Source organism: Amycolatopsis dongchuanensis (genome assembly GCF_039542405.1).
GTDB classification, from domain to species: domain Bacteria; phylum Actinomycetota; class Actinomycetes; order Mycobacteriales; family Pseudonocardiaceae; genus Amycolatopsis_E; species Amycolatopsis_E sacchari.
Window position 1 is genome coordinate 114880 of the sequence record NZ_BAABIB010000062.1, and the last position, 43815, is coordinate 158694.

General features: G+C 71.3%; 40 protein-coding genes (1 of these 40 only partly in view). 19 read left to right on the top strand and 21 right to left on the bottom strand.

Going from position 1 to position 43815, the window contains the following annotated elements; genetic code table 11:
• The 3 genes in view from ABFX51_RS14585 to ABFX51_RS14595 are tightly spaced (at most 28 nt apart) and all read left to right on the top strand, a layout consistent with a single transcriptional unit that may run on beyond the window.
• Positions 1-371, top strand: the end of a protein-coding gene (locus ABFX51_RS14585) for an LLM class flavin-dependent oxidoreductase (RefSeq protein WP_346053976.1). The gene continues 970 nt to the left of window position 1, outside the view; only the last 371 of its 1341 coding nucleotides appear in the window; the start codon falls outside the window, past its left edge; its stop codon occupies positions 369-371.
• Positions 371-2788, top strand: a complete 2418-nt coding sequence (locus ABFX51_RS14590; RefSeq protein ID WP_346053977.1) for an FAD-dependent oxidoreductase — start codon at positions 371-373, stop codon at positions 2786-2788. Before ABFX51_RS14585 ends, ABFX51_RS14590 begins: the two co-directional genes overlap by 1 nt.
• A 28-nt stretch (positions 2789-2816) precedes the next feature.
• Positions 2817-3245 carry a cupin domain-containing protein gene (locus ABFX51_RS14595; RefSeq protein ID WP_091514906.1) on the top strand — a complete coding sequence of 143 codons (429 nt, stop codon included), beginning with the start codon at positions 2817-2819 and terminating at the stop codon, positions 3243-3245.
• 4 nt (positions 3246-3249) lie between these two features.
• Here ABFX51_RS14595 and ABFX51_RS14600 read toward each other — a convergent pair whose 3' ends face one another.
• Positions 3250-4131, bottom strand: a complete 882-nt coding sequence (locus ABFX51_RS14600) for a helix-turn-helix transcriptional regulator (protein WP_346053978.1) — start codon at positions 4129-4131, stop codon at positions 3250-3252.
• A 102-nt stretch (positions 4132-4233) separates the two neighbouring features.
• Between ABFX51_RS14600 and ABFX51_RS14605 the strand changes: the two genes are divergently transcribed.
• The 3 genes from ABFX51_RS14605 (at position 4234) to ABFX51_RS14615 (ending at position 6793) form a co-directional block, all read left to right on the top strand.
• Complete coding sequence (locus ABFX51_RS14605) at positions 4234-5643, top strand: MFS transporter (protein ID WP_346053979.1); 1410 nt, start codon at positions 4234-4236, stop codon at positions 5641-5643.
• Positions 5644-5648: 5 nt separating this feature from the next.
• Positions 5649-5984 carry an EthD domain-containing protein gene (locus ABFX51_RS14610; RefSeq protein WP_245783359.1) on the top strand — a complete coding sequence of 112 codons (336 nt, stop codon included), beginning with the start codon at positions 5649-5651 and terminating at the stop codon, positions 5982-5984.
• A gap of 77 nt (positions 5985-6061) precedes the next feature.
• On the top strand, positions 6062-6793 hold the full coding sequence (locus tag ABFX51_RS14615) for an alpha/beta fold hydrolase (protein ID WP_346053980.1): 732 nt from the start codon (positions 6062-6064) through the stop codon (positions 6791-6793).
• Here ABFX51_RS14615 and ABFX51_RS14620 read toward each other — a convergent pair.
• From ABFX51_RS14620 to ABFX51_RS14630, 3 genes are read right to left on the bottom strand one after another with little or no spacing between them, the layout of a single operon-like run.
• Positions 6762-8717: an AAA family ATPase gene (locus ABFX51_RS14620; protein ID WP_346053981.1), complete on the bottom strand. Its 1956-nt coding sequence runs from the start codon at positions 8715-8717 to the stop codon at positions 6762-6764. The genes ABFX51_RS14615 and ABFX51_RS14620 overlap by 32 nt on opposite strands.
• Before the next feature lie 35 nt (positions 8718-8752).
• Positions 8753-9181 (bottom strand): tautomerase family protein, encoded by a 429-nt coding sequence (locus ABFX51_RS14625; RefSeq protein ID WP_346053982.1) that lies wholly within the window; start codon positions 9179-9181, stop codon positions 8753-8755.
• A gap of 12 nt (positions 9182-9193) precedes the next feature.
• Positions 9194-9772, bottom strand: a complete 579-nt coding sequence (locus ABFX51_RS14630) for a carboxymuconolactone decarboxylase family protein (protein WP_346053983.1) — start codon at positions 9770-9772, stop codon at positions 9194-9196.
• Between the two features lie 71 nt (positions 9773-9843).
• Between ABFX51_RS14630 and ABFX51_RS14635 the strand changes: the two genes are divergently transcribed.
• The gene (locus ABFX51_RS14635) at positions 9844-10752 is read left to right on the top strand and encodes a LysR family transcriptional regulator (RefSeq protein ID WP_346053984.1); all 909 of its coding nucleotides are present in this window, start codon (positions 9844-9846) and stop codon (positions 10750-10752) included.
• 15 nt (positions 10753-10767) lie between these two features.
• Here ABFX51_RS14635 and ABFX51_RS14640 read toward each other — a convergent pair whose 3' ends face one another.
• Positions 10768-11229 (bottom strand): DUF3237 domain-containing protein, encoded by a 462-nt coding sequence (locus ABFX51_RS14640; protein WP_346053985.1) that lies wholly within the window; start codon positions 11227-11229, stop codon positions 10768-10770.
• A 206-nt stretch (positions 11230-11435) separates the two neighbouring features.
• Here ABFX51_RS14640 and ABFX51_RS14645 point away from each other — a divergent pair, with 206 nt between their 5' ends.
• Positions 11436-14144: a glycosyl hydrolase family 65 domain-containing protein gene (locus tag ABFX51_RS14645; RefSeq protein WP_346053986.1), complete on the top strand. Its 2709-nt coding sequence runs from the start codon at positions 11436-11438 to the stop codon at positions 14142-14144.
• 12 nt (positions 14145-14156) lie between these two features.
• Here ABFX51_RS14645 and ABFX51_RS14650 read toward each other — a convergent pair whose 3' ends face one another.
• On the bottom strand, positions 14157-15350 hold the full coding sequence (locus ABFX51_RS14650; protein WP_346053987.1) for a fumarylacetoacetate hydrolase family protein: 1194 nt from the start codon (positions 15348-15350) through the stop codon (positions 14157-14159).
• 76 nt (positions 15351-15426) lie between these two features.
• Here ABFX51_RS14650 and ABFX51_RS14655 point away from each other — a divergent pair, with 76 nt between their 5' ends.
• Positions 15427-16131, top strand: coding sequence for a FadR/GntR family transcriptional regulator (locus ABFX51_RS14655; RefSeq protein WP_346053988.1), 705 nt, complete (start codon positions 15427-15429; stop codon positions 16129-16131).
• A 60-nt stretch (positions 16132-16191) separates the two neighbouring features.
• Here ABFX51_RS14655 and ABFX51_RS14660 read toward each other — a convergent pair whose 3' ends face one another.
• From ABFX51_RS14660 to ABFX51_RS14670, 3 genes are read right to left on the bottom strand one after another with little or no spacing between them, the layout of a single operon-like run.
• Entirely contained in the window at positions 16192-17130 is a 939-nt protein-coding gene (locus tag ABFX51_RS14660) for a MarR family winged helix-turn-helix transcriptional regulator (RefSeq protein ID WP_346053989.1), read from the bottom strand.
• A 58-nt stretch (positions 17131-17188) separates the two neighbouring features.
• Entirely contained in the window at positions 17189-17944 is a 756-nt protein-coding gene (locus tag ABFX51_RS14665; RefSeq protein WP_245783356.1) for a class II aldolase/adducin family protein, read from the bottom strand.
• Positions 17941-19446 carry an aldehyde dehydrogenase family protein gene (locus ABFX51_RS14670; protein ID WP_346053990.1) on the bottom strand — a complete coding sequence of 502 codons (1506 nt, stop codon included), beginning with the start codon at positions 19444-19446 and terminating at the stop codon, positions 17941-17943. The genes ABFX51_RS14665 and ABFX51_RS14670 overlap by 4 nt, the downstream gene beginning before the upstream one ends.
• 238 nt (positions 19447-19684) lie before the next feature.
• Here ABFX51_RS14670 and ABFX51_RS14675 point away from each other — a divergent pair, with 238 nt between their 5' ends.
• From ABFX51_RS14675 to ABFX51_RS14685, 3 genes are all read left to right on the top strand, one after another.
• Entirely contained in the window at positions 19685-20821 is a 1137-nt protein-coding gene (locus ABFX51_RS14675; protein ID WP_346053991.1) for an LLM class flavin-dependent oxidoreductase, read from the top strand.
• 31 nt (positions 20822-20852) lie between these two features.
• Positions 20853-21350, top strand: a complete 498-nt coding sequence (locus ABFX51_RS14680; RefSeq protein WP_346053992.1) for a flavin reductase family protein — start codon at positions 20853-20855, stop codon at positions 21348-21350.
• Positions 21351-21552: 202 nt separating this feature from the next.
• A complete protein-coding gene (locus ABFX51_RS14685; protein ID WP_346053993.1) occupies positions 21553-22305 on the top strand; it encodes a 3,4-dihydroxy-2-butanone-4-phosphate synthase in 753 nt (250 codons plus the stop codon).
• Here ABFX51_RS14685 and ABFX51_RS14690 read toward each other — a convergent pair.
• The 10 genes from ABFX51_RS14690 to ABFX51_RS14735 form a co-directional block, all read right to left on the bottom strand.
• A complete protein-coding gene (locus ABFX51_RS14690) occupies positions 22284-22952 on the bottom strand; it encodes a GntR family transcriptional regulator (RefSeq protein ID WP_346053994.1) in 669 nt (222 codons plus the stop codon). The genes ABFX51_RS14685 and ABFX51_RS14690 overlap by 22 nt on opposite strands.
• 48 nt (positions 22953-23000) lie before the next feature.
• Entirely contained in the window at positions 23001-24038 is a 1038-nt protein-coding gene (hpaD, locus tag ABFX51_RS14695) for a 3,4-dihydroxyphenylacetate 2,3-dioxygenase (RefSeq protein WP_346053995.1), read from the bottom strand.
• A complete protein-coding gene (gene hpaE, locus ABFX51_RS14700; RefSeq protein WP_346054011.1) occupies positions 24035-25519 on the bottom strand; it encodes a 5-carboxymethyl-2-hydroxymuconate semialdehyde dehydrogenase in 1485 nt (494 codons plus the stop codon). The genes hpaD and hpaE overlap by 4 nt, the downstream gene beginning before the upstream one ends.
• Positions 25519-26457, bottom strand: coding sequence for a 4-hydroxy-tetrahydrodipicolinate synthase (dapA, locus tag ABFX51_RS14705; protein ID WP_346053996.1), 939 nt, complete (start codon positions 26455-26457; stop codon positions 25519-25521). Before dapA ends, hpaE begins: the two co-directional genes overlap by 1 nt.
• A complete protein-coding gene (locus tag ABFX51_RS14710; protein ID WP_346053997.1) occupies positions 26454-27911 on the bottom strand; it encodes a fumarylacetoacetate hydrolase family protein in 1458 nt (485 codons plus the stop codon). Before ABFX51_RS14710 ends, dapA begins: the two co-directional genes overlap by 4 nt.
• A gap of 261 nt (positions 27912-28172) precedes the next feature.
• The gene (locus ABFX51_RS14715; protein WP_346053998.1) at positions 28173-28994 is read right to left on the bottom strand and encodes a carbohydrate ABC transporter permease; all 822 of its coding nucleotides are present in this window, start codon (positions 28992-28994) and stop codon (positions 28173-28175) included.
• Positions 28995-29000: 6 nt separating this feature from the next.
• Positions 29001-29924 (bottom strand): carbohydrate ABC transporter permease, encoded by a 924-nt coding sequence (locus ABFX51_RS14720; RefSeq protein ID WP_346053999.1) that lies wholly within the window; start codon positions 29922-29924, stop codon positions 29001-29003.
• 3 nt (positions 29925-29927) lie between these two features.
• Positions 29928-31238, bottom strand: coding sequence for an ABC transporter substrate-binding protein (locus ABFX51_RS14725; protein WP_346054000.1), 1311 nt, complete (start codon positions 31236-31238; stop codon positions 29928-29930).
• A gap of 32 nt (positions 31239-31270) precedes the next feature.
• Positions 31271-33835, bottom strand: a complete 2565-nt coding sequence (locus ABFX51_RS14730; RefSeq protein ID WP_346054001.1) for a hypothetical protein — start codon at positions 33833-33835, stop codon at positions 31271-31273.
• 244 nt (positions 33836-34079) lie between these two features.
• Positions 34080-35138 carry a LacI family DNA-binding transcriptional regulator gene (locus ABFX51_RS14735; protein ID WP_346054002.1) on the bottom strand — a complete coding sequence of 353 codons (1059 nt, stop codon included), beginning with the start codon at positions 35136-35138 and terminating at the stop codon, positions 34080-34082.
• Between the two features lie 156 nt (positions 35139-35294).
• On the opposite strand from ABFX51_RS14735, the gene ABFX51_RS14740 reads away from it, so the two are divergent.
• Positions 35295-36683, top strand: a complete 1389-nt coding sequence (locus ABFX51_RS14740; protein ID WP_346054003.1) for a glycoside hydrolase family 5 protein — start codon at positions 35295-35297, stop codon at positions 36681-36683.
• A complete protein-coding gene (locus ABFX51_RS14745; RefSeq protein ID WP_218153617.1) occupies positions 36680-37777 on the top strand; it encodes a mandelate racemase/muconate lactonizing enzyme family protein in 1098 nt (365 codons plus the stop codon). The genes ABFX51_RS14740 and ABFX51_RS14745 overlap by 4 nt, the downstream gene beginning before the upstream one ends.
• A 172-nt stretch (positions 37778-37949) precedes the next feature.
• Here the strand turns inward: ABFX51_RS14745 and ABFX51_RS14750 are convergent, their stop codons facing one another.
• Positions 37950-38567 (bottom strand): chorismate mutase, encoded by a 618-nt coding sequence (locus ABFX51_RS14750; RefSeq protein WP_346054004.1) that lies wholly within the window; start codon positions 38565-38567, stop codon positions 37950-37952.
• Between the two features lie 162 nt (positions 38568-38729).
• Between ABFX51_RS14750 and ABFX51_RS14755 the strand changes: the two genes are divergently transcribed.
• From ABFX51_RS14755 to ABFX51_RS14775, 5 genes are all read left to right on the top strand, one after another.
• Positions 38730-39158: an organic hydroperoxide resistance protein gene (locus ABFX51_RS14755; RefSeq protein ID WP_346054005.1), complete on the top strand. Its 429-nt coding sequence runs from the start codon at positions 38730-38732 to the stop codon at positions 39156-39158.
• An 84-nt stretch (positions 39159-39242) separates the two neighbouring features.
• Positions 39243-39866 carry a TetR/AcrR family transcriptional regulator gene (locus tag ABFX51_RS14760; RefSeq protein ID WP_346054006.1) on the top strand — a complete coding sequence of 208 codons (624 nt, stop codon included), beginning with the start codon at positions 39243-39245 and terminating at the stop codon, positions 39864-39866.
• 76 nt (positions 39867-39942) lie between these two features.
• Complete coding sequence (locus ABFX51_RS14765) at positions 39943-40755, top strand: alpha/beta fold hydrolase (protein WP_346054007.1); 813 nt, start codon at positions 39943-39945, stop codon at positions 40753-40755.
• 3 nt (positions 40756-40758) lie between these two features.
• The gene (locus ABFX51_RS14770) at positions 40759-41625 is read left to right on the top strand and encodes a VOC family protein (RefSeq protein WP_346054008.1); all 867 of its coding nucleotides are present in this window, start codon (positions 40759-40761) and stop codon (positions 41623-41625) included.
• Complete coding sequence (locus tag ABFX51_RS14775; RefSeq protein ID WP_346054009.1) at positions 41622-42374, top strand: 3-hydroxybutyrate dehydrogenase; 753 nt, start codon at positions 41622-41624, stop codon at positions 42372-42374. Before ABFX51_RS14770 ends, ABFX51_RS14775 begins: the two co-directional genes overlap by 4 nt.
• Here the strand turns inward: ABFX51_RS14775 and ABFX51_RS14780 are convergent.
• Entirely contained in the window at positions 42309-43682 is a 1374-nt protein-coding gene (locus ABFX51_RS14780; RefSeq protein WP_346054010.1) for an FAD-binding oxidoreductase, read from the bottom strand. The two genes, ABFX51_RS14775 and ABFX51_RS14780, sit on opposite strands and share 66 nt — an antisense overlap.
• Positions 43683-43815: the final 133 nt, after the last annotated feature.

Genomic DNA, 43815 nt, shown 5'->3' on the forward strand with positions numbered 1-43815 from the left:
TGGCGCACCTGGCGGAGCGGGGCGGCCGCACGGGTGCGGCGAAGATCATCGAGCGGGCGCGGGCCGGCGGGCTGACCCTGCGCCAGGTGGTCCAGACCTTCCAGGAGTACCGGCGGTCGCCGTTCGTCGGTGCGCCCGGCACGGTCGCCGACACCATCGAGCGGTGGTTCGCGGCGGGCACCTTCGACGGGATCAACCTCGCCTTCCGCAACAACGAGGACCTGACGTGGTTCGTCGACGCGGTGGTGCCGCTGCTGCAGGAGCGCGGCCTGTTCCGCACCGAGTACACGGGCAGCACCCTGCGCGAGCACCTCGGCCTGCCGTTCCCCGTCAACCGCCACACCCGTGAGCGCAACCTGGTCGGTGCCTGATGGCGGAACGGGACGTCTCCACCGTCCGCTTCCCGGACGCCGGGCCGCCCGAGGACGTCGAGGTGCTGATCATCGGCGCAGGTCCGGTCGGCCTGTCGGCGGCGGTCGAGTTGCACGCGCGGGGCGTGGCGGTGGCCGTGGTGGACCAGGCGCGCGAGGCGACGCTGGTCCGCGCCGGGGCGATGGGGCACACACCGCGCGTGGTCGAGCACTTCCGCCGGTGGCGGGTGCTGCAGGAGATCCGCGACGAATGGACGTTCCCGCCGGAGTGGAACAAGGGCATCCGCCTGGTCACGTCGCTCGTGGGGCACGAGCTGGTACCCACCCCGCGTCCCTCCTTTGTGGACACCGGACGCGGTGCGGCCGAGGAGGCGCTGCGCCGGCCGCAGACCGCGCTCGTCCAGGTCTTCCTGCGCCACCTCGCCCGGCACGGCGTCCGCGTCTCCGGAGGGTGGCGGCTGACCGGGCTGCGCGAGGACGCGTCGGGCATCGAGGCGATCGGCGAAAGCGGCGGTGTGATCCGGGCGAAGTACGTCCTGGGTGCCGATGGCGGCAGCAGCACCGTCCGCCGTCTGGCCGGGATCGCCAGGCAGGGTGAGTACGCCACCGAGAAACGGGTGCGGCTGGTGGTGCGCACCGGCGACCTGTCCGGCCGGATCGGCCCGGCGCCCAGCGGCACCAACATCGTCGTCAACCAGCGGGCGGACGGGTTCCTCGCGGCGATCAGCCCGCGGGAGTGGCGGGTCTACGCCGGGCCCTTCCCGCTCGACCACGAACCCACCGAAGCAGAACTGCTCGACACGGCACGGGCGGCGTTCGGGTTCGACCTCGACCTGGAACTGGCGTCGGCGACGACCTTCTACCACGCCACCCGGATCGCGGAGACCTTCCGCGCGGGGCGGGTGCTGCTGGCCGGGGACGCCGCCCACGTCCGGACGCCGGGCGGCAACCTCGGTGAGGGCTTCGGCGACGTGGTGAACCTGGGCTGGAAGCTCGCCGCCGTGCTGCGCGGATCGGCGCCGGAGGAGTTGCTGGACTCCTACGACGCCGAACGCCGCCGCCACAACTGGCGGGTCGCCGACTTCGCGCTGCGGCGTTCGCGGCGGACCCAGGCCACGCTCGCCGACATCCGCCGCATCGGCGTGCCCGACGACGCCGACCTCAGCCCGGACGCGCGTCAGCGGCGCGAGGCCATCGGCACCCTGCTGCGGGAAAGCCGCCTCGGCGGCGACGGGGTCACCTTCGACGAGCGCTACGACGATTCGCCGGTGATCTGGTACGAGGACGGCCAGCTCGAAGCGGAACCGCCGTGGCGCGGCGACGGGTACACCGACGACGCGCGCCCGGGGCACCGGGCGCCCAACGGCGTGCTCGACCCCTACGGCGGCACGCTGTACGACCGGATCGGCAACGACTTCGCGCTGCTCGTGCTGTCCGCGGATCGCGAGGCGGAGCGGGCCTTCACCGCCGAGGCGGCCGCGCGCCGCCTCCCGTTCACGGTCGTGCACCTCGACGGCACCGGGGCGGGCGAGGTCTACGACGCGCCTCTCGTGCTCGTCCGCCCGGACCAGCACGTCGCGTGGCGCGGTGCGGCGCTGCCGGAGGGCGGCGCGGCCGCGGTGTTCGACCGGGTACTGGGCGGCTCGCGGGTCAGTCCTAATTGGAGGGAGCCTCACATGGCCAGCTACACCGAGTTCTACGCGCCGCAGGGATTGCGGACCCGCGGCACGGTCATCGTCGTCCCGGGGCGCGGCGAGACCCAGCGCACCTACACCCGGCTGGGCAAGCGGCTCGCCGCGGACGCCTACGAGGTGCGGATCATCGACGCGCCGCGGATCGATCAACCCGACGTGCTGACCCGCCTCGGTGACACGCTGACCGAAGCGGCCGGTGGGGCGACGCGCCCGCTGGCCCTGCTCGGCGCCGACACGGGCGCGACCGCGCTCGCGGCACTCGTCGCGAGCGACGACACATCCGCACCCTGGTGGCCCGACGCGCTCGTGCTCGCCGGGCCCGCCGGAGGCGCGACGGGCGCGACCTCGAGCTGGGACGAGGAACTCGACCTCAGAACCCACTGTCCCGCGCACCGCGCGGTGCTCTCCGGTGACGAGGCCTTCGCCCGCGACGCCCTCGCCGTGCCGGTGCCGCCGGAGTTGCTCGACGCCGCGTACGGCCGGGCGGTGGAGCTCCCGCACCTCGTGCTGGTGGGGGACGCGGATCCCCTCGTGGACCGCGAAACCCTGTCCCGCGCGGTGAAAGCGGCACCGGCGGCGCGGCTCGCGGTGGTCGGCGACGCGCACCACGACGTGCTCAACGACCTGCAGCACCGCTCGGTCGCCGCCGAGATCGTCAGCTTCCTCGAAACGCTCGGCAACCGCCTGGTTCCCGTGATCTCGGTGGAGTCGAGCACGTGGTGAGTCCACAAGCGACAGAAAGGGTCCTCCCATGACCGACCAGTGGCACCGGCCGCTGCGCCACATCAAGGGCAGCGAGCTGTCCGGCGACACCACGCAGACCAGCGGGATGCGGCGGCTCGAAGCCGTGTCCGGCAAGACCGTGGGCTCGGAGAAGGTGTGGATGGGCGAGACGCACGTCGGGCCCGCCACCAACTCCGGCGACCACCACCACGGCGAGGCGGAGACCGCGATCTACGTCAAGTCCGGCCACCCCGTGTTCGTCTTCGCCGACGGCGACGAGGAGATCCGACTGGAAACCGGGCCCGGTGACTACATCTTCGTGCCGCCGTACGTGCCGCACCGCGAGGAGAACCCCGGGGACGAGGACGCCGTCGTCGTCATCGCGCGCAGCAGCCAGGAGGGCATCGTGGTGAACCTGCCCAGCCTCTGGTCCCCTGTGGACGGTCCCGCCGACTGAAACCTCACGTCGCCGGGCGCAACCGCCGCACGTTCGCGGGGCCGTCGATCGCCCCGCGGGCGATGCGGTGGGCCAGCTCTTCGAGCCGTTCCCGCGTCGTGTGGTCCGCGGGCTGGTACACGACGACCCGGGCACGCGGGTGCTCCTCCAGCTGCATCGTGATGGCCCGCACGGACAGGCTGCCGACGTGCAGCGACCGGATCCCCTTCACCCGCCCGGGATCGGTCGCCACGTCCGCCTGGTCCCACAGGCGCACGAACAGCGGCGACTCCTCGCGGAGCCGGCGCAGGAACGGCTCCCACGCCGGATCGGTGACCGACTCGCCGTAGTACGCCCGCATCTTCGCCACGATCGCCGCGCACTCCTGCTCGTGGTCGGAGTGCCCCGCGATCCAGTCGGGGTGGGTGAAGTGCAGGTAGGCGCAGTTGCGGTCGGCCGCGGGCACCGCTTCGAGGTCGTCGATCATGAACCGGAACGGCGCGTTGTAGGCCAGCGCCTCGAACCACGGGTTCATCACGACCGCCGGGTGCGGCGACAGGCTGTCCAGCAGCGCCTGCACCTGGCCGCGGGCCCGTTCCCAGCTCGACGGGGTTTCCGCGTCGGGGTGCCCGCCGAGGAGGAACAGGTGGCGGCGCTCGTCGCTGGACAGGCGCAGCGCGTCGGCGATGGCGGCCAGCACCTCGGCGCTCGGCCGCACGTCACGCCCCTGTTCGAGCCACGTGTACCAGGTCGAGCCGACGTTCGCGAGGACCGCGACCTCCTCCCGGCGCAGGCCCTTGACCCGGCGCCTGCCGCCACCTCCGGGTAGCCCGACGTCGGCGGGCGCGAGCCGGTCACGCCGCGCCCGCAGGTACGCGCCGAGTTCGCGGGAACGGACATCCGCCATGCCGACGATCATCCCACGGGGGCACGGGGTCAGGGTGGTGGTCCGACCACCAGCATCACGGCGCTCTGGGTAGGTCCCCGCCGGCCGCGCAGGGTTGGGGGCATGGAACGAACCTGGCCGGTGTTCGTCGCGGCCTTCGGGGCGACGTACACGTTCAGCATCGGCAACGTGACCGCCCCGCGTCTGGGCCCGGAACTGGGCGCGAGCCGGCGCGAAACGGCGCTGGTCCTCGCCGCGTTCGCGGTGGCGTTCGCGGCGGGACTGATCCTCGCCGGGCGCCTCGGCGACCGGTATGGCCGACGGCGGCTGCTGACGATCGGGCTCCTCGCGCTGGCGCTGACCTCGGCGCTCGCCGCGGCGGCTCCCGGACTGTGGTGGCTGGTCGCCGCCCGCGTCCTGCAGGGCACGGCCTCGGCGCTCGTGATGCCCCAGACGCTGGCGATCGTCCAGACCTCCGGCGGCCCGCACGCCAAGGCACGCGGGCTCGCCCTGTTCACCGCGAGCTCCGGCGTCGGCACCGTGGCGGGGCAGGTCCTCGGTGGCCTGGTGATGGGGCTGGACCTGCCGTTCGCGGGATGGCGAGGGGCGGTGCTGACCTCCGCGGTCCCCGGTCTGGTGGCGCTGCTCGGCGCGCGGCGGCTTCCGGCTCACACGCCGGACAGCACGGAACGGCCCGACCTCGGCGGTGCGCTGCGCGTGGGGATCCCGCTCCTGGCACTGGTCGCCGGGCTGTCGCTCGGCCCGGCGGTCGGCTGGGCGTGGTGGACGTTCGCGTTGGTGGCGCTGGGCCTGCTCGGGTTGTACGGCTTCTGGCTCAACCAGGGGCGGCGCGAGCGGGCGGGACGCCCGGTGCTGGTCGCGCCGTCGAGCCTGCGCCTGCCCGCGCTGCGGCTCGGCCTGTCCATGGCCGTGCTGCTGTTCGCCGGTTATGGCGCGTTCAGCTACGAGTACTCGATGCTGACGCAGGTCGGCCTCGGGCTGACGCCGGTGGAGTCCGGCCTTGCGCTGACCGCGTTCGCCGGGACCTTCGTGCTCGCCGGACTCCGGATGCCGCGGATCACCGCGCGGTTCGGCGACCGCACGATGGAGCTGGCCGCGGGCCTGCTGGCCGCCGGTCTCGTCCTGCTCGGCGTGGCCTCGTGGGTCACCCAGGGCGAGGGCGCGGGGGTCTGGATCGGCTGCTTCGAAGTGCTCGGCCTGCTCCTCGGTGTCGCGCAGGCGAGCCAGTACGGGCCCCTCGCCGGGACGGTCATGGCCGCGGTGCCGCACCGGGTCGCCGGCCTGGCGGGCGGGCTGTTCACGACCGCACAACAGGCCTCACTGGGGCTCGGTATCGCCACGATCGGCGGGGTGCTGGGCGCGCTCGCCCCCTCGCTCGGCTGGCAGCACGCCTTCGCGGTGGCGCTCGGCGTCCAGGTCGTCACCACCGCGTTGTTCTGGGTCCTCGCGCGACGGCTCCGGAGCCGGGCGCGACGGCCCGCGATAGAAGGAAGAGAGGAAATCCACCCGTGATCAAGATGATCATCACCCTGAACCGCCGGAAGGGCATGACCCACGAGGAGTTCACGGACTACCAGCGGAACGTGCACCGGCCGCTGCTCATGTCCATCCCGGAGGCGAAGCAGTACATCCGGAGGTTCGTCGTCTCCTACCCCGTCCCGGCGCCCCGCTACCCCGAGCCGGCGTACGACTCGGTGGTCGAGGCCTGGTTCGACAGCATGGCCGACCTCGAAGCCCTGTTCTTCAGCGAGAACTTCCTGAAGATCGTCGACCCCGACCACGAGAACTTCATCGACCTGTCGACGTTCGGCCGCATCATCTGTGAGGAGGACGTGGTCATCGACGGGGAGTGAGCACCGGATGAGCTGGTGAGTGAGCACCGGACGGCGGCATGGTGCGTTCGCAGTCCACGATCGGAAGGGAAAGCACCATGACCGCCGTCTTCGTCCACGGGGTACCGGAAACGACCGAGGTGTGGGGCCGCCTGCGCGGCCACCTCGACCGTGACAGCGTCGCCGTCCCGCTGCCGGGGTTCGGCACCCCCTGGCCGGACTCCTTCGGTGCCACGAAAGAGGAGTACGCCGACTGGCTCACCGAGTGGTTGCGGGACGTCCCGGGCCCGGTCGACCTGGTGGGGCACGACTGGGGCGCCTTCCTGGTCTACCGGATCGCCACGGCGTCCGGGATCCCGTTGCGCAGCTGGACCGCCGACGTCATGTGCGGGCTGCACCAGGAGTACGAATGGCACGAGGTGGCGCAGTACTGGCAGACACCCGGGGTGGGGGAGGAGGTCGTGCGGCAGATGATCGCCGACAAGGGCGCCACGGCGAGCACGCTGCGCGAGCGTGGCGTGCCCGAGCAGGACGTGGGGGAGATGACGAGCCACATCGACGAGCTGATGGGACGCAGCATCCTCGGCCTCTACCGCTCGGCGGTGCCGAACCTCTCGGACTGGGCGAGGGACGTCCCCACCGCCGCTCCCGGGCTGGTGCTGCTGCCGGAGAACGACGCCTCCGACAACCGGGCGCAGGCCGGGGAGATCGCCGGGAGGGTGTCCGCGGAGTTCCGGGTGCTGCCGGGATGCGGGCACTTCTGGATGCTGGACGACCCGGAGGGCACGGCGAAGGTGCTCACGACGTTCTGGGACTCGGTCGGTTCGTGAGGACCGGTGTCCCGGTCAGCTCGTGGTGCCAGAGCAGCTCACTCATGCGCCGGACGGCCGCGGCGAGGTGGCGGCGGTAGGTGCTGAACGGGACGCCGAGGCGCTCCGCCGCCGCCTCCTGCGTCGGCACGGCCTTGAAGTAGGTGACGGTCACCGCCCGGTGGAGTTTGTCGCCGCCCCGCTCGCCCAGCAACGCGTCGGCGGCGTAGGTCAGCAACTCGGGAAGGCTGTGGCCGCTTTCCACGAGCACGCGGCTGCGGTCGAGCGGGTTCGCGACCGGGCGGCGGAACGTGCGCAGCGCGTCACGGACGGCGGCGTCGAACTCCTCCCGCGACAGCACGACCAGATTGTCCTGACGTGCCAACGGTTCCCGTGTCACGACCTGGCCCGAGAGCATCGCCCTGCTCCGCTCCGCCAGCCACGCGGCGGCGGGCTGGGCGCGCCAGTCGTGTGCGAACACCGCGTACCCGTGCTCCCCGGCGTCGATCCGCGGCCACCCGAGCTCGGCGAGGCAGGAGTCCCAGTCGCCGTCGTCCGGCAGCACGACGTAGGACCAGGCGAGGTTGCTGGACCGCAGCACCTCGCCGAGAACGCGCCAGCGGGACCCGTGGAACCGGGCCACGCCGAGGTGCTCGCCCGGCCGTACCGGGGCGTTTTCCCTTGCGTGCCGCCAGATCGCGGCGATCACGGGATCCGTTTCGTCGGGGTCGGTCAGCCGGAGCCAGGCCGAGAACCCGGTGATCTCACCGGTGCCGGTGAGGCGGAACGCGCCGGGCTGCCGGTCGAGCCAGCTCGCGGTGGCGGACGAGTCCCCTTCGGTCCGGCGGACGAGTTCGAGCACGGCCTCCCGGTGCTCCGGCGCGTACGGTTCGTCGCTCACCTCGTCCTCGTCGAGCCACTTCGCCAGCGGCCGGTCGCGACGGTACAGGTGGCCCAGGGCGCTGACGCTCTGCCGGAGCCGGTTCTCCGGCGCGACGCGGAGCTGCTGGAAGACGTGTTCCCGCACCTGGGCGTGCAGGTCGGCGAAGCTGTCCGGGTCGCGCCACCTGAGGTCGGCTTCGACCACTTCCCGCACGGCGTCGTGCGGGAACAGCCCGTCCGGATGGGATTCCACGAACGGTTGCGCCCGCAGCCATTCGAACAGCAGCGGCGCGTCCTCGCCCAGCAGTTCGCGCAACAGCGCTTCGGAGGTGAAGCGCGCGTGCGCGCAGATCTCCAGTGCCCTGCGGTGCCGCGGGCTGGGGATTTCACCGACGAGCTGGGGGAGCAGTGTCGCGACGAGGTCCTGGTCCGGGGTCCACGGGGTGCCGTCGTCCCGCGCGGCGGCCCTGGCGGCCAGCGCCAGCGCGAGCGGGTTGCCCCCGGCGAACGACAGCACGTCCTGGTGCCGGGCGGCCGGGACGCCGTGCGCTGCGAGCACCTCCACCGCTTCGGCCGGAGCGAGGTTCCCCAAGGCGGTGACCCGCACCAGCTTCGCCCACCCGGGATCCGCCACCGCGGGCGGTTCCGGCGGCTCCCGGCTCGCCACGACGACCACCACACCGACGGGCAGCTGGGTCAGGAGCCATTCCTGCTCCCGCGTCCCCTTGACGTCGCAGAGGTTGAGGTGGTCGACGAGCAGCACCAGCGCCGGGTCGCGCACGGCGTCCCCGACCGCCGCTATCGGGGACGCGGCCTTTTCGCCGCTTTTGCCGTCCAGCTCGAGGACCCGGCGCCCGGCCCGCCTGGCCTCGCGCGCGTACCGCCGCAGCAGCATCGACTTCCCGATGCCGCCGGGCCCGTGCACGTGGTGGATCGGCGGGGCGGTACCCGCGAGCGCGGCCCGGAACGCCGCGAGCTCCGGGCCGCGCCCGACGAAGCCGCGATCGCGCCCGGCCTCGACGGCGTCCCCGAGGCGTTCCGCGGTGCTGCTGGTCGTGCTCACCTTTCGACGCTACAGGGGGAGCCGGGAACTGCGAACTAAACGCTCCCGACAGTGCCCTGGAGGTCGGTCATGCGTTCGTCGTAGCCGGTCTCCGGGTTGACGACCCGCCCCGCCGCCCACCAGTTTTCGCGCGCTGTCTCGAAGGCCACCAGCAGGACGTCCTCCTCACCGACGCCGGCGAAGGACCGCAGGTTGGCCACGATCGCCCGGAACAGCTCGGTCTTCTGCTCCGCGGTGCGCTGGTTGAACGCCAGCTGGATGAACATCGCGCGCTCGCCTCGGGGCAGGCCGAACACAACGGGCTGGATGACGAAGTTCTCGGGGTCGACCTCGTGGAAGACGTGGAACTGGTCGTCCTCGGGGATCTTCAGCACGTCCACCATGGCGCGGTGGATGGCCTCGGAAACGAGGTGGCGGTATTCGGGGGTGGTTCCCCGGCGCAGGTGGACGTTGACGAGAGGCATGGTGTTTTCCTTTCACGAGACCGGCGCCGGGACCTGGAAACAGGTCAGCAGCGCCGAGGTGTTGAGGTACTGGCCGATGAGGTTGACGAGCACGACGAGCGTTTCCACGCCGAACGTCGTGACCGCCTCGTCGTAGAGGTCGTCCGGCACGTGGTGGTCGCGGACGAGGGCGACGGCCAACCGGTGCGCTACAACGGCTTCGGCGCTCAGACCGGAGGGTTCGCCGCCCCGTCGAAGCGCCGCGATCGCGCCCGCGGGTACGTCAGCACGCTCCGCGGCCGCGGTGTGGGCGTACAACGCGTATTCGGCCTGCCAGTGCGCGGCGACGGTGAGGATGACCACCTCGCGGACGTCCTGGGGGATGCCGGACCGCGTGATGGCCTGCGTCCACTCCAGCAGAGGCGCGGCGAGCCGAGGGGCGCGCAGCATGACGTTGAACGGGCCGATGAGCCGTCCGTCGGGCAGTGCCGCGGTGTAGCCCGCCGCGGCCCTGACGCGGGTGGCGGTCAGACGCTCCCACACCGCGTGTTGCTCCGCGTCGAGGGCGTCAGGTGGCAGCAGCGGTAACCGGCCGCCGGGTTGTTCTTCCATGTCCCCGACGTTAGGAACGCGCGGGGCATTCCGCCAGCGAATGTCCTGCATAGCCGATATGATGATTCCTTATGGAGGTCGCGCTGGTCGGGTTGCGGGTCCTGCGTGAGGTGGCCGAGCGCGGCACCTTCACCGCGGCGGCCGAGGCGCTGGGGTACACGCAACCCGCCGTCTCCCGGCAGGTCGCCGCGCTGGAGCAGGCCACCGGCGCCCGGCTGTTCGAGCGCCACCCCGGCGGCGTGCGGCTGACCCCGGCCGGGCACGCCCTGCTGCGGCACGCCGTCGTCGCCCTGGACGCGCTGGACGCGGCCGAGCGGGAACTGCGTGGCAAGGAGGACGACGCCGGCCGCGTCCGGCTGGGGTTCTTCCCCGCGGCCGGCGCGGTGGTCGTGGGGCGTGCGCTGGCGGCGCTCCACCGGGAACACCCGCGGATCCAGGTCAGCACGCGGGAGGGCGGCACCCCGTCGCTGGTGCGGGCGCTGCGTACCGGGGCGATCGACCTCGCGCTGCTGACCTCCCGGCCGCCACACCGCTCACCGGACACCGACGATCCGCCCCTGCACGTGGAGCCGCTCCTGGAAGACCGCCTGGTCCTGGCGGTCCCGGCGGGCAGCCCGCTCGCGGCGCGCCCGGCCGTGACCGCGGAACACCTCGCCGGCGAGACGTGGATCGGCAGCCCCGCCGGCGCCGGCGAACCCCTGCTCGGCGTCTGGCCCGGCCTCCCCGGCAGGCCCCAGGTCCGCCACGCGGCGCGCGACTGGCTCACCAAACTGAGCCTGGTGGCGGCCGGAGCCGGGATCACGACCGTTCCGTCGACACTGCTGTCCGCGGTCCCGCCCGGCGTCCGCCTCGTCACCCTCGACGGCGTCCCGGAGGAGCGGCGCCGCGTCAGCCTGGTGCGCCTGCCCGGCTCGCCCACGGCGTCGATGGACGCCCTCGTGCACGCACTCCGCCAGGAAGCCGCCGCCCTCGCCGAGTGAGGTGGTGTTCTCGGGTCAGAGCAGGCGGTGGAGGTCGTAGCGGACCTGGTTCGCGGTGCGCTCGGCGCGGCCGATCAGGACGCTGGTGGTGAGCCACCGGTACCGCGCATCCGCCGTGGTGGCCCGCAGCGTGACGCGGAAGTAGTACTCCGCGGGGTCGACGTCCTCGCCCCGGGCCAGCGCGGCGAGGACCTCCGGCGGCCCGGTGCGGACGCCGGTGCTGACCAACCCCACGAGCGCGCCGGACAGTTCGAGCGTGTAGCGGGCTTCGACGAACACGGTGCCGTCGGGCAGCACGCGCTGCCAGTCCGCCCCGCCGGGCAGGACGCGGCCGGACAACGCGGGCCCGTCGACGGTGCCGCCGGTGATCGGCACCGTGCGGTGGTGGCCGTCGGGACCCGGGCCGAAGTCCAGCGGGGGAGCGAGGTCGACGGTCACGGTGGCGAGGGGCTCCAGCCCCGGCGGCGGGAACAGCATCAGGCGACCTCGCGGATCTGCAGACCGGTGATTCCCAACGGTGACTCCTCCAGACGGTTCGATCTCCGCTGACCGTAGGCGCCCGGCCCGCCGGAAGGAACCGGTGAAGGAGCGCTGATCATCATCTTTACCAGCCGCGGATCGCGATATATGTTGCTTGCTGCAACATATTGTCCGCGCGTCGTGGCACGAAGAGGTGCGTTCCGATGACGAAGCAAGACGGGCCCGGCAGACGGGCCGCTTTCCTGGTGGTGGCCTGCTGCCTGCTCCTGGGTTTGGTGGCGGCACCGGCTTCGGCCACACCCGCGCGGGACGACGGGTGGGTGCTGAGCACCAATGACCCGTCGAAGAACTACTCACCGACGTTCGTCGGCAACGGTTACCTCGGAGCCCGGGTGCCCGCGGAGGGCCACGGGTACAGCAGCAAGCCCATCGTCACCCAGTCCCAGCTCGCGGGCTTCTACGGCGCTCCTTCCGCCGGGCAGGAGGAGCGGGCCGGTTTGCCGACCTGGACCACGCTCGGGTTCGGCCGCGGCGACGACGTCTACGGACTGGGGGAGTGGTCCTGCGGCTTCGGACAGCTGTGTCCCGCCGCCTACGGGAAGATCTCCGGGGGCGCGTTCCTCGAGAGCTCACACCCCGGCTCGATCACCGGGAGCTACCTGGCGGGCCTGAACACCAACAACACCCCGACGGTCGGCGGCAGGGACGTCGTCCCGGTCCGGAACGCGCCGGCCGGCCCGGCGACGCTCGCCGTCCGGTACGGCAACGGCAGCGGCAGCGCGCAGACCGTCCACATCGGAGTGAACGGCCAGTCGCGGCAGTTGTCCGTGCCCAGCCTGGCGAGCTGGGACGACTGGGCGGTGGTGACGGTGCCGGTGACCCTGAACGCGGGCGCGAACACGCTCGAGGTCACGGTCGCGGACGGCGACACGGCGCGCGTCAACGTCGACTACCTCGCGCTGTATCCCGAAGGCGCGCAGCCGCCCACGCAGGTCGCCCCGTCGACGGTGGGTGCCACGACGAACTACCGGCAGTCGCTGGACCTGCGCACGGGTGTGCTGAGCACGTCGTTCGACTGGACCTCGCCCGCGGGCGACACGACCAGCTTCGCCTACGAGGTCAACGCCAACCGCGCGGACGGCCACCTGGGCACGGTGAGCGTGCGCGCCGTCCCGCACTGGAGCGGCACGGCCACCGTGATCGACGAGTTCGACGCCCGAGGTCTGGACCACGCCTCGACGCGGGACCCACAGGTGGACGGCCGGACGGCGACGCTGTCGGAAACCGTGGTGAGCGACGGAAACCTGGTCACCGCCGGGATGAGTTCCGTGCTGCGCGTCGACGGGAGGACCTTGCCCACCCGGGCGATCGCCGACGGTGGTGCCGGACAGCGAGCGGACTTCCCGGTGCGAGCCGGGCAGCCGTTGCGGATCACCAAGTTCGTGGGGGTCGCCTCCAGCGTCGACACCGACCGCCTGCCCGCGGCTCCGCAGCAGGCCGCCGCGAGGACCGCGGCCCACGCCGCCGTCGAGGGCTACCAGCGTGCGCTGGCGCGCAACCAGGACGCCTGGGCGGACCTCTGGCGGTCGAACATCTCGATCCCCGGCGACCCCACCATGACCGCGCAGGTCCACGCGTCGATGTTCTACCTGCTCGCGAGCGTGCGCGCCGGGGTCGTCTGGAGCGCCAGCCCGGGTGGCCTGTCCTCGGACGGTTACAGCGGCCACGTGTTCTGGGACATGGAGACGTGGATGTACCCGGCGCTGCTGGCCCAGTACCCCGACATCGCCGCCGACGCGAACGCCTACCGGCAGCAGCGCCTGCCCGCAGCCAGGGCCGCCGCCGCGGCACTGTCCACTCCGGACCACCCGGTCAAGGGTGCGAAGTTCCCGTGGCAGAGCGCGCTGACCGGCAAGGAGACGACCCCGGACTGGTCACCGGACGGCAGGCAGGAGATCCACATCAACTCGGACATCGCGCTGGCGCAGTGGCAGTACTACGAAGCGACCGGTGACCGGACCTGGCTGCGGGACAAGGCGTGGCCCGTGCTGCAGGGCATCGCCGACTACTGGGCCACGCGCGCGGTGCCCGACCCGGCAGGCGGGTACTCCATCAACGACGTCAAGGGTGCCGACGAATACCACGACAACGTCAACAACAGCGCGAGCACCAACGCCGGAGCGCAGGCCTCACTGCGCATCGCGATCCGCGCCGCGGGCATCGTCGGGCGGCCCGCCGATCCGGCGTGGGCGAGGGTCGCGGACGGCCTGAAGATCCCGGTCGATCCCGTGAACAACATCCACCCCGAGTTCGACGGGTACGCGGGGCAGACGATCAAGCAGGCCGATGTCACCTTGCTGCAGTACCCGTGGGCGGTGCCGATGTCGCCCGAGCTGGCCCAGAACGACCTGGACTACTACCGGCAGCGCACCGACCCCAACGGCCCGTCGATGACGGACGCGATCGCCACCATCGCCGGTGCCGCACTCGGTTCGCCCGGCTGCCAGGTCTACACCTCGCTGCGCACCAGCGCGGATCCGTACCTGGCGGCGCCGTTCAACCAGTGGTACGAAACCCGCACGGGCGGCGCGTTCGACTTCACCACCGGCCAGGGCGGCTACCTGCAGGAGTTCCTCTACGGGTTCACCGGGCTGCGGTGGGGGACCGACGCCGTCGCCGTCGATCCCTTCCTGCCGCCGCAACTGCCGGGCGTGGACATCACGGGGATCAAGTGGCACGGCCGCACGTTCGACCTGTCCGTCGGCGCGCGGACCACGAAGCTGACCCTGCGTTCCGGTCCGCCGCTCCCGGTGCGCGTCGGCGGCGGTGACGTGCGCCAGGTCCGGCCCGGCGTCCCGCTGCAGCTGCCCACCCGCCACCCCGCGGGCGACGCGACCGACTGCGGGTCCTGACCGGCGCCCCGGTCAGGAACGCGCCTCGGTGGTGCCGGTGAGCAGGCCCCGCGCGGCGAGGTTGGCGATCAGCGCACGGATGCCGAAGGTCCAGTCCGGGGCCTGCTCGGCGGTCGTGACCACGTTGACGAGCGAGCCGAGCGCGGGGGAGGAGATGCGCACGACGTCGCCGGGCTTGTGGGTGAACCCCTGCCCCGGCTCGTCCCGGTCCTCGGTCGGCGCGAACATCGTGCCGGTGAAGAGCACGAACCCGTCGGGGTAGCGGTGGTGCGGACCGTGGGCGTGGGCCACCAGCTCGGCGATGTCGCGGCTGATCTCGCTCACGGGGTTGACCCCGTGCAGCGAGAACCCGTCGGTGCCGGTGATGTCGAGCGCGACCTCGACGCGGCGCGCGTCGTCGAGCGTGAAGCCGTCGTCGAACAGCCGCAGGAACGGGCCGATCGCGCAGGAGGCGTTGTTGTCCTTGGCCTCGGTCAGCAGCAGCGCGCTGCGCCCCTCGAAGTCCCGCAGGTTCACGTCGTTGCCGAGCGTGGCCGCGACCGGCGCCCCCGCCGAGGTGACCGCCAGCACCAGCTCCGGCTCGGGGTTGTTCCAGGTGGAGCGGGCGAGCACCCCGATCTCGGCGCCGGTGCCGACGGCGGACAGCACCGGCGCCTTCGTGAAGATCTCGGGGTCGGGACCGATGCCCACTTCCAGGTACTGCGACCACAGTCCCTCACGCACCAGGAGGTCCTTGACCCGCGCGGCGTCTTCCGACCCCGGCCGCAGCTGCGAGATGTGGCCGCGGACGAGACCGGCGATCCGGTCGCGGACCTCCTCCGCGCGCCGCGGGTCCCCGGCGGCGCGTTCCTCGATGACTCGCTCCAGCATGCTCCGGACGAACGTGACCCCGGCCGCCTTGATGACCTGGAGGTCCACCGGGGCCAGGAAGCGCGCGGACGCCGGGTCCCGCGACAGCGTCGCGGTGAGCAGTTCCGCCAGCGGCCACTCGCGCCCGCCCGCCGCGCCGCGCACCACGGCCACGGCGTCGGGGCGGTCGAGCAGGTCCGCGACGGTGGGGCTCACCGCGGTCAGGTCCACGACCCGGTCACCGCGGATCGCCGCGACACACGGGCCGCCGACGGCGGGATCGAAGACGCGCGCGAGCAGCGTGGCCCGCTCGGCGTCGGCGGGAAGGAGCTGACCGGGCTGGGCGATGGGGTGCACGAGACCGCCTTCCTGGACTGAGCAGCACTTGACGGAGAACGTCCTATCATCGTACAAAGGTCGTACGATGGCCGCCATGAGCGACGACCTGCGCAGGCGGCTCTCCGAGCGGCTGGCCGACACCCTCGAGAACGAGATCGTCGGCCTGGCACCGGGCGAGCGGCTGCCCACCGAGGCCGAGCTGGCGGCCCGTTTCGGGGTGTCCCGCACGGTCGTCCGCGAGACCGCGCGCCTGCTGGTCCAGCGCGGGCTGGTCACGGTGAAGCCCGGACGCGGGATGGCGGTGGCCGAGTTCGACGGCCGGGTCATCGCCGACCAGTACGGCCTGCTGCTGCGGCGCAGCGAGGGGTCCTTCGAGCAGCTGCTCGAACTGCGGCTGGTGCTGGAGGCGGAGATGGCGGTCTTCGCCGCCGCCCGCCGGACCGGCGAACACCTCGCCGAACTCGAGCGGGCCAACCGCGATCTGGCCGAGGCGCTGGAGAACGCGGATGCGCGCGACCGGTTCCTCGAAGCCGACCTGCGCTTCCACGAGATCGTCGCGCGGGCGAGCGGCAACCCGTTCTTCTCGCTGGTGATCCGCCCGGTGAACGCCTTCCTGCGCAACGCCTACGCTTCGGGCCCCGGCTACCCCTCCGAGGCGGCCAACACGCTGGCCGAGCACCGGGAGATCGCGGAGGCGATCGCCGCCGGTGATCCGTCACGGGCGCGGTTCGCCACCGAAAACCACCTGCGGCGCGTCATGCGCCACAGTGACCGGCTCCTGTCCGAAGCGCCGCGGTAGGCCGAGGTCTGATCATCATACAAAGCAGGCCCCGGACAGGGCCGGAATGCGCGCCCCGGCCTAGCTAGCCGCCTCCGGCGGGTTGCCCTCGAACGCCACCCGCGCGAGGTCACGCAGGAATTCGGTGCGCTCGCGGGGGCGCAGTGGTTCGAGCAGCCGTTGCTGCACGAGCTCGACCTTGGGGTGGATGCCTTTCAGCGACGCGAGGGCGTCGCGGGTCAAGGTCAGGATGCGGCCGCGGCCGTCGGCGGGGTCCTTTTCGCGGGTGATCCAGCCGCGTCCGGCCAGCCTGTTCACGATGTCCGTCGTCGTGGAGCTGTCCAGCGCCGCCAGTTCCCCGAGCCGCCGCTGGTTGATCCCCGGCCAGCGCCCGACGACGTGCAGCACGGCGTACTGCGGGCCGGTCAGCCTGCCGTCCATGATCTCCGCCCAGTACGCGGTGTGCACCTGCTGCGCGCACCGGATCAGGTGACCGGGCACGGCCAGCTCCAGAACCGGGAACGCGTCCTGGGGCGCCCCGCGCAGCTCGCCCGCGGCGACCCGGGCGACCGCGGCCAGCTCGGTCACGAACGCCGCGCGCCGCGAGGCCCGCAGCGGCGCCAGCAGCGCGTCCTGCACGGCCTTGACCCGCGGGGTGATCGACGACAACGCGATCGACGCGGCCTGGGTCAGCGTCAGCAGGTAGCGGCGGGCGTCCTCAGGGCTCCGGGAACGCTCGATCCACGCCTTCCGCACCAGCCGGGCGACGACGTCCGCTCCCGACGACCTGTCGAGCGAGGCGAGGCGTACCACCCGCTGTTGGTCGGACTGGGGAAACGCGGCGAGCACGGACAGCACGGCGTACTGGGGTCCGGTCAGGTCGCCCGGCACCAGCTCACCCCACAGGGAGTTGTGCACCGCCTGGCTCCGGCGGATCAGGTAGCCGGGGATGGACACCAGCCGCGCCGGCTCGGACGACTTCACGCCGGCGGAGGGCCGCTCACGACCGCGGGTCGTCACTGAAGCACTCCTCTCGACCACTCCGGGCCACCCTACCGAGGAGTGCTCCGTATACGCACTATCGGGTGGCCGCTCCTCGCCGGCCGGGGTGACCGGCCGGTGCGGCAAGGGTTTTCCCGCGCCGCACCAGGTACTCGTACCCGGCGGTGAGCTGGCCTTCCGTCCACAGCCCCGCCCGCTTTTCGGCGACCTCGGCCTCGCTCGACCACCGGCGCGGACCACCCGCTGCCATCGCGTCCAGCTGGACCCGGCAGGCCCGGTCGAGCAACGCCGCGTGCATGACGGCCGCGGCGAGGGACGCCCCGACGGTGACCATCCCGTGCCCGGGGATGAGGCAGCCGTTGTTGTCCCCCAAGCACTTCGCGAGCTCTTCGCCGAGCTGTGGGGTGGAGATCAGGTTGCCGGTCGTGGTGAACCGCGGGACGTCGGGGGCCAGGAACGGGACGGCGTCGTGGGTGAGGGGGCGCAGCGGTTCCTCCGTCGAGGCGAACGCCGCGGCCGCGACCGAGTGGGTGTGCACCACCGCGCCGACGTCCGGGCGGGCGGCCAGGATTTCGGTGTGGATGCAGTACTCCAGGTGGCGGCGGCCGGTCCCGGCACGGACCGAGCCCGCGCGGTCGACCACCACCAGCGTGTTCTCGTCCACTTCTTCGAAGCCCAGCCCGGACACCTTCATCAGCACCGAGTCACCCGCGACGCGCATCCCGACGTGACCCCACACGAGGTCGGACTGCCCTGCCGCGGCGAGCGCCCAGTTCGCTTCCGCCACCGCCCGCCGGTCGTCCTCGGAAGCGAATCCCTCGAAAGCGGTCACAACATCACCGTCACGGACTTGGACTGGGTGTAGCTCAACAGTTCCTCCAGGCTCTCTTCGCGGCCCACACCCGAGTTCTTCCAGCCGCCGTACGGTACGCCCTGGAAGTGCGGGCCGGCGCCGTTGATCCACACGAACCCGGTTTCGAGCGCGCGGGCGACGCGGTGGGCGGTGGAGATGTCGTTGGTGAAGACACTGCCGGTCAGTCCGTAGTCGACGCTGTTGGCGATCCGCACCGCGTCCTCTTCGTCCGTCCAGCGGATGACGGACACCACGGGGCCGAAGATCTCTTCGTTGGCGACGGGCCACTCCGGGCTCACCCGGTCGAGGAAGGTGGGCGCGACGAAGAGTCCCTTGTCCACCGAGGCGGGCCTGCCGCCGCCCGTGACGACCCGCGCTCCACTGTCGACGGCACCCGCGAGGTAGCCGAGCACCCGGTCGTACTGGCGCTTGTTCACCATCGTCCCCTGGACGGCCTCCGGGTCGAGCGGCGACACGAACCGGCGGCCGGCGAGCTGCGCCGCCACCGCCGCCAGTACCTCGTCGGCTATGTCGTCGTGCACGAGAAGCCGGGACGTCGACCCGCACGACTGGCCGGACCAGGTGAAGTTCATGCCCTGGATCGCCGCTCGGGCCACCTTCTGCGGCGAGGCGTCGGGGAACGCGATGAGCGCGTTCTTGCCGCCGAGTTCGAGCGTCACGTGCTTGACCGCCACCTCCGCGGCGCTGCGCTGGATGAACCGCCCGACCTGCTCGCTGCCCGTGAAGCCGATCCGCCTGACCAGGCGGCTGCGCACGATCGCCTGCGGCGCCTCCGGCCCGTCGCCGACGACGACCTGCACGACGCCCGGCGGAAGGATCTCCTGGACCAGGTCGGCCAGCAGCAGCGCCGACAGGGGAGTCGCCTCCGCGGGCTTGAGGACCACCGTGTTGCCGGCGGCCAGCGGTGCGGCGATCTTGCTGGCGGCGAACATGAACGGGTGGTTGAACGGGATGATCTTCCCCACCACGCCGTAGGGCTGCAGCTCGGTGAAGTGCAGGTTCGTGCTGGCCGGCACGGTGTAGCCCTTGGTCTCCATCGCGAGCCCGGCGAAGTACCGCAGGCTGTCCAAAGCGATCTTGACGTCGAGCAGCATGATGCCGACCGGGGCGCCACCGTCGATCGCGTCGAGCACCGCGAAGTCCTGCGCGCGCCGTGCGATCTCGTCGGCCAGCGCGAAGAGCGCCTTCGCCCGCTCGCCCGGGGTCGTGCGGGCCCAGGCCGGGAACGCCCGCGCCGCGCCGGCGATGGCCCGGTCGACGTCCTCGGCGGAGGCGTCGGGCACGTGCGCGATCACTTCCTCGGTGTAGGGGCTGGTGACGGGGAACGTCTTCCCGCTCGCGGCGCCGACTCGCCGGCCGTCGACGAGCAGGCGCCATTCCCGGTCCAGCAGTCCTCGGACACGCGCCTCGTTCGAGGCCAGCGTTGCCGGTTCGGCGTCGTGCACGGTGCCAATGCTCATCGTTCGCTCTTTCTGCGATGTGGCCGGAAGACGTCAGCGCGATAGATAGTACGTACGCGGATGGTGGGACTATAGGCTTCGCTGGAAGCGGGTGTCAACGAAGCGTGGCCAGCAGGCTTTCGGCCCCTGGACTGGGTTCAGTGACCCTCAGAGTCCGGAGAGGCACCTTGCCCTCCCGAAATATTACGTATACGGTCGGAACTCGCTGGGGGTTGGATGCACTGTGGAAGGAGCGTCAATGGTGACGTCGGTGGCTTCGCTCGAGGGGCAGGTCCGGCATCCGGTGCTGGGCGACCGGGCGCTGAAGTTGGGTACTTTCTCGACGAACCTGAGCGGGGGGTGTGCGATTTCGACGGCCGACGGGGTGCTGACGGCGGACTGGCCGTCGACCGCGGAGCTGGGGCGGCTGGGTGACGCGATGGGGTTCGAGGCCCTCGTGCCGGTGGGACGGTGGCGGGGTTTCGGCGGGGCGACGGACTTCAACGGCGCGGGTTTCGAGTGTTACACGTGGGCGGCGGCCCAGGCGGCGTTGACGAGCAGGGCGGGCATCTTTTCGACGAGCCACGTGCCGACGATCCACCCGGTGCTGGCCGCGAAGCAGGCGACGACGATCGATCACATTTCCGGTGGCCGTTTCGCGTTGAACGTCGTGACGGGGTGGAACAAGCCGGAGATCGAGATGTTCGGCGCGCCGTTGCTGCCCCACGACGAGCGTTACGCGGTCGCTCAGGAATGGGTGGACATCGTGGTGGCGCTGTGGACGCGGGACGAGCCGTACAGTTTCGAGGGCAAGTACTTCCGGGTGCAGGACGCGTTGTTGAAACCGCGTCCCGTGCAGAGTCCGCGTCCGGTGCTGATGAACGCGGGTGCGTCGACGGCCGGGCGGCATTTCGGTGCGCGCAATTGCGATGTGGTGTTCGTGAACACCGATATCGGGCACCAGAACCCGGAGGCGATGGCGGAGCGGGTGAAGGCGTTCAAGGCGCTGGCCCGCGAGGAGTACGGGCGGGAAATCGGGGTGTGGACGAACGCGTACGTCGTGCAGGAGGACACGGAGGAGGAGGCGCGCCGGTTCCTGGACTACTACGTGAACCAGCGGGGGGACTGGGAGGCGGCGACGAACCTGGTGAACGGGATGGTCGGTTCTCAGGCGTCGTTCAGCGCGGAGACGATCAACGACATGAAGTTCCACTTCATCGCCGGCTGGGCGGGATATCCGATCGTGGGGACCGCGGAACAGGTGGTGGACGTGCTGGGCGCGCTGGCCAAGACCGGGCTCGACGGGATTCTGCTGTCCTGGCCCAGGTACGTGGAGGACATGCGCCGGTTCCAGCGGGAGACCCACCCGCTCTTGGAACAAGCCGGCCTGCGCTGACGCCCCCGGAACAGCCGCCTGAGGAGCAACGATGCTGACCATTGTGGACGAAGGCACCAGCCAGCAGGTGCTACGCCAAGCCTACGGGCATTTCCCCAGCGGAGTCGCCGCGGTCTGCGCCCTGCTCGACGGCGGGCCCGTCGGCATGGCCGTGAGCTCGTTCACCTCCGTCTCCCTCGCTCCTGCCTTGGTGTCGATCTGCGCCGACAACGGCTCGACCACGTGGCCACGCCTGCGCACCGCTTCACACCTCGGAGTCACCATCCTGGGGGCGGGGCACGAAGACGCCTGCCGCCAGCTCGCGGCGAAACAGGGCGACCGCTTCGCCGGTCTCACCGTCCACACGACGAGCAACGGCGCGGTGTTCCTCGACGGTGCCGCCGCGTGGCTGGACTGCGAGCTGGACTCCGAGATCCCGGCGGGGGACCACCGCATCGCGCTGCTGCGGGTGCGTGCTTTCCAGACCGAGACCGACAACGCGCCACTCGTGTTCCACCGGTCGGCTTTTCGGCGGTTGAGCGGCACATGACCGGCCGGGAGGTGGTGCTGGACGGCGTGCGCGCCATCCGGGCCGGTGAGCCGGTCCTCCTCCTCGGGCAGGACCAGGGCGTGGTGGCGCTGCCCGCGTCGCTCGCCTCGACCAGGTGGACCGCGTGGGTGGTGAGGCACAGCTCGGGCCTGCTGTCCGTCGCTTTGGACAGCGTACGAGCCGACGAGCTTCGCCTGCCCCGATGGTGGCGGGCGGGCCTGCGAGCGGACCCGCGTACGCGGTGTCGGTCGACGCGGCGAACGGCATCACCACCGGGATCAGCGCCGCCGACCGCGCGCACTGCGCACGCCTCCTGGCCGATCCGGCCACGCGCCCCGAGGATCTCCGGCGCCCCGGCCACGTGCTCCCGATCCGGGTGCCGGCCGACCCCGCGCCTGCCGGGTACGGGTTTCCGGAGGCCGCGATCGACCTCTGCCGTCAGGCGGGCCTGCCGGCGGCCGCACTGCTCGCGACCGTCGTCGATGACGGGGGAAACGTTGCCACGGCGGCGCAAGTCCGCGCGCTCGCGGCGGAACACGGCATCGTCACCGCCGACTGCGCGGCCATCGGCGCGCCGAGGTTCGCCGGGACGCTGCGGAAAGTGGCGGCCATCGAGCTGCCCACCGGCCGGGGCCCGTTGCACGCTGAGTCCTATTTGGACACCGCGAGCGGCCTGCGGCACCTCGTGATCTTCGGGCGGACGCCCGGCCCGGTGGGGACGCAGCTGGAGTGCGTCACGGGTGCCGTCCTCGGTGGCACCGGCTGCCCCTGCCGCGCACGTCTGGACGCGTCCATCGCCCGCCTGCACGACCAGGGCGGGGTCCTCGTCTACCTCAGGAGCGGTCAGGCCGGCCGGCACCAGGACCTGACCGTCGCCGACCGGGCGGTCAGCACCGCACTGCTGTCGACGGCGGGCTTCGAGTCGCGCCGCCCTCAGGAACGGGCGGCCAGGTAGGAGTCCAGCGTCCGCAGCTTGTGCGCCCTCGCCACGCGTTCGACCTCGTCGGCCGGGGCGCCCTCGCGCAGCAGCTCCAGTATCCGCTCGTGCTCGGCGACCGAATCCGCCGACCGGCCGGGCACGAACGTGAAGCTGGACCGCCTGATCAGCGACATCCGCTGCCACTCCCGCCCCAGCAGGTCCCGCAGGTGCCGGTTGGGGCACGCGTCGCACAGCAGGCGGTGGAAGCGCTCGTTCAGCTCGGTGAACCGCACCGGGTCGAAACCCGTCCCGGCCTGCAGCGCGCGCATCTCCTCGTTCACCTCGGCCGCTTCGGCGAGCTGTTCGGCACCCAGGTGCGGCGCGGCCAGGCTCGTCGCCGCGCCCTCCAGGTACGCCAGCGTCTGCATCGCGTCCGCGTAGTCCGCCGTGTCGATCCCCGCGACCTCGGCACCCACGTTCCGCGTGAACGTGACCAGCCCTTCGGCCTCCAGGCGCCGCACCGCCTCGCGGACCGGGACCGTGCTGACGTTCAGCTCGCGGGCCAGCTGGTCCAGCACCAGCCGGAACCCGGTGACGTACCGGCCGCTGAGGATGCGGCTCCGCAGCTCCCGGTACACCGTCTCGGACTTGGACAGCTTCGGGGCAGCCGTCGTGTCCCTCATGGCCGCCCCTCCGCTTTCCGTGTCGTGGACCGTCATCCTAGCGTCGCGCTACAGCTGCTCCCCGACCTTGAACCCCTCGCCCTTCCGGGTGTAGGAGAAGCCGTCCGCGCCGATCGTCACGTCCATCTCGCGCGCCTCCTCCCGCTCGCGCACCGGGACCGGGTTCCCGTCCAGGTCCAGCACCGTCGACGCCTCGGTGTACCAGCTGGGCACGACCGGGTTGCCCCACCAGTCCCGCCGCTGGTTGTCGTGCACGTCCCAGGTCACGAGCGGGTTGTCCGGGTCGCCGGTGTAGTAGTCCTGCGTGTAGATCTCCACCCGGTGCCCGTCGGGATCCCGCAGGTACAGGTAGAACGCGTTCGACACCCCGTGCCGCCCCGGCCCGCGCTCGATCGCGTCCGAGCGCCGCAGCGCGCCCAGCTTGTCGCAGATGTAGAGGATGTTGTGCTTCTCGTGGGTGGCGAACGCGATGTGGTGCATCCGCGGCCCCGCCCCGCCGGTCAACGCCGTGTCGTGCACGGTGTCCTTGCGCGCGAACCACGCCGCGTACGTGACGCCGTCGTCGTCGCGGATGTCCTCGGTGCGGCGGAAACCCAGGTCCTCCAGGTACTCCGCGCCACGCGCCACGTCCGGGTACACCTGGTTGAAGTGGTCGAGCCGGACGATCGCGCCCGCCCCGTACCGCTCGTAGTTCCACGTCAGCCGCGGCACGTGCTGCACGTCGTAGAAGAACTCGTACGGGAAACCCAGCGGGTCCAGCACCCGCACCACTTCGCCGATCCCGCGCCGGAATCCCGGGGCCTCACGGCGGACTTCGCAGCCCAGCGCCCGGTAGTGCTCCTCGGCGCGGTCCAGCTCCCGCGGGTGCCGCACGCGGAACCCGAACGCCGCCGCGGCCGGCACGGGACCCTGCCGCAGCACGAGGTTGTGGTGGATGAACTCCTCCAGGCCGCGCAGGTGGATCTCGTGCTCGTCCTCCTCCGTCACCACCAGGCCGAGCACGTCCACGTAGAACTCCCGTGACGCGGCGAGATCGCCGACCACCAGCTCCAGGTAGGCGCAGCGCACGATGTCCGGTGCGTTCACTGGTCTCCGTCCTTTCCGAACCGCGGCGTGTGCACGTCGCCCAGCGTCACGTGGATCGCCTGTTCCTGGGTGTAGAAGTCGAGCGACCGGTAGCCGCCCTCGTGCCCGACCCCCGAGGCCTTGACCCCGCCGAACGGGGACCGCAGGTCGCGCACGTTGTGCGAGTTGATCCAGACCATGCCCGCTTCGATCCGCCCCGACACGTCGTGCGCGCGCCGCAGGTCGTTGGTCCACACGTACGCGGCGAGCCCGTACCGCACGTCGTTGGCCAGCTCGACCGCCTCGTCCTCGGTGTCGAACGGCGTGATCGCCACGACCGGGCCGAAGATCTCCTCCTGGAAGATCCGCGCCGTGCGGGGCACGTCGGCGAACACCGTCGGCGCCAGGTAGTTGCCCTCGGGCAGGTGCGCGGGCCGCTCGCCACCGGCGACGAGCTTCGCCTCCGTCTTGCCGATCTCGACGTAGCCCAGCACGCGTTCATAGTGCTCCGGGTGCACCAGCGCGCCCACCTCGGTGGCGGGATCGGCCGGATGGCCGACCTTCACCGCGGCGGCGCGGCGGGCGTAGCGGGCGACGAACTCGTCGTAGACCGGCCGCTCGACGAGGATGCGCGAGGAAGCCGTGCAGCGCTCGCCGTTGAGGGAGAACACGCCGAACAGGGTGGAGTCCAGCGCCGCGTCGAGGTCGGCGTCGGCGAAGACCACCGCGGGCGACTTGCCGCCCAGCTCCATCGACAGGCCCTTGAGCCGGTCGGAGGCGTTGCGGAAGATCGTGCTGCCGGTCGTGGTCTCACCGGTGAACGAGATGAGGTCGACGTCCGGGTGCTTCACCAGCGCGTCACCGGCGACCTCGCCGATGCCGTTGACGAGGTTGAACACCCCGTCCGGCAAACCGGCTTCGGCGAAGATCCCCGCCCACAGCGACGCCGACAGCGGCGTGAACTCCGCGGGCTTGAGCACGACGGTGCAGCCCGCGGCCAGCGCGGGGGCGAGCTTCCACGATTCCAGCATGAACGGCGTGTTCCACGGCGTGATCAGCCCGGCCACGCCGACCGGTTTGCGGTTGACGTAGTTGAGCTGGGCGCCCGGCACGCGGTAGGCCTCGTCGGTCTGCGCGACGACCAGGTCGGCGAAGAACCGGAAGTTCTCCGCGGCCCGCCGCGCCTGGCCCTTCGCCTGCGTGATCGGCAGCCCGGTGTCGAACGACTCCATCGCCGCCAGCGTCTCGTCCTGGGCCTCGACCGCGTCGGCGATCCGGTTGAGGACGCGGGCGCGCTCGCGGTTGCGCAGACGCGGCCACGGGCCGTCCCGGAACGCGCGGCGGGCGGCGGCGACCGCGGCGTCGATGTCCGCCGCGTCACCCGCGGCGGCGGTGGTGTACACCGTGTTCTTCGTCGGCTCCAGCACGTCGAACGTGCCGCCGTGCACGGAGTCGACGGACTCGCCGTCGATGTGGTGCCGGATGGACTGGGGGAGTTGCATCACGGAAGGCTCCTTGCCGGAACGGGGGTCAGGTACTGCCCGGCCTGGGCGGCGAGCGCGCGGACCTTGTCCTGGCCCTGTTCGGTCAGCGGGATCAGCGGCGGCCGCACGTGCCCGGAACGGATCAGCCCGCGGTGCGCCATCAGCCATTTCGAGGGCGCCGGGTTGGTTTCGGCGAACAGCAGGTCCACCAGAGGGTGCACGCCGTAGTGCAGCTCGCGGGCGCGGTCCCAGTCCCCGGCGACGGCCGCCTCGTAGGTCTGCGCCACCGCGGCCGGGGCGATGTTGGCCAGCGCGGAGACGAACCCGGCGCCGCCCAGCGCGATCAGCGGCAGGCACAGCAGTTCGATGCCCGACCACATGAGCAGGTCCCGGCCGCACAGGTGCATCACGCGGGAGAAGTGCTCGAAGTCCTTGGTGGTCTCCTTGATCCCGACGATGTTCTCGTGGTCGCGGTAGAGCCGCGCGAACGTCTCCGGCGCGATCTCGACCGCGGTGCGCACGGGCACGTTGTACGCCACGACCGGCAGGTCCGGGAACTCCCTGGCGATCGTGGAATACCAGCTGTAGAGCGCTTCCTGCGTGGGCCGCGCGTAGTAGGGCGTGATGACGAGGACGACGTCGGCACCGGCGTCGGCCGCGATCTGGGTCAGCTCCAGGGTTTCGTCGAGCTTGGCCGAACCCGTGCCGGGCGCGAACGGCACCCGGTCGCCCACCTCGTCGGCGACGGTGCGGATCGCCTCGGCGCGCTCGGCGAGCGTCTGCGACGACGGTTCGCCGGTGGAGCCGCCGATCGAGATGCCGTGCGAGCCGTTCGCCAGCTGCCAGCGGACCATCGCCCGCAGCGAATCGTGGTCCACGGCGCCGTCTTCGGTGAAGGGCGTGAACAGCGGGGCGATCGACCCGCGGATGCGGGACGGGTCAGAGCGGTACTTCATCGTGGTCCTTCCGTTCGCTGGTCCGCGCGCCAGGTCTCGAAACGCCGCCGCCAGCCCGCGTCGAGCGGGTACAGGCCCGCGACGGACTCGCCGCGGCCCACCATTTCGGCGATGAACGCCTCTTCCTCCTCCTGCGCCTCGGCGGCGGTCAGCACCTCCTCGACGAGGCCGGGCGGGATGACGAGGGCGCCGTCGTCGTCGGCCACGATCACGTCGCCGGGCTGGACGGTGGCCCCGCCGCAGCTGATCGTCGTGTCCGTCTCCCACGGCACGTGCCGCCTGCCCAGCACGGCGGGGTGGTGCCCGGCGCAGTACACGGGCAGGCCGAGTTCGGTGAGCGGGCGCGCGTCGCGGACGGCGCCGTCGGTGATGACGCCCGCCGCGCCACGCACCTGGGCGCGCAGCGCGAGGATGTCCCCGATGGTGCCGGCCGTCGCGTCGCCGCGGGCCTCCATCACGAGCACATCACCGGGACCGAGTGAGTCGATCGCCCGTTTCTGGGCGTTGTACCCGCCGCCGTGCGCCGCGAAGAGATCCTTGCGGTAGGGGACATACCGCAGCGTGCGAGCCGTCCCGACGAGCCGGGTGCCGGGGACGAGCGGGCGCACGCCGTCGATCGAGGAGTCGTCGTACCCGCGCTTGCGCAGCTGCACGGACAGCGTCGCGACGGCGACCCTGCCCAGGCGCGTGCGCAGGTCGTCGGTGAGGACGGGCGCGGGCGGGGCTCCCCAGGCGTCCGCGCGCTGGGCGTCGTCCACTTCGGACGGACTGCCCCAGCCCGGAAGTGCCGGTGCCGCGACGACTTCCGTCGTCAGCCTGCCCGAGGTGACGCCTGGGTCGTCGAGGGAGAACACCTCGACCTCGATCCGCTGTCCTGGCTCCGCGACGGACGCGCCCGCCGGGGTGCCGGTGAGCACGACGTCGCCGGGCTCCAGCGTCATCACGCGCGAGAGGTCGGCCAGCATGAGGGCGAAGGGGAACAGCATCCCGGCACTGCTGTCGTCCTGCACCAGTGCGCCGTCGAGCCAGGTGCGGACGCCGATGCGGGCGGGGTCGAGCCGGTCCGCGGGGATCAGGTCCGGGCCGAGCGGGGTGTAGCCGTCGCCGCCCTTGGAGCGCACGTTCGAGCCGCGGTCGGCTTTGCGCAGGTCGTGCAGCCCGAGGTCGTTCGCGGCGGTCACCCAGCCGACGCACGCCCACGCGTCGCCGGGGGAGACGCGGCGCGCGGCCTTGCCGAGCACGAGCGCGATCTCCCCTTCGAAGCCGAGGAGTTCCGTGCCCTCGGGGCGCTCCACCGTTCCCGGCCCCGTCACCGAGGAGCTGGTCTTGAGGAAGTACGAGGGGTGCGCCGGGGTCCGCCCACGCTGCGCCGCCCGCGACGCGTAGCTGAGGTGGACGGCGATCACCTTGCCGGGTCGCCTGCCGAAGAGGCGGGTCACCGGGTCTTCGCTCACTGCCCCTCCTCGGGCCACATCATCAACGATGTCATATACGATCTGAGGAGATTCTGGAGTGAGCCGGGCTGTCGTGTCAAGACTGCGGGGTGCAGGGGAGCTGTTACACCCCGGCGCGGCGGCGCGACCTCCGTGCTGGCGGCGTCTCGATTCTCACCGCGAACGGAGTGTGCGGATGGCTGCGGTCTCGTGGGTCTCGGTCGTGTCGGTCGTCGTGTCCGGCGGTTACCAACGCGACTGCTGACTGCTGCCGGATCGCCGCTACCCCTTGAGGCCGCTGCCGAAGCTGCGGATCATGTACCGCTGGAAGACGAAGAACAGCACCAGGACCGGGAGACTGGCCATCAGCAGGCCCGCGAAGATCTCGCCCCAGTTGCTGCTGTACTCGCCGACGAAGCCGTAGATCTGCACGGGCACGGTGACGTTCGGCGTGCCGCCGAGGTACAGCAGCGGGGTGAAGAACTCGTTCCACACGGCCAGTCCGTCGAGCACGATCACGGTGCCGGTGACGGGCAGCAGGAGGGGCAGGATCACCCGCCGGAAGACCTGGACGGTGCCGGCGCCGTCGACGCGGGCGGCTTCCTCGTACTCCACCGGGACCTGGCGGATGAAACCGGTGTAGAGGATGATCGTCAGCGGCAGCTGGATGCCGATGTTGAAGATGATCACCGACACCGGGTTCGCGGAGATGCCCAGCGCCGAGAACGTGCGGTACAGCGGGAGCACGCCGATCTGGAAGGGCACCATCATCCCGGCGGCGACGATCCCGTACCAGCGCCGTCCTCCCGTGCCCGCGCGAGCGAAGTAGTAACCCGCGCATGCGCCGACGACGACCAGCGCCACCACGGTGACCACGACGATGTAGATGCTGTTGAGGAACGCGGAGCCGAGCTGCCCCTGCTCCCAGGCGAGCTTGAAGTTGCTCAGGTCGAACCGCGTGGGCGCGGCGAGCGGGTTCTGCGCCACCTCGGCGGACGAGCGGAAGCCCACCGAGACGAGCAGCCACAGCGGGAAGACGAACACCGCCGTGACGGCCAGCATCACGACCTCGAGAAGGCCGGTGCGCCACGTGTACCTGGTCATCGCCGTTCAGCTCCGTTCCCGGAAGACCCGCATCTGCCCGAACGAGATCACCGCGATGAGGATGAACACGATCAGGCCGAGCGCGATGCCGTAGCCGTACTTGTTGTAGAGGAACGCCTCGTTGTACAGCAGCGTGGACAGTGTCTGCGTGGCGTTCCCCGGCCCGCCCTGCGTCGTGGCGATGACCTGGTCGAACAGCTTCAGCGAGGTGATCAGCGAGAGCGTGATGTTGATCAGGGTGGGTGTGCGCAGCTGTGGCCAGGTGACCCAGGCGAACCGTTTGACCGGGCCGGCGCCGTCCACCAGCGCGGCCTCCAGCACGTCCGCCGGGATGTTCTGCAGGCCGGCGAGGTAGATGACCATCGAGTAGCCCGCGTACTGCCAGACGACGATCGCGACGATGCCCCACATCGCGAGGGACGGGTCACCGAGCACGTTCTCACCCGCGTGCACACCGGCCAGGCCGCTCAGCTTCGCCACGGGCCCGCCGGGGACGAAGATGAACTGCCACAGGTATCCGACGATGATCGGCGTCATCACCACGGGCGCGAACAGCAGCGTCCGCAACACGTTCCGGCTCTTGACCCGCGAGCTGACCCCGAGTGCCAGTGCGAGCCCGATCGCGTTCTGCACCACCGTGATGACCACCGCCATGAGGACGGTGTGCCACAGCGCGCCGACGGTGTCGCTGGAGGAGAACAACGCGACGAAGTTCGCCAGGCCGTTGAAGTGGATCGCGCTACCGAGACCGCTCCAGTCGGTGAAGGCGTACAGGACTCCCTGGACGGTCGGGTAGGCCACCACGGCGAAGAACACCACGAGGCAGGGAACCGCGAACCAGAACGGCACCTTGGTAGCCGAGGTTTTCCGGCGGCGCGCCGGGCCTTTCCGCACTCGCGGCTCGGCGACCCGCTCACTGGTCACTGTCATGGCCTAGGCTCCGTGCAGCGAGTTCTGGACGGCGTCCACCACCTGCTGGACGGTCTTCCTGCCCAGGATCAGGTCCTGGTCGGCGGCGATCATCGCCTGCTTGGTCTCGTAGCTCGGCCAGAAGTTCGTCGGCCACAACGCGGTCTTCTTCGCCTGGTAGAGGTTCGCGACGCCCTGCAGCTCCGGCAGCACGGTCACGCCCGGGGCGGGCGTGTAGGGCACCCCGAAGTTCGCCTTCGACGCCTCGTCGATCTGGTCCTGCTGGGCCATGTAGGCGAGGAACGCCAGCGCGGTCGCCTTGTTCGGGCTCGACTTGGCGACGGCGTAGGCGGCGCCCGTGTTCGTGGTGAGGTAGGTGTCCGCGGGGTTGTCGGTGGCGGGGAGTTCGAACATGTCGTAGTGCTGGTTCGGGTTGCCCTGCTTCAGGTCGTCGACGGCGGGCGAGATGATGTCGACGCCGAGCGCCTTGCCCGAGGACACCAGTTGCGTGGCCTGGGTGTCGGAGTAACCGGTCGAGTTGTCCTCGAAGCAGTGGGCGTCCCGCATCTGCAGGTACTCCTGGTGCGCCTTGGTCAGCGCGTCGCGCCACAGCGCGGACCCCGTCCAGGTCGTCGCGCCGCTCGTGACGTGCTGCGCGAACTGCGGGTCCTGCGAGTACACGAGTGTATTGGCCAGTTCGATCGGGATCTCGGTGTTGAGGTAACCGGTCTGGTTGCCGATCGCGATCGGGGTGATCCCCTTCCCGGCCACGGTGCGGCAGAAACCGAGGAGTTCGGTGAACGTGGTCGGCACCGACACGCCGAGCTTGCCGAGCAGGTCCTTGTTGTACTCGACCCCGGTGGGGTTCTGGTACGACGTGAACGCGTACACCTTTTGCTGGTAGGACACCAGGCTCGTGGCCGTGTCGCCCATCGTGGACGCCCAGGGCTGACCCGTGAGGTCTTCCAGGAGACCGGCCTGCGCCAGGGTTTTGGTCGCCATCGAGTTGCCGGTCCCGCCCCAGACGAACATGACGTCCGGGCCGTGCCCCGCGGCGAGCTGGGCCCGCACGGTCGTCTGGTAGGTGTTGGACGGGGACTGCACGAACTGGACGGTCACGCCCGGGTGCAGCTTCTGGAACCGGTCGGCCGCGTCCTTCAGGTACGGCTGTCCGGTCTCGGAGCTGACCCGGATGGTGCCGCCGATCCCGCTGGATCCCGCCGAACCGCTCGAGGCGTCGAACCCGCCGCACGCGGTGATCGCGGTGGTGCCCGCGAGCAGGGCGGCGGCGACGGCGAGCGGCCGGAACTTCGCTGTGCTGGGGATGCCGGGCATGGCGCTCCTTTCGTGTCGGTGCCGATCCGCGTTCACCCGCGCTGTTCGAGCACCACGTGATAGGGCTGGTTGGCCAAGGTTTTGTCGAGGCCGGGGACGATCCAGGCGTCCGGGCCGGCCGTGCTGCGCGCGACGAGGAAGAAGGCGATCGGATAGGCGCCCGTCGTGCGGTCCGGCGGGATCTCCGCCGTGAAGCCGCCTTCCCGGTCGGCGGTCATCGCGATGTCCTGGTACGCCTCGGCCTGGTTGAGGTGGCGCACCCGCAACGTCAGTTCGATCCCGGGAGCCGCTTCCGCCCGCACCACCAGTGGCTCACCGCGGACGAACCCCGCGGGCGGCACACAGGTGACCGCGGGCCGCGGACCTGTCCGGGCCGGCCGGATCTCCACCGGGTGTTCCGGGGGCACCGCCTCGTCGAGCTCCCGCCGCAGCTCGTCGAGGTCGCGGTCGATCTGGCCGAGCCGGTCGCGCCAGTGCCCCTGCTCGGTCGGGCGGTCCCCGAACGCGAGGTTCGCCGCGTAGACGCCCTCGGCGACGGTCACGATCTCCGCGAGCGCGTTGCGGCCGGACCGGTAGTGCTCGAGTCCCTCGCGCAGGTGGCGTGGATCCTTGGTCTCCCGGAACAGCGAGTACCCGACGCCGGCCCGGATCTTGCCGGCGAAGAACCGGGCCAGCAACAGCTCGATCGTCACGTCGAGTGCGATCCGGCGGAAACCGGGTGCCGAGGCGTCGGTGGCGAGCCGCCGTGCCCGCGCGAGCGCCGCCTCCGCGTCCGTCGCGAAACCGTCGAGCCAGGTCGCCACCTGGTCCGGGGTGCACTTCCCGGACGGCGTCCGCGTGACCAGGCCGTGGGCGTAGTCGTCCGCGGATTCGAACAGTTCCGGGTCGAGCGGGCTGACCGTGCCCCACGTGCCCGGCGCTGCCAGGTCGAACCCGTACGTTTCCGAGGTGGCGGCGCGGGCGATCGGCAGGTCCGTGAACACCTCGGGCCAGAAGAAGTTGTTGGAGGCGCTGAGCGTCTGCGTGACGGTCACCAGTGGCAGCACCTTGCCGGCCGCGCTCAGCGCCGCGGCGAGGTCCTCGGCGGCGTCGCCGGCCAGCGTGCGCAGCTCGCGCAGCCACGACTCGGGTTCGCTGTCGGGGTCGAACATCAGCCGTCCCCACAGGCCGTATTCGTAGCTGTACTTCCGCCAGTCCGCGGTGCCCAGCCGCAGCGTGGGATCGGCGTAGAGATCCCGTGTCGCCCCGCGTCCGGTGTCCTTGCGGCCCCGGAAGGTCAACGGCTCGCACAGCTCGGCGCCCAGCGCTCCGGCGATTCCGCTCATCCGCCCGTACCCCGCGAACAGCTCCGGGTCGGCCCAGAGCAGGAACCGCTGGCTGCCCGGCCACACGCGGAAGAGCAGGTCGTGGTTCCGGTCGAGGCGGAGGAAGTCGCCATAGCCGTAGCGGGTGAACCGCCGCGTGTTCTGGGTGATGCCACGCAGCCCGTCGCCGTCGGCCGGGCGCGCCGCCTCCAGCGGCCGGACCGCCGCCTGGTGGTAGGGCAGGCCCTGGTGTTCTGCCCAGTACTTCGCCGAAACCACCACGTGGGCGCCGGTCGCCTGTGCCGCGTCCAGCAGGTCCTGGTCCACGCCCTTCGCGTGGAGGTCCACGTCGAGTGGCCTTCCGGCGTCCCGCAGACCGCTCAGCACCGTTCGCCAGAAGGCGGCACGACCTGCCTCCGGCACGCCACCCTCGTAGTGCACCCGGAAGGTGAGGCCGTCGATCGAGGGGCATTCCCGCAGCAGTTCCCGCAGCCCGGCCGCCGAGTACTCGGCGACCTCCTCGTCCGCCAGGCCGTGAACCGGGTAGCGGAGGTTCGGACTGTCCACAAGCTCCGGTCGAACCGCGTGGTTCCACAGTCCCAGCTGGAAATGCACGCCACGGCGCTGGGCCTCGGCACTGGCGAACCGCAGTGCCGCGAGGTTCTCCGCTCGTTCCCGCTGCGACAACCCGGCCACCCCGACGCCTTCCCAACCGGGTACCGGGAGCAGGAACGGGTAGGCGAAGCACAGGTAGTTGTCGCGGACGTCGTCGTCGTGCGAGTAGTTGTACTGCATGCCCAGGGCCAGGTGCAGGCGGTTGATCCGGTGCAGGGCGAGCTCGTCGAGATAGCGCTTCCAGAAATCCCGGTCGCACAGCCACGGACGGTCGAGCACATCGCTGGAAAAGGCGCGCAGCACACCGCGGACGGCGACGGCGGGAGCGCGGAGAGCCGATTCCGCCGTCCGGATCGTCGTGACGGGGTCCGCTGAGTGCCGCACCCGGTCGGCGAGCTCGGTCAGCCCGTGCGCTAGGCCCCGTGCACCACCGGCGCGGACCAGCACTTCACCGGCCGACGGTCCTGGCTCGATGAGGAAAGCCTCCGCGGGACCGAGTCCTTCGAGCACCTCGGCGCGCACGACGGCGGCGCTCGGGCCGGACTCGTCCGTCCACACGGGAATTCCCTTTTCTGCCAGCGCCTCCCGCAGCATCGACACGGCCCAGGGCACGGGGGCGACCGGGTCGGTCCCGTCGGCGAGGGTGATCAGCACATGGGCATCGGCACGATCCGGCACCTGCGTTCGCCTCCTTGCGTCACGCACGGGAAAACACCGAGATTCCGTAGTTCGGAAGAACTATTTCACGAAGGCTAGTTCCGGTCGCGCCGCGCCGTCAAGGGCGGGGTTGCGGGAACATTGTTGCCAGTAAAGAGAAAAAGGCGTACCGGCGAAACCGCGAGGCGGTTCCGATGAGCTGGTCAGAGCATGTTCTACTGTGGACGGTGGGGACGAGGCGGAGGGCGGGCCGCCGGCGGGAAGGTCATACCTGCACGCTCCCGGAAGCGCTCGAACCGGTCACCGGCCGGACGACCTTCGGCGGCGCGGCGCAAGAGGCGCGCTCGACCAGCCGGGTCGGCAGCCGGACATGGGTTTCGGCGGGCTCGTTGCCCGCGAGGATCTCGACGAGCATCTCGACGGCCCGCCTGCCCAGGAGCTGGATGGGCTGTTCGATCGTGGTGAGCGGGGGATCGGCCATCATGCTCTCCGGCACGTTGTCGAACCCGATCACGGAAAGGTCGTCCGGCACCCGGATCCCCAGTGTCGTGGCTTCGTCCATCGCGACCAGTGCCGACAGGTCGTTCGCGGCGAAGATGGCCGTGGGCCGGTCCGGCTGGGACAGCAGCTCGTGCACGGCCTGCCGGGACACGTCCTCCTGGTAACCGGCGGCCCGCACCAGGCCGGGGTCGAACGCGACGCCCGCCGCGGCGAGCGCGCTGCGGTAGCCGTCCTCCCGCTCTTGCGACGACTTCAGGTCCCGGGGCGGCCGGCCGAGGAAGCCGATGCGCCGGTGCCCCAGCGACAGCAGGTGCTCCGTCGCCATCCGGGCGCCCCGGAAGTTGTCGGCGCCGACCGTGGGTCCGTCTTCGCCGCCCGTGTGGGGATCGACGGCGACGACCGGAACGTCGGAACGCGGCGCCGACACGGTGGGCGTCACCAGCACGGCCCCGTCGATCAACGTGCCCGACAGCCGCGACAGGTAGCGGTTCTCCCAGCCGAGGTCCCGCGGGCCCACGCCACCGGCGGAGTAGATGACGAGTTCGTAGTCGTTGTCCCGCATCGCGCGCTCCGCGCCCTTGAGCAACTCGGCGCTGAAGGGTTCGATGGCCCACACGAGGACGCCGATGACGTTGGTCCGGTGGTTGCGCAGGCTGCGCGCCACCAGGCTCGACTCGAAGCCGAGCTCGGCGATGACCTCCCGCACGCGCGCCACCGTCGCCGCGGCCACGCCGTACCGGTTGTTGAGCACCTTCGACACCGTCGCCACCGACACGCCCGCTCGCGCGGCGACGTCGCGGATGGTCACCCGACTGTTCGTCACCTGGCTGACCATACTCCCTTTTCAAACGTTATCGATAACGATTGACACCAGGTCAGAGCGCTGACCAGAATGGTCGGCGGGTGCCCTGCGCCCGGGCGGCCCGGTGCCGCCGGCGGTGCTTCTCCGTGCTCCGATCCGGCCCCGAGGGGTGAAGACTTGACGAACGACGCCACACCGCCGCTGCGGGTGGAAGGAAGCCGGCTGGTGACCGCGAGCGGCACGCCCGTGCGCCTGCGCGGGGTCGGGCTCGGTGGGTGGCTGAACCTGGAGAACTTCATCACCGGGTTCCCCTCGACCGAGGAACTGCATCGCCAGGCGATGCGAGCGCTGTTGGGGCAGGAGGTCCACGACGCCTTCTTCGACCGCTTCCAGGAGGTGTTCTTCACCGACGACGACGCGGCCTTCCTGGCCGGTCTGGGCCTCAACTGCGTCCGCGTTCCGTTCCACTACCGGCTGTTCGAAGACGACGACCGGCCGATGGAACTGAAGGAGGAGGGCTTCCGGCTGCTGGACCGCGCCGTCGACGTGTGCGCCCGGCACGGTCTCTACACGGTGCTGGACCTGCACGCCGCACCCGGCCACCACAACCAGCGCTGGCACAGCGACAACCCGACCCACAGGTCGATGTTCTGGCAGCACCGGCATTTCCAGGACCGGGTGGTGCACCTGTGGCAGACGCTGGCCGGCCGGTACCGCGGGAACCCGTGGGTCGCCGGCTACAACCCGCTCAACGAGCCCGCGGACCCCGAGGGGCACGTGATCGAGCCGTTCTACGCCCGGCTGCACCAGGCGATCCGGGCGGTCGACCCGGACCACGTGATCTTCCTGGACGGGAACCGCAACGCCACCGAATTCGGCATGTTCCGGGACCCCTGGCCCAACACCGTCTACACCGTGCACGACTACGCGCTCGCGGGGTTCGCGGACGCCGGGCCCTATCCCGGGGTGTCACGCGGGGAGTACGTCGACCAGCGGTACCTGGAAAAGCGCTTCCTCCAGCGGTCGGAGTACATGCGCGGCACCGGGACGCCGATCTGGGTCGGCGAGTTCGGTCCTGTCTACAGTGGACACGCGGAACGGGACGAGTCGCGCTACCGGGTGCTGGCCGACCAGCTGGAGATCTACGACGAGCACGACGCGGGCTGGAGCCTGTGGACCTACAAGGACATCGGGCTGCAGGGCGTGGTGCACGTGGAGAGGACCTCGCCCTACCTCGAGCGCATCGCCCCGGTACTCGAGAAGAAGGCACGGCTCGGCGTGGACCTGTGGGGCGGGACCGACGCCGGGATCCGGCACATCCTCGACCCGCTGGAGCGGACGGTGGCGGAGGAGTTCCCGCGGTTCGACCCGCGCCCGTTCGGGCAACGGGAATGGGTGCAGGTGCTGGTGAGGCACATCCTGCTGGCCGAACCCATGGTCGACGACTTCGCCCGGTGTTTCCTCGGTGTCGGCGCCGAGGAAGCCCGGGCTCTCGCCGATTGCTTCGCCTTCGGCCGCTGCGTCGAGCGAACGCGCCTGACCGACGTCCTGCGAGCCCACCTGTGAAGATCGAGAGCATCGAAACGTTCGTCAGGGGACCGATCGCGGTCGTGCGCGTCCGCACCGACGACGGTGCCGAGGGAATCGGCCAGACCGCCCCCTACGAAGCCGCGCTCACCGCGCGGGTGCTGCACACGATGGTCGCCCCGTGCTTCCTGGGCCGTGATCCCTGGGACCTCGAGGTCCTCGTCGACGACTGCCTCCGCAGGCACTACAAGTTCCCCGGGAGTTTCCTGCACCGGGCACTGTCCGGTGTGGACACGGCGCTGTGGGACATCCTCGGCCGCAGTACGGGTCAACCGGTGAGCAAGCTGCTCGGCGGGCACGCCCGGGATTCGGTGCCGGTGTACGCGTCGAGCATGCGCCGTGACATCAGTCCGGAGCAGGAGGCCGAGCGGCTGCTGGGGCACATCCGGGAATCCGGCTTCGGGGCCGTGAAGATCCGGGTCGGCGAAGCGATGGGACGGGACGTCGACGCCGCGCCGGGGCGTACCGAACACATCATCAGGCACCTGCGGCAGGAACTCGGCGAGGAGATCCACATTTCCGCGGACGCCAACGGCGGGTTCACGGCCGCCCGGGCGGTCCGGGTGGGGAGGATGCTCGAGGAGTACGGCTACTTCCACTTCGAGGAACCGTGCCCCTTCCCCGAACTGGAACAGACCGCGCGGGTGACGGCGGCGCTCGACATCCCCGTGTCCGGGGGTGAACAGGACTTTTCGCTCTCCCAGTTCCAGCGCATGATCACCGGGCACGTGGTCGACATCGTGCAGCCGGACATCGGCTACCTCGGCGGCGTGTCCCGCGCCCGGAAGGTGGCGGTGCTCGCCGAGGCCGCCGGTATCCCGTGCACCCCCCACTGCGCGAACAGCTCGCTGCTGCAGGTGTTCACCCTGCACCTCGCCGCCGCGATGCCCGCGTGCCACCACTACCAGGAGTGGAGCATCGAAGACACCCCGTGGACCCGCGGAATCTACGGTCCGCTGCCGGAGGTCGTCGGCGGACGGGTGCCGGCTCCTTCGGGACCCGGCTGGGGCGTGGAACTCGAACCCGGGTTCATCGCCGCAGCCGAGCGTCAGGTGTCCCGACTGGGCAGCTGATTTCACGGGTGCGGCGCCCGGCTCCTCCCTGAACGGCGCGCAGCGCTCGTCGGATGGTGGCCTGGCCCTGGTTGCCCACGTCGGCCCGCTCGGCAGCGCCCGCGGGCTCGCACACGCGGTCTTCCGCCGCGCTTCGTCCGGTTCAGCGCCACCTGCCCGGAGCGAAACCGCTCTAGGCGCACACGGACTGCACGGCGGTGTCGAGCGCCTCCCGGTGCAGGGCGTCCAGCCGGCCGAGGACGACCGCGGATCCGGTGGCCACGGCGAGCTGGACGGTGCACGCCGTTCGCTTGGCGCGTACGTCCACAGTGGACTTCAGCTGCCCGAGCAGGTCCGTGGTCAGCCGGTCGAGCCGGGTGCGGATCTCGCCGAGGTCCGGGCGGGTGGTGGGCGCTTCGCCCGGGTGGGCGGTCCAGCGGGCGAACAGGCCCCGCTGCACCTGCTTGCTCGCGGTGATCTGGTCCTCGAAGAACGCCGCCGCCTGCTCCGGGTCCAGGCCGAGTGCCCCGGCCTGCTGCCGCACCTGGTCGAGCACCTGCTGTTCGCGGGCCGGGTCGTCGATCGGGGAGCCGGTGCCGAACTTGGCCGCCGCCACGTCGTCGCTCACGCGCAGGCGCTCGACGACGAGGTCGGTCAGTGCGCCGAGCCTGCCGAAAGCCTTGTGCGGCGCGGGAACGCCGGTCGCGGGCGCGTCCGCGGCGGTGGCCGGGGGAGCGGTCACCGACATCGTGCCGGCCACCGCCAGTGCGGTGACCGCGACACCACGGGCCACCCTGCTGCGCTTGCCCAACTGCCTGCCTCACTTTCGCACGCTGTGTGTAGCGCTCACTATAGCGCGATCTCCACAAGATAGAACGATCAGTCTTGACAGCGACCGCATCGCGGCGCACAGTGGAAAGTGATAGAACGTTCGGTATCGCGGTTCGGCCGCGACGGAGAAGGGATTCCTCTCATGGCCAAGCCCCTGTACGTCGGCATCGCCACCTCGACCGGCGACGGCCGCGCGGGAGGGCAGGCGCGGACCGACGACGGCCTGCTGGACCTCTCGCTGGCGATCCCCAAGGAGATGGGCGGACCCGGTGGCGCGACCAACCCGGAGCAGCTGTTCGCCGCCGGCTGGGCGTCGTGCTTCCACTCGGCGCTCAAGGCCGTCGCGGCCCAGCGCGAGGTCGCGGTCACCGACTCCGCGGTCGTCGCGGAGGTCGAGGTGCACCCGACGCCGGAAGGCGGGTTCTCCCTCGGTGCTGCGCTGCACGTCGAACTGTCCGGTGTGGACCAGGCCACCGCGGACCGGCTCGTCGAAGGCGCCCACGCGATCTGCCCGTACTCGAACGCGACGCGGGGCAACATCCCGGTGACGGTCGACGCGACCGTCGCCTGAGGGCGACCGCCGGGCCGGCGCGGAGATCGCCGGCCCGGCGCGCCCGGTGGGGGAGCGGGGCCGTCGCGGACCTATCATGGCCGCATGGCGAGGGATTCCAGCTCCGGGGCGAGCAGCCGAGAGGTCATCTTGAACGCGGCTCGCGCCCTCGTCGGCGAAAAGGGCTACGACGGCATGGCCATTTCGGACCTCAGCGCGCAGTCCGGGCTCCCGCCGAGTTCGATCTACTACCACTTCGGCAGCAAGCTCGGCGTCCTGGCGGCGCTGCTGGAGCGCACCTTCGACGAGCTGCACGCGCTGTTCCCGAACCCGTCGTCGTACGACGAACTGGCGCCGCTCGACCGCCTCGAGGCGTGGTTTTCCGCCGCCTGCGAATCGCTCGACCGGCGGCCGGACTACCTCCAGCTACTGGTCGCCATCAGCATCGGCCCGCAGAAGGACGCGGAGGCGGTGCAGGCGACCGTGCGCCGGATCCGCGACTACGCCCACGCGTCGTGGGTGGCCGCGCTGACCCCGATCTTCGCGCCGCACGGCGGCAAGAACAACGAGGCCCTCGTCCAGCAGCTGGCCGTGCTCGGCCGCGCCCTGACGGACGGCCTTTCGGTGAGCAACAGCTTCGACGGCAAGAGCTACCGTTCGCAGGTCGCGCCGTTCGTCGCCCTCGTCCGCGGTCTGGCGGAACAGCGGGCGGCCAAGCGCAAGCGCTGACGGGGGGTTCGATCGCCCTTGATAACGCCGCCGCCCGTTGTATAGTGAGCGCTACATACAACGAATGAGGCGGCACATGACGAGCACTCTGGATGTCGGTGACGCGCGCCTGGCCTACACCGAGGCCGGTTCGGGCAGCCCGGTCGTGTGGCTGCACGGCTCGGGTCCGGGCGCCACCGGGATGAGCAACTTCGGCGGGAACCTGCCCGCCTTCTCCGACTACCGCAACATCGTGGTCGACCTGCCCGGCTGGGGGGAGTCCCCGCGGCCGGAAACGGGCGAGCCGTTGATCTTCCACGCCGCCGACCGGGTGTGCCGGGCGATGACGGCGCTCGGGATCGAGCGGGCCCACCTGGTCGGCAACTCCTACGGCGGCGCCGTGGCGATGCGGATCGCGATGCGGTACCCGGACCGGGTGGACCGGCTCGTCCTCATGGCGCCGGGCGGGGTCCTCCCGCCGGACGCGCCGCCGTGGCCCGCCGGGCTGGAACGGCTTTTCGCCTACATGGCCGCGGACAAGCCGTCGCGGGAAGCCATGGCCGAGTTCGTCCGGCACATGGTCTTCGACGAGTCGCTCGCGACCGACGCGCTCATCGACGAGCGGTACGAGTCGAGCCTGCGGGCCCACCCCGAGCTGCCGGTACCGCCGAACTTCGGTGACCTGACACCCGACCTCGGCCTGATCACCGCACCCACGTTGCTCGTGTGGGGGCGGGAAGACCAGACCGTGCCGCTGACCTGGGCGCCGAGGATCCTCACCGGGATCCCGAACGCGGAGCTGCGGGTGCTGCCGAACTGCCGGCACTGGGTCCAGTACGAGCGGGCACCCGAGTTCAACCACATCGTCCGCGAGTTCCTGCGGGGCGGCGCGGCCGCGGCGGAGGGATGAGGCGTGGGAATCAGGAAACTGGGTTACGTCGGGCTCGAGGTCACCGACGTCGACGCGTGGACGGACCTGCTCGGGCGCACGCTGGGCGTCGGGGTCACCCACGCCAAGTCCGGCACGGACGAGGTCGTCCTCGCCGAACTCGACGAGTTCAAGTACCGCCTTGCGCTCCATCCGTCCACACAGGACCGTCCCAGGGAGCTGGGCTGGATCGTCGACTCGCCCCCGGAGCTGGACCGGCTCACCCGGAAACTGGCCGACGCCGGGTTCACCGTCGCGGACGGCTCGGCGGAGGAACGGGAACTGCGTGGTGCCACGCACTTGCGGTGGTTCACCGACCCGGTGGGCTACCGCGTGGAGCTGGCCGTCGGGGAAGCCAAGGTGCGCCTCGGGGCCGAACGCCCGGCGGGCGGCCGCGGCGTGACCGGCCTCGGTCACTTCGTGCTGGCCGGCCCGAAGCTCGGGGAGCTGCGCGAACTCTACGAGTCGGTGCTCGAGTTCAAGCTGACCGACTACCGCGCCCCCGGCCTGTTCTTCTTCCGCTGCAACCGAACGCACCACAGCATCGCGCTCGCGTCCGCCGAGACCGCGTCGATCCACCACCTCGAACTGGAGCACGGCTCGCTCGACGACGTCGGGCGGGCCTACGACCGGGCGAGGGCCAACGACGTGCCGATCTCGATCAGCCTCGGCAGGCACATGAACGACAAGGCCATCTCCTTCTACGTCCGCAACCCCAGCGGTTTCCACCTGGAGATCGGCTGCGGCGGCATCGAGGTCGGCGACGACTGGCTCCCGCACGACTTCGGGCGTTCGGACGAGTGGGGCCACCACCACGCCGACGCGAACCCCTTCGCGTCACCGAAGTCATGACCGGGCCCGGCCTTTCGGCTCGCCGTGCCGTGGTCACGGGCGCGGCGAGCGGGATCGGCGCGGCCGTGGCGGCCCGGCTGGCGGCGCTCGGCGCCCACGTCGTCGTCTGCGACATCGACGCCGAAGGCGCGGCCCGGACAGCCGAACGGATCGGGGGCGAGGCGAGGGTGATCGACCTCAGCCGGACCGCCGACCTCGCCGAGGCGGAGTTCGACGCCGACATCCTCGTGAACAACGCCGGGATCCAGCACGTCGCACCCCTGGAGCGGTTCGAGCCCGAGCGGTTCGCGTTCATGCTGCGGCTGATGCTGGAGGCTCCGTTCCTGCTGACCCGGGCCGTCCTGCCGGGGATGTACGAGCGCGGCTGGGGCCGGATCGTCCACATCTCGAGCATCCACGGCCTGCGGGCGAGCGCTTACAAGTCCGCTTACGTCAGCGCCAAGCACGGCCTGCTCGGGCTGTCCAAGGTCATCGCGCTGGAAGGCGCGGCCAAGGGCGTCACGAGCAACTGCGTGTGCCCGGGTTACGTGCGCACCCCGCTCGTCGAGAACCAGCTGGCCGACCAGGCCGCGGTGCACGGCCTGAGCACGGACGAGGTGGTGTCGGAGGTGCTGCTGGCGAGGTCGGCGGTGAAGCGCCTCATCGAACCGGGTGAGGTCGCCGCCGCGGTGGCGTACCTCTGCTCACCCGAGGCCTCGGCCGTGACCGGCACCGAGCTGGTCCTCGACGGAGGCTGGAGCGCCGCCTGACGTCGGCTCCGGGGCGGCCATCGGCAACGGCGTCGCCGAGAAGACGCCTTCGGGATCCACGGCCGCCTTGATCCGCTGCAGGCGGGGCAGGTTGTCCCCGTGGACTCCGGCGAGCTGGTCGGCCGCCTCCGGGCCGAGGAGGTTGGCGTACCCGCCCGGGAAGGCGGACCCGGCCAAAGCCGCGGACGCCGCATCGGCCCAGCTGTCGACGGGCTCGCCGGGTTCGCCCGCTTCGCGGATGCCGAGAATCTCGGCCATGAGGTGTGGCCCGCGCAGCGCGAACGCGGTGTCGGCGGTGGCGACCTCGGCCGCGGCGCCGTGGAAGTGGTGCAAGGTCATCCCGGACAGCGGCGTCGGCAGCCGGCCGCCGAAGCGCTCGACGACGTCGATCACGTCGTCGACGAGACCGGGCATCGAACGGGTCCGGATGGTCACGTACCTCCCGTCGGGGAACATCGCGTCCCGCCCGGCGATCGCGGCCGCGTACGGCGCGGCCTCCAGCTGGGCGAGCAGGGGATCGCCGAGCCGCGTCAACGCCTGCACCGGCCCCGACGGGTCCTCGCCGGTCGCCGTGTCCCCGGCCCAGGTCGGCAGCACCAGCAGGGCGGGGGAGCCGTCCGGCGCGGCGATCGCCCCGACCTGGATCGTCAGGTCGGCGGGCGCGGCGTGCTGCGCCTCGCGAGCCCGTTCCAGCACCTGCCGGGCCTGGTGCCAGGGGTAGAGCACCAAGCCGGTCACGACGGAGGGGATGGCGTGCAGCCGGACGGTCATCGACGTCACGGCCCCGAAGTTGCCGCCTCCGCCGCGCAGGGCCCACAGCAGGTCGGGATCGTGCCGGGCGTCCGTGCGCACGACGGACCCGTCGGCCAGGACCACCTCGGCGGCCAGCAGGTTGTCCGCGGCGAGGCCGGTCCGCCCGGCGAGCGGGCCGTAACCGCCGCCGAGGGTGAGCCCCGCCATCCCCACCGTGCCGATCGTGCCCGTCGCGGCCACGAGTCCGTGCTCGCCGGCCGCCGCCAGCACGTCGTTGGCCGACGCGCCGCCGCCGACTTCGGCGGTCCGGGCGCCGGGGTCCACCCGGACCTCGTGCAGCGGCCGCAGATCCAGCGTGAGGCCCCCGTCGCTCAGCGCGCGGCCCGCCCAGTCGTGGCCGCGGCCGCGGACCGTGAGCGGGAGCCCGCGGTCACGCGCGGTGCGTACGCCGAGCACCACATCGGCGGTGGTCGTGCAGCTCAGCACGATGGCGGGCCGGTGCCGCACCGCGCCGTTCCACACCGTGACGCCTTCGGTGTAGCCCCGGCCGGTCACGTGCACCTGCGAGGCGCGGAGGGAGGTGCGCAGTACGCGGTGGGCGTCGGCGATCGCGCGGGCCTGGTCGGCAGAGTGCTGCCTAATGTTTATGTCAAGCAGCGGTAGCCGTGGTGTGTCGGTAGTCGGCCTG

Bases quoted from the DNA above. Each gene is read 5' to 3' on its own strand.
- ABFX51_RS14635 (WP_346053984.1), top strand. From the start codon at position 9,844: ATGGAGGTCGCGCTGGTCGGGTTGCGGGTCCTGCGTGAGGTGGCCGAG.
- ABFX51_RS14760 (WP_346054006.1), top strand. From the start codon at position 39,243: ATGGCGAGGGATTCCAGCTCCGGGGCGAGCAGCCGAGAGGTCATCTTG.
- ABFX51_RS14675 (WP_346053991.1), top strand. From the start codon at position 19,685: ATGGTGACGTCGGTGGCTTCGCTCGAGGGGCAGGTCCGGCATCCGGTG.
- ABFX51_RS14775 (WP_346054009.1), top strand. From the start codon at position 41,622: ATGACCGGGCCCGGCCTTTCGGCTCGCCGTGCCGTGGTCACGGGCGCG.
- ABFX51_RS14630 (WP_346053983.1), bottom strand. From the start codon at position 9,772: ATGGAAGAACAACCCGGCGGCCGGTTACCGCTGCTGCCACCTGACGCC.
- ABFX51_RS14680 (WP_346053992.1), top strand. From the start codon at position 20,853: ATGCTGACCATTGTGGACGAAGGCACCAGCCAGCAGGTGCTACGCCAA.
- ABFX51_RS14670 (WP_346053990.1), bottom strand. From the start codon at position 19,446: ATGAGCATTGGCACCGTGCACGACGCCGAACCGGCAACGCTGGCCTCG.
- ABFX51_RS14615 (WP_346053980.1), top strand. From the start codon at position 6,062: ATGACCGCCGTCTTCGTCCACGGGGTACCGGAAACGACCGAGGTGTGG.
- ABFX51_RS14720 (WP_346053999.1), bottom strand. From the start codon at position 29,924: ATGACAGTGACCAGTGAGCGGGTCGCCGAGCCGCGAGTGCGGAAAGGC.
- ABFX51_RS14595 (WP_091514906.1), top strand. From the start codon at position 2,817: ATGACCGACCAGTGGCACCGGCCGCTGCGCCACATCAAGGGCAGCGAG.
- ABFX51_RS14645 (WP_346053986.1), top strand. From the start codon at position 11,436: ATGACGAAGCAAGACGGGCCCGGCAGACGGGCCGCTTTCCTGGTGGTG.
- dapA (WP_346053996.1), bottom strand. From the start codon at position 26,457: ATGAAGTACCGCTCTGACCCGTCCCGCATCCGCGGGTCGATCGCCCCG.
- ABFX51_RS14605 (WP_346053979.1), top strand. From the start codon at position 4,234: ATGGAACGAACCTGGCCGGTGTTCGTCGCGGCCTTCGGGGCGACGTAC.
- ABFX51_RS14690 (WP_346053994.1), bottom strand. From the start codon at position 22,952: ATGAGGGACACGACGGCTGCCCCGAAGCTGTCCAAGTCCGAGACGGTG.
- ABFX51_RS14610 (WP_245783359.1), top strand. From the start codon at position 5,649: ATGATCATCACCCTGAACCGCCGGAAGGGCATGACCCACGAGGAGTTC.
- ABFX51_RS14640 (WP_346053985.1), bottom strand. From the start codon at position 11,229: ATGCTGTTCCCGCCGCCGGGGCTGGAGCCCCTCGCCACCGTGACCGTC.
- ABFX51_RS14685 (WP_346053993.1), top strand. From the start codon at position 21,553: ATGGTGGCGGGCGGGCCTGCGAGCGGACCCGCGTACGCGGTGTCGGTC.
- ABFX51_RS14715 (WP_346053998.1), bottom strand. From the start codon at position 28,994: ATGACCAGGTACACGTGGCGCACCGGCCTTCTCGAGGTCGTGATGCTG.
- ABFX51_RS14590 (WP_346053977.1), top strand. From the start codon at position 371: ATGGCGGAACGGGACGTCTCCACCGTCCGCTTCCCGGACGCCGGGCCG.
- ABFX51_RS14725 (WP_346054000.1), bottom strand. From the start codon at position 31,238: ATGCCCGGCATCCCCAGCACAGCGAAGTTCCGGCCGCTCGCCGTCGCC.
- hpaE (WP_346054011.1), bottom strand. From the start codon at position 25,519: ATGCAACTCCCCCAGTCCATCCGGCACCACATCGACGGCGAGTCCGTC.
- ABFX51_RS14600 (WP_346053978.1), bottom strand. From the start codon at position 4,131: ATGGCGGATGTCCGTTCCCGCGAACTCGGCGCGTACCTGCGGGCGCGG.
- ABFX51_RS14755 (WP_346054005.1), top strand. From the start codon at position 38,730: ATGGCCAAGCCCCTGTACGTCGGCATCGCCACCTCGACCGGCGACGGC.
- ABFX51_RS14655 (WP_346053988.1), top strand. From the start codon at position 15,427: ATGAGCGACGACCTGCGCAGGCGGCTCTCCGAGCGGCTGGCCGACACC.
- ABFX51_RS14625 (WP_346053982.1), bottom strand. From the start codon at position 9,181: ATGCCTCTCGTCAACGTCCACCTGCGCCGGGGAACCACCCCCGAATAC.
- ABFX51_RS14765 (WP_346054007.1), top strand. From the start codon at position 39,943: ATGACGAGCACTCTGGATGTCGGTGACGCGCGCCTGGCCTACACCGAG.